Raw genomic sequence first — 54,919 nt, forward strand, 5'->3', positions numbered from 1 at the left:
GTGATGTAGACTTATGAGTATGATGCTTAATTTACTAACCTTCTGTTTTAAGATTTCTATTTTTTCTAGTGTAAATTTTTTCGTTGGAAGCTGAGTATGCTCCTCTCTAAAAAGAGCATTATGAATAGCAGTTATATCTGTAAAAGTAACTATATAGGTATCTTCTTCATCAAGTTGAGTGAGATTTACCTGATACTCTATTGTTTTTGTCTCCTTCATAATTCTTACTTTAGAGTTCTCTTTCTCCGTTGTTTTGAGTGCTTCTATAAGCTCTTGGTTTGTTGCAACACTAATACAATGGGACGACTCTTCAAATAGGACACCAATCTCAGGCATCTCTAGCAGTAGTGTTTCAAATGAATCAAATCCACCAATTTCTAAAAAGGAGTTATTAGCCATATCTATCTTATTCTCTTTAATAATAAGTATCGCTACCTCTACTTCATCAAGAATTTTTTGTGCTCTATTTGAGAGAGCTAAGACCTTATTTTCAAGCTCTTTATTCTCCCTTGTAAAACTTAATTCTTCAGCAATTTTATAAATAACATAGAGAAATTGTTTGTTATTAAAAGGTTTATGAACAAAGCGCATAACATTTAGGTTGATAAGTTTCATAAGGTTTTCACTATCATTATAAGCAGAAGTTACTAAAACAATTTGCTCATAGCTAATCTCTCTTATTGCTACAATCAACTCTATCCCATTCATATTTGGCATGTTAATGTCTGTGATGACTATATCAAACTTTCGCTCTTTGTATTTAGCTAGGCCAATTGCACCATCTTCTGCTAATACTACATCTGGAAAAAAACGCCCCAAAAAACTAGCTGTTTGTGAACGAATGAGTTCATCATCTTCAACATATAAAACAGAACATTCTGAAGCATATTTTTTTAATTTTACTATATTTATATCCATGTTAAATACCCTTTTTGATTAATGCAATTTTAAATGTAGTACTCGGAGCTTCTGATTCAACATCCAAGTAACCGGAGAGATGACTTTCTGTAATCATCTTTGACATATATAGACCAAGCCCAGTACCAGTTTTTTTATCTTTTGTACTAAAGTAAGGGTCAAAGATTTTGTCGATAATCTCTTTGCTTATCCCTCCTGCATAGTCTTTAAAGTAGAGTTCAATTCTCTTTGGTTTATTTACAACTTTTATCTCAATAGTTCTATCACTGATTTTATTGTTTTCATATGCATCCATAGAGTTTTTTATTAGGTTTAAGATTATCTGCATGACATCATTTTTGAGTGTTACGATAGTTAACTTCTCATCAATTTCAGTTTCTATTTTCATGCCGGCGCTTTTAATAGAACTATCAATTACCATACATGCTTCTTTTACAAGAGCTGCTATATTTACCTCTTCAGGTTTATGGTCGGGCCTAAAAAAGTTTTTAAAATCATCAATAGTATGAGAGAGATACTCAACTTGTTTATTAACTATCTCTAGATTATCTTGAAGTACTTTTTCATCCACCGCACCTAGTTCTATATCTAAGAGCAAGTTGTTTGTTGTCATGCTAATACCCGTTAAAGGCTGTCTCCACTGATGAGCTATCATACTTATCATCTCTCCCATAGCTGCAAACTTTGACTGTTTAGCGATAAACTTATCTTTATCATTGAGTTGAATTACAAAATATCTCACTGTAAAGTATATACCTAGAAATACAATAAACATCATTGCTTCAACAAGAAAATATACCTTTAGCATAGCATTGTTGGCATCAAGAGTAGAATACATTGCGTTTATGGCACGTATTTCGCCTATGTTCTCATAAAATCCATTCTCACTTCCGTATATATCTAGCATATCCCTAGGAGCATCTTTTGGATCACCATGGCATTGTAAACAATCTGTTGAATTTCTTGTAACTGGTATAGCAAAAAAGAGAGTCTCCTTCCCTTTATACTCTATAGTCTCTTTGTAGGAAGATATGTTTGATTCGTTAAATTTTTTTAAGATTTTAGATTCAAATGGAGTGGCTTTGTTATTTATGTTTGTAGGATTGTTACTTGCAAACTTATAATTTACATCTTCATAGATATGTATCCCAGCTGCCGCGTAGTTTTTTTGATATATGTTGTGAACATGATCAACTATGTAGGTTGAAGACATAAGAGCGGGGTCAAATAAATCTTCAGAGAGTTTATTCTCTTTGACTATCTTGGCTATAGCTGGTTTTTGGTACTTAGATATATACTCTCTCATCGCTTGTGAGGTTAACAGAGCACTTTGAACACTTTTATCCGCTTTTTCTTTATGAAAGTCTTTTAGTATTAGATAAAATAATATAGATCCAATAAGAAATGTCACTCCTAGCAATAGTTGTAACTTCTTCAATAAACTATCTAGCATTATAAATCCTTATATTGATTGGTAAATATTACGACAAACAATCTGTGTAAAAGATAAAAGTTATAATTTAATATGCTTATTTTTAATTATGGATGTAGATAATAGAATATTAGTAGGAAAATGTTGATTTTTTGATGTTATATTTGTTGGTGGTGCGGATGAGAGGACTTGAACCTCCACGCCTTGCGGCACCAGATCCTAAGTCTATTTTTTAGTGTTTTTCATCTTTCCTTATTTTTTTTTCATTCCCTCTCAGAGTACCTATATAAAGGACTTAGTAGGAGGCTTTTAATTTTCAAGTCGTAACATCTCTTTTCATCACTTTTCAAGTTTTGTAGTAAAAACTGTAGTAAAAATAGTTATTTTACCACAACACTATTTATAAGGGTCTATTTATAGTGGCAAATATAAAATCAATATTAAATATTGTATTTCTGTCGTAATAAGTCGTAAATAGTGTATAATATTAAAAAATAATAAAAATATATTATTTTGTCGTAATATGTCGTAGTGAAAAGGTAGATGAATTGAAGAACCAACTCAACCAAACACAAGAGAGTATTCTTGCACTTGTGAATAAGCATCAAGAAATCATATCTGCACAAATTATTGAACTAACAGGTTTTAATGCAAGAAATGTACAAAGAGCATTAAAGAAGCTTGCAGAATTAGAACTCATAGAAGCACTAGGCTCGACAAGAAATAGACGTTATAGGCGTGTATATATACAAGGAGAAGCTCCATATCAGTATATTGTATTTAATAGTGGAGAAAAGGCGGGAAAATTATCTTTCGGTAATGGCGAATATATTTTTAAATATGATCAAAACTATAAAAATGAGTCTTTTGAAGGTTTAGTTAAAGGTCAAGAAAATAGAAGTGCCGAACTTTTTGCCTTTTTCGAAAACTTAATACCTGAATATGAGCGTCGAGAGAGACTTTTACAAAATAGAGATGAATTAGGACAAGTGCTTGAAGAATTAAATAACTCTCACGGTGCTTTAGATTTTATACCTCTAGAAGAAGTATATAAGTATAAATCAACATACGGCAAAAGAGATAACTGGATAAGTGTTAAAAATGAGATTTTAGGGGGAAACAACTTCCCTAATTTGCTCGATTTTGAACTTTTAATAGATGATGAGATAATTGATGCTGAATCAAATACTGAACATTCAGATCTTAGTGGTTTTCAAACAAAAATAGATGTAAATATAAATTTTGATACGAAAACAATAGTAGAGTCTAAAGATGCTGAGTACCTTTTAAAACCCCGCAATAAGAATAAACACAACTATTTTCATATTGAGGAAGATTCAAAAAAAAGATATTTTCCATATATAGCATTAAATGAGCATCTTTTTATGAGCTTCGCAAAGAATGAACTTGGATTTAATGTGCCATATACTGCTATAGTTAAAGCAAAAGATGTAGATTTTCATTATGTTACAAAAAGATATGATAGATATAAAGGCTTAAAGTATCCTCAAAAGGACTTTGCCCAAGTACTCAATATTTTGAGTAAAGATAAATATAAAAGTGATAGCCAAACACTCTTTAAAGTTCTTAATAATATTTTGATGAACAAAGAACAAAAAATGGAGGCCTTAAAATTCTATTTTTATAGTTATTTAATAAAGCATGCCGATCTACACCTTAAAAATATAGCTGCACTCAATATTGGAAATAGTAAATATATTCTCTCACCACTTTATGATCTCATCTCTATAGGTATTTACAATGGAGATGCATATGATTTAGGATTAGGTATGAAGCAACCGTTTAAAAAACCTAAAAACTGGAAAATGGATGATTTTTATATGTTGGCATCTATCGTTGGAGTTTCATCTATTTCGTTTAAAAAAGAGGCTAGAAAAATTGTAAAAATATTTCTTCAAAAGTTACCAGAATATATAGAAAAAATTCAAGAACTTGAAAAAACACATCCTTTAGAGATGCAAAAAACAAGAAGTTCTCATAGTAATGTGGTCTTCTCTCAAAGAGTTTTAACTATGTATAGGGAAAAGATTATACAACTCAAAAAGCATGGCATAATCCAAGAGCTTGAACTCATTGATGAAGCTGGAGGCTTACTCAAATGCAATGAAAAAAGTTAATGCTTCAGTATGATTAAGCTTTTCTATATCAATAATGCTTAATTGATGAAATAATAAAGTTTGAATAAAAGGTTGATTTATGGCATTAAAACCAGCAGGTGGAAAATATGAAGGTGTTTGGATTAATAAACTCAAAAATGGAGATATCTCTTATTATATAAATTATAGAGATGAGAATGGTAAACCTGTTAAAGTTCAAGTAGGTAAAAAAACTATTGCTTCTGATTTTAGTGCTAGAGATGCTTATGCAAAACTTATAGAAGTGAAGTATAAACTTCAGCATGACCAAGAACCTACAATTAAAGGTGGAAGAACTTCAAAAATAAAACTCGATGATCTCTGGCAAGAGTTTTTTATTTATGCAAAAGCGAATAAGAAGTCATGGACAATTGATGAACAAAACTACAACAAGCATATTAAGCCTGCATTTGGCAATAAAGCTGTAAAGAATTTAAAGTCTTTAGAGTTTGAGAAATTTAAAAGTGATTTAGTGGATAAGGGATTAAAAGCCCAAACAGTAAAACATCAACTCACCTTGATTCGAACAATTATAAATTATGCAATCAAGCATGATATACTCAAAAACTTTACTAATCCACTCAGTAATGGTAAGGTTAAAATGCCTGATATAGATAATAAACGTCTTGCATACTTGACAAAAGATGAAGCAAAAGAGATATTAGCAATATTGCAATCGACTCACACCCTAACATATCACTTAACTGTTTTACTACTTTTTACGGGAGCTAGGTTTAGCGAAATTACTGGAGCTTCTGCTCAAAAGAATAAAGCAGGAGAAGCAATTCCTCTTAAGTGGTCGGATGTTAATTTAAATAATAAAACAATCTTTTTCAAAAAAACAAAAAATGGAAATGAGTGTCATATTGCCATGAATGATACACTTGTTGAAACTATTCAATATCTATATGATAATAAAGTAAATGATAATGTTATTACAAATAGTGTTGGTGGAATTATTTTGCGTATGCCAGACTATTTTATGAGTGCTGTTGAAAGTGTAATTGGAGGAAATAAAATTAAAGATAGCAAAAATAAGATTACCGCTCATTCGCTTAGACATACACATGCAAGTTGGCTTGCAGAAGCTGGCCTAGATATTTTGCAGATTAAAGAACAACTTGGTCATAAGAATATTGAAATGACTATGAGATATGCACACCTTATACCAAATATTAGACATGAAGCAACAAGAGAACTGTCTCTATAAGCTAAATAAGCTTACCTTTTAGGATTTAAAAATAGTAAAAGGACTAAGACAGTTGTTTGTGTACTCTATACTAAGCCTCTTATAACTTTTTATAGTCATATGTAAAATTATCTAAATGGTATCTGTGGAGGTGAATATAAGCCAACATCGGCTGAAGTGCTCATATCAATCTTATAATAGTCTATATCTCCAACATGTAAATAAGAGACAATGCTTTCATCAGGTCTAATAGTAGTTGCTTCACTCTCAATATTATTTGGCTCATGTGCACCAGTTTCTTGAAAAGTATCAAAGGCGAGAGTAGGTACATCTATGCCTATTGAATATGGTGTTTCATTTTGAACATCTGGATTCGACAATACTAAATAATAAACCTTTCCTGCTCTATACGGAACTGTAAGAGTTGCATTACTCGCATTTATTTTAGTTAATTCATTTCCAGGTGCGACAATATAGCCATTTACATTTGCTTGTTTAGATTTTACATATACATTCATTGGTGTCTGATAAACATGGAAAAAGACTGTATCAATCCACTCATTATTATTTACATCTTTAATAATAATATCTAAAGAGACAGTTTCTGTTACTTTATCAAGTACATTAAAAGAGATACTAAATGGTATATCAATACTTTGATTAACATCAACTGTACCTAAAATAATCTCATTTGTAAGGTTTGCAACATATCCACTATCTGTTTTAAATGTATAATTTAGACCTGTCCCAAGTTTTGTACCGATATTTTTTATTTTTAACTTTCCAGTATATGTAGTCAAGTTACCATAAAAGTATCCACTATCACTATTGTCTATCACAAATTCTGTCTTAAAGTTATAACCATCATCACCAACAAGTTTAAAACTACCAAGGCTAATCTCTTCACCTTTAACATCAACTTTCGTTTCTACAGATAGGTTAGTATCGGTTGTAGCTTTTAAAACATATTTCCCAGATTTAACATTGGAAAAAGAAAATTGACCAGCAGTATTAATATTTTGCTCTTTTTTATTTTTTGCATCTGTTAAATGTTTCAAGATTACATTTATATTACCTATTTTATTTTGAGATTTTTTTATATTACGTCCTATAGCCCTAGCAATACTCTTAGAGACTACTGTACCTTCTTCATATAGATTTCCATTCACATTTGTACTATCTATTCCTGAGCGCATGAGATGATAAGTTTTAGAATCCTTCACAATACTGATTAATGTAGAGCTTTGTTCAGTAATTGGGTAGACGAAGTTTTCATCAATATATACAATGGTTCCATCATTTATATACATCCATTCACCTCTTAATGAGTCTTTTATAGTGACAGGAGTTACATTTGAACTGTTGCTAATGTCGGAAGTTGTTGACTTAGTAGTTTCAGAAGAAGTTGCTTCAGAACCTCCACCTCCGCAAGCAATAAATATAAATGGCATTAAAATTATAAAAAGTATATTTTTCATTCTTATTTTCCTTATTTCACATACACCCAAAAAGCACTGTTTGATCCAATGCTCTCTAGAGGTGTAATTTCTCTTTTTGTGATATTTGCTATAAAGTCTGCTTCAGTGGCTGTCGCTAACCATTTTTTTGTATCATAGCTCCACAGAGATACTATGTTTGTATTTAAAGATTTTATCTCATTCACTGTTATTGATTTATTGGTACCAAGTAGATGCCAGCCAGAGCTTAGATTTTCGATAATATTTAAATCTTTAATAGAATAATTATCTCCTTTTGGAAAGAGAAGTGTCTGATTTACTATAGAGTTGATTATTATTCCTTCACCTTTTGATATGCTTTCAATTCTTGAAATATTATCTTCAGTTAATTTTGAAACCTTTTCACTATTTGTACTAAACCCTTTCCACTCCTCATTATTGTATACCCATACTGTAGTTATGTTATTTGGGAATAGATTCTCCATAGTACTTATATTTAAATCTTGTGTATTTGGAAGAGCTATGAAGTTCATTCCTGCTTTTACATCAAAGTAGTAATAACTATTATCTAGATATTCAGTATATGTTAAAAGAGAACCTGTTTGATAGCTTGTATTATATATTTCTTGACTTGTATAGAGTTTACCATATGCTGTTGTTGCTTGATCAAAAACCACACCATCAAAAGAGCTGTTTAATATTTCAATATCTATAAACCTACTGTTACTAGGTTTTTGAAAATTAACTGTCTGCTTCGTTGTACCGTTAAATACGACTTTATGAGAGCCTGAAGGACAAAATGAATAACCATTATCTGCATAGTGACTATAAGTACTACTTGAGTAACTACTAGAATCAACATATTTATCACCTACTTGATGGAAGTCACCAGTTAACTCTATAACACCATTGGTCAGATAATTATATGTTGATGCACCGCCAAATGTAACATCACCATTTACTATCAACTTATCGTCTGCTTTTAGCATCTGCAGTCTTCCTGAATTAGTAGCCGTAGCAAAGTCTCCATTTACAGTGAGTGTGTAGCCGTTTAGGTTTAAAAGACTATTTACACTAATACTGTTTGGTATGACCATGTCTTCTGTCAGTGTCCAATTATCAATATAGGATATAGCAACATTATTGTTATTTCTAATTAACTTTCCATGAATGTCTAAATGATCAAAAACCACACCATCAAAAGAGCTGTTTAATATTTCAATATCTATAAACCTACTGTTACTAGGTTTTTGAAAATTAACTGTCTGCTTCGTTGTACCGTTAAATACGACTTTATGAGAGCCTGAAGGACAAAATGAATAACCATTATCTGCATAGTGACTATAAGTACTACTTGAGTAACTACTAGAATCAACATATTTATCACCTACTTGATAGAAGTCACCAGTTAACTCTATAACACCATTGGTCAGATAATTATATGTTGATGCACCGCCAAATGTAACATCACCATTTACTATCAACTTATCGTCTGCTTTTAGCATCTGCAGTCTTCCTGAATTAGTAGCCGTAGCAAAGTCTCCATTTACAGTGAGTGTGTAGCCGTTTAGGTTTAGTGTAGCACCTTGAACTATAATGCCCCTAAAATCTAAGACAGCAATTCAGTAAGATTTATTTTCAAAAAAGTTAAAATAATTACGAATTATGGAGATAAATTATGAGTAGAAAAAAAGGGCAAACTTACACTGCCGAACAAAAAACTAAAATAGTCTTAGAAATGTTAAGAGAAGAGATGACAACAAGTCAGATAGCGACTAAGTATAAAATCACTTCTCAATCATTGGGAAAGTGGAAAACTCAATTTTTAGAAAATGCATCTTTAGCGTTTGATGTTAGTGGTGCTACTAAAGCTTACCGTGATGAGATAGAAGAGTTAAAAACTGAAAATGATGGACTTGCTAAAGCACTTGGTAAAGCAACTATTAAAGCGGAGTGGGCAGCGGGAAAGTTAAAGAGCTTGGACTTGATAAATAAAAAGTCTCTGATAGAGTCTAAGCATAATAAAATATCTGTGTCAGAGCAGTGTGAAGTGATAGGTATAAGTAGAAGTCATTACTATTACAGACCAGCACCAATGAGCCAAGATGATATAAAACTACTCCACAGAATAGATGAAGTAGCTACTGAAAATTCAGAGTATGGTTATAGATTTATCCATGAGCAATTAAAAGAGGATGGCTTCAGTATTGGAAAGCATCGAGTGCTGAAGTATATGGGAATACTTGGCATACAAGCTATCTATCCAACTAAAAAGAAACTAACAAGCCTCAAGAATCAAGCACATCCAATTTATGAGTATCTACTCAAACAATATTGGACTAAGATTGGAAGAAAAAAGAGTGTTTATGTGCCAACTCCAAACGAAGTGTGGAGTGGAGATATTACTTACATCCGTATCAATGGTGGCTTTATGTATTTAGCAGCCGTTATAGACTGGCACAGCAAGGCTATTCTCTCATATAAAATATCAAACTCAATGGATGCAACACTAGCTACTGATGTTCTTGAAGATGCACTCAGTAAATATCCTAAGCCTAAAATATTCAATTCAGACCAGGGCAGCCAATATACAAGTCATGAACATACACGGTTACTTAAAAAACACGATATTCAAATATCAATGAATGGCAAAGGAAGAAGCATAGATAATATTGTCATTGAGAGATTTTTCAGAACTCTCAAGCATGGAAATATTTATATAAATGATTATGAAACAATTAAAGATTTAAAAGAAGGAGTTAAAGCATATATTTACAAATACAATTTTAAGAGATTTCATTCAAGTTTAGATTATAGAAAACCCATGGTAGTGTTCAATAATCTGTGTCAGTATCGAGTAATTCCTAAAATTGTATCATAAATTAAGAGCTTTATCTAATCTCCCCTCAAAGTGAATTGAGAGTTGAGAGATAGTTAAGCTCCAGTTTCTAACTGGCATAGTCCATTTTTTTGAGGCATTCTGGATGCCCATATAGAGTAATTTTAATAAGCTATTATCATTAGGGAAAGCACCTTTAGTCTTAGTCAGTGTTCTGAACTGTCGATGCACAGACTCAATGATATTGGTGGTATAGATTACTTTTCTAATATCAGCTGGATATTTAAAATATACAGACAGATTATCCCATTTATTTCTCCAAGAAGTAAAAACGATTGGATATTTTTTACCCCATTTTTCTTCAAGCTTATCGAGTTCAATTTCAGCTTCTTCTTTCGTAAAGGCTTGATAGACTTTCTTCAACTCTTTTGCGAACTGCTTTTGATTAGCGGAACCTACATATTTAAGTGAATTTCGGATTTGATGAACAATACAGAGTTGTACTTCTGTGTCAGGATAGACTGAGTTTATGGCTTCAGGAAAGCCTTTTAAACCATCAACGGAAGCGATGAGTATATCTTTAACACCACGATGAGATAAATCAGTAAGTACCTGTAGCCAGAACTTAGCACCTTCACTCTCATTGAGATAGAGACCAAGTATCTCTTTCTTCCCATCAATGCCGACACCGAGAACGGTATAAAATGCTTTTGAGATATATCTTCCATCCTCTTTTACTTTATAGTGAATCGCATCTAAAAATATAAAAGGATATACTTCTTCAAGAGGACGAACTTTCCACTCTTGAAGCATAGGTATTATTTTATCTGTTACTGTACTGATTGCACCCTTAGAAAAGCCTACACCGTAAATATCTTCGATAAGCTTTGCTATTTGAGAGTAGCTGTTACCATGAGAGTAAAGAGCAAGTATTTTATCTTCTATCTCACCTGACATAGTTCGTTGATTTTTCTTTACAATCTCAGGCTCAAAACTACCACTACGGTCTCTTGGAACATCAAGTTCAAATTCACCATGTTCACTTTTCATAGTTTTAGTGGCATAGCCATTTTTACGGTTCTTTGAGATATCTTGTGTTAAATGGGAATCTATTTCTGCGGAGAGAGCAGCTTCTGTAAGTTGCTTTATTAAAGAGCTTAATGCTCCATCTTTACCACTGATACTCTTACCAGCCTTTATATCACGAGCAAATTGCTCTGCATCTATTTCTATCTTCATCTGTGTGTCCTTGAGTAATTGTTATTTTACCCGATTGACACAGATTTTTAAACGGTCCCAAACCCATGAATGTCTATCTTGAATATCTGAAAAATGTAGGGTAAGGTAACAAGTACTTATGAAATTAAATCTTTAGAATAGTTGTCTTGATTTTTAGGGGCATTATATACCATCAACTGTCGGTTGTGCTGTACAGTTTGTTCCTTGTCCAATATGTCAGAGTTTTGGATTTAGGTCGGTATGAGAAGGTGATCAGAGCATAGTATCATCTACAGCGCCCATCTATGTCTAAGTACTTCTTAAACATATTTATCTGCATGTAGTCGATTCCTCTTTTAGTTTCCCTGTGAGAACCAGCCGCAGCTGTATCAATTTCTACTTTTTTTTCAATACTTGAGTACTATTTTGCTTACCTTAACTATGATAGCTTGCAAACAGAGTATCTACTTCACCAGACGCTTGATAATACGCCTTTCAATTTTTTTAACAATGAAATGTGCTTGAGTGAGGAACAGGTACCAGGTGCCCCAGTTGAATTACTCAACGGAAAGCCAAAGAAAGCTTCCTTCACTTTGGGAGTGAAAAACACTTGGTACCCCGTTGAATAATTTGAACGGGATAATAATATTAGAATTGCGGGGAAAAGACCATAAAGGAAATGGCAGTGTTTTCAATATGTTTTTGGTTTCAAAAGTTTGCATAACTATTCATACAATTTCATTTCATTGAAATGTATAAGAAATATGCTGAATATAAAAAATTAGTATAAAAGAATTATGTTTAGTAAAGATTAAGGGTTGTAGTAAAAAAGTAGTAAAAAACTGTTTTTGAAGTTTTCTTAAAGTGAGAGTAAAATCTCTTGAAGTCCCGTATTTAAGGGATGGTGCGGATGAGAGGACTTGAACCTCCACGCCTTGCGGCACCAGATCCTAAGTCTGGCGTGTATACCAATTTCACCACATCCGCATGTGATTATTAATAAGAGTAGAATTATAGTTAAACTTTCTTTACGTAAGTTTAAATGGTACCCCCTACACGATTCGAACGTGTGGCCTACGCCTTAGAAGGGCGTTGCTCTATCCAGCTGAGCTAAGGAGGCATATTTCTAAAGGTGGTACGCCCGATAGGATTCGAACCTATAACCCTCGGAGCCGAAATCCGAAACTCTATCCAGTTGAGCCACGAACGCTACTACTTTATTAGTTGTTATTGTTTTTAAGTTTTATATTTTATTTCATGGGGTGGGATACGGGATTCGAACCCGCGACCCCCGGCACCACAAACCAGTGCTCTAACCAACTGAGCTAATCCCACCATGTTGATACTCAAATATAAATCTTATTAATTTTTAAAAGTGGTCGGGGTGAAAGGACTCGAACCTTCGGCCCCCTGGTCCCAAACCAGGTACTCTAACCATACTGAGCTACACCCCGACCTACACAAAAACCAGAGACAAGTTCTGACTAATGAGGCGGAATTATAGTTAATTACTCTGAAAATGTCAATAGTATTTAGAAGATTCTTTTATATCTTCTACTTTTTAAGTATAATAAGCCCAATAAAAGGGATATATAGATGAAAATAGCTAGATTTAGTAGGATTGGATTTATACTTGCGGCGGCCGGAAGTGCTGTAGGTCTTGGTAATATTTGGAAGTTTCCATACATTGCGGGAGAATATGGGGGTGGTGCATTTGTTTTAGTCTATCTCTTAACAGTATTACTTATAGGCTTTTCTATTATGATTGCTGAGATGCTTATAGGATACTTGGGTCGAAAAGATACGGTGACGTCTTTTGAAAAACTTGCACCAAAGAATAAAAAGCTATGGAAGCTTGGTGGTTTTCAAGGCTTAGCTGGCCTTTTTATTATGATTTTCTACTCAGTTGTAATAGGTTGGATATTTAACTACATCGTAACATCATTAATAGCCCTTCCTACTACAGTGAAAGAAGCAGAATCTACATTTAATGCTATGCTTCATAGTGATTTTACTACACAGATGCTCTATCATACATTAGCGTTTATATGTATTACGTATGTACTAAACAGAGGTATTAAAGGTGGTATTGAAAAGATGAACATGATTTTGATGCCATCTTTAATGATAATACTGGCAGGAATGTTTGCATATGCTACTACCCTTGGTGCCTTTACACAAGCTGTTTCATTTATGTTTTCACCCGATTGGGCTAAGATAGATTCCGATGCTTTTGTGACGGCAGTTGGACATGCATTTTTTACTCTCAGTCTTGGTATGGGTTCGATTATGACATACTCTGCTTCGCTTGAAAAAGATTCTAACATTGTTAAAAACGCTTTTTGGGTGGTTTTTTTAGATACTACGATTGCAATAGTGGCGGGACTAATGCTTTTTACATTTTTATATGAGTATGGCTCAGCCCCAGCAAAAGGGCCAGGTTTAGTATTTATCTCTCTTCCTGCAGTTTTTTATGAGATGGGCATACTAGGCAATGTCTTTGCAGTTCTCTTTTTTGTAGCTCTAGCGTTTGCTGGTCTTACGTCATCTGTTTCCTTGGTTGAGCCAATGGTACAGTACTTCATAGATAGGTTTAGTTGGAGTAGACTCAAATCATCTATTTCTATGGGACTTTTCTTCTGGCTTTTTGGAATTATTGCAATTCTCTCAAACATTGATGGCTTTAAAGAGTCTCTAACCTGGGGAGGAAAGAACTTCTTTGACTGGGTTGATTATGTGACTGCAGCTATTATGCTGCCTCTAGGTGGTCTTATTATGGCGGTATTTGTTGGTTTTATCATTCCCAAATCACAGGTTGAGTCTGTAATGAAGCCGCATCTTGGATGGGCTTTTGAGATTTGGTTATTTTCTCTGCGTTATATAACGCCAGTGGCTATGTTTGTCGTTATGTTGTCTCTCATAGGAGTCATATAAATGAGTAAGGCTTCAGACGCATGTAAAAAGATTTTACTAGAAGAGAGCGTCGATAGCTTATCTTCTATAGATTATGAGATAAATGGAGAGGTTCACTCTTTGACATTTGAGTATATTATAGATACATATATGAAAGCATCAGATGAGTCGCAACTTGTATTTCTTGCAGCTTTACAAAAGGCTGTAAAAGCAAAAGATATGGGTATAGATAAGTTTTTTGAAGGGATGGGCCAACTTTTATTGATGACCCATCTATCAGATAAGATAGAAGTCTAGTCTCTAGTGATAGGAGGGGGTTGAATTGAAAAGAGAGATATACTTGAAAAATCTTAAAGATTTAGAGACTTTTTTCAATTACTACTGTGAAAATGAGCACTCAAAGTCTCATAAGAATATCATAAATGTTAATGATGATGCAGAGCTTCATTTATGCTTAGAGTGTGCAGAACTATTTGAATATGCTCATGATAGATTAGGTCATTGCAAGCTAGATCCAAAGCCAAAATGTAGAACATGCGAAGATAAGTGTTATGATAAACAAGAGTGGAAAAAAATGGCTAAACTGATGAAGTACTCGGGGATTAGGTTAGGGCTTATAAAGTTAAAGAATAAACTACTCTTTAAGTAGCTTATTCTTTAGGTATTAAAACTGAATCATTCCATTTACTGGTGAAGATGCAGTTGCATATGGTTTTTTAGGGATTCTACCCGCTAGGTAACTCATACGACCAGATATTACAGCATGCTTCATCGCTTCTGCCATCATCATAGGGTTTTGCGCTTGAGCTATAGCCGTGTTAGTTAAAACACCATCAGCACCTAACTCCATAGCATATGCCGCATCACTCGCACAACCAATTCCAGCGTCAACTATGATAGGAAGATTTACAGCTTCACGAACAAAAACAATGTTGTATGGGTTTTGAATACCAAGACCAGAGCCAATAGGTGCCGCTAGAGGCATAATAGCATGTGCTCCAGCGTCTTCAAGACGTTTTGCCATGATTGGATCATCTGAAGTGTAAGCCATGATCGTAAAGCCCTCTTTTGAGAGTACTTCACAAGCTTTGATAGTCTCTAGAACATCGGGGTAAAGAGTCTTAGTCGTATCACCGATAACTTCTAGTTTTATTAAATCAATTCCAGTAGCTTCTCGCGTTAGACGAAATGTTGTTATAGCTTCTTCTGCTGTTACACATCCAGCTGAATTTGGAAGAAACTTTACATTAGTTCCTGCAAAAGTATCACGAAGGTTTTCTTTGTCTGGATCAGTAATATTTAAACGACGTACAGCAACAGTGATAAGTTCACTACCAGATACTAAAGTAGCTGCTTTTGTAGTTTCAAAAGAGTCATACTTTCCACTTCCAACGATTAAACGCGAGCCTAGTTCATATTTTCCAATTTTTAGTGTATTATCCATAATTTATCATTCCTATGTAGTAGTAAGTCTTGGAAAAACTAGAAACAGAGGCTCAGACCGCAGGGAGGATTTGTCCTCTTTTTCTAGTTTTATCCAAGAGTGTTAATTTTATTGTTTTGGTTTATAACATAAGCTTTCTTAGAACTTACCTCAAATTAATCTTTATGCTCTATTTTTTAAGTTGAGACTATAGCTCTTGTATATATCTACAGTAAGTTTCACCACTTTTTTTACACTTATACATGGCGTTATCAGCCTTAAGAAGTAAAATATCTCCATCATCCCCATCATCTGGATAAAGGCTAATCCCAACTGAAGCTTTCATCTTTAACGAGTGCTCGCCAAAACGGAACTCCTCTTTTAAAGATTCAGTAATTTTATTTAGAATAGTTTCTATTTGATCAAAGCCTTTCATATTTGATAGGATTGCAACAAACTCATCACCACCCAATCTTGCACAAGTGTCTGATGCTCTTAGAGCTTTAGAGACCCTCTTGCTAAATTCTATCAGGTAGGCATCTCCAAGTTGATGGCCATAAGTATCGTTTATCACTTTAAATTTATCTAAGTCAAAAAACAGAAGTGCAAATGTTTTCTCTAATCTTTGCGATTTTTTTATTTCACTCTCAAGTCTATCTAAAAACAGAGTCCTGTTTGGAAGATTTGTTAAGGAGTCATGAAGTGCTTTATGCTGTATATCTTTGTGCTTTTTATATAAAGTTGTAATATCACCAATAATAACTCCAAAGCCATCATGAACATGAATAAGTTTTATCTCATAATGATTAAGTGAATCTCCAAGTGAGTCAACAAAAATTATCTCATCTATTTTATTGGCTTTAAGGTCTGGAGACTTTAGTTGTAGTAGTGCTACATTCTTTTGACTAATGTAGTTTAGAAAATTAGTACTCTGTTTTTGGTAGTTTTTCCAAGGTTTATTACTCTCTTCTATATGAAATTCATAACTTAACTCAAGAACAATCTCGTTTAACTTCTCTAAAGTTTTAAAGAGTTTCTCTTTTGTATCTATCGCAAGTAGATTTTCACTCATTAGCTCTTTAGTATGAAGACAAATTTTAGATATTTCATCATCATAACTACTCAGTTGAGAACAAATCTCTTTATTGATAGTTGCATGTGTAAAGTACTCATTTAAAAAATTCTCTATAAGTGTTAGTCTGGTGAGTGCCTTAGTTAAAATAGAGCGAAACAAAAAGTCTATGATTAAGAATATAATGACAAATGATATAAGTGGTCGTATGAGAAACATATAGTAGTTAGATACTTGAGTGTAGTATAACTTATACTGTTTTTGATGAATAGTGGGGTAAATAACAATATCTTTTAGTTGTATAGAAGAGCTTAGAATATCGAGTTTGGTAACAAATGGAACTCTCTCCATCCCTTTATAGATATCTTCAGGAGTATAACTGTTGTTTTTTTCTAACTCAATTCTATAATTTTTCAACCTCTCTTCAGTGAGTATAATATAAGTTATAGTTGCCATACTAAAGATCGCAACAAATATAACAAGATAGATAGAAAAGAGTCTTTTTTTCATCTCTTTTTTATATGAGTTTTGCATTTCAATAGCCTTTAGTAATATGAAAAAACATTATAACATTTTTATATTATCAATTAAATCATCAGGAGTTAAAGTAAAGTCAGCTCCTAGATGCTTACATGAGAGAGTAGTGTGAGCAAGAGAAGCATTTATAGTCGCATCTATAGGCTCAAAACCTTGCGCAAGAAGCGATGCAATTAATCCACTTAAAACATCACCACTTCCAGCTTTTGCTAATGCTGATGTTCCGTGGGGATTTATAAAAAAGCTATCTTTATGCCCTATAATGACATTCACACCTTTTAAGAGAAGTATAACATGAGGATATAGCAGACAAAACTCTTCGCAATATTTAAAACGATTTTTTTGTAATTCAGTTATACTTATATTAGCTATATTTAGAGCTTTTAATAGTGAGATAAACTCTTTTGGATGAGGCGTAATGACAAGCTTTTCTCTTTTTAAAATATCTGAAATAATTGGCATATGAAAAATATCTGCATCAACTACCGTAGGTAAATCATTATCTAAAAAGTTTTGAAGTTCTAAGTCGCTAAACGCATCTCCTAAACCCATGCCACATGCTAACGCAGTAATATTTTTTGGAACTCCATGCGAGTACATTAGAGAGTGAGGAATATTTAGACTTTTCTCATCTTCATAACCAACTAGCGTTACAAGCCCAGCTCCAAATCTTAACGCAGCCAGTGCACTAATGACACTCGCACCACTCTTTTGACCGCTTGCTACGGCGAGATGGCCATAGCTGCCTTTATGAGAATTTTTTTTATCTCGAAAAGGAAGTTGTAAATCGTCTAAATCTAAAAGATGCCAGTTTGAACTTGTTTCATACAGATCTCTTGAAATGCCAAGGTTCAAAACTTCTATCTTTCCTATAAACTCTTTGGCCTCATCAAGAAACATAGACTTTTTCAATGCACCCATTGTGAGAGAGACATCCGCTTGAAAGGTCTCTTTGGCACAAACACCATGAGGGTTGATACCAGATGGAATATCACAAGCAATTTTAAATGCATTAAGAGAATTTATTTGTTTCATCAGTTTTTCTAACTCATCACTAAATTCACCACTGAAACCTGTCCCAACAAGAGCATCTACGACAATGTCACACTCAAAGAGTTCACTGCACTCTTTGACACCAACACTTTTAGTGCGTTTATTCTGAAGTATTGCCATTTTTGATTTGGGTGCTTTCGCATAGTAAATTCTCACATTGAAATCAGGGTGAAGTAAACGCGAGAGTGCTAAACCATCTGCCCCATTGTTACCGCTCCCACAGACAATGATAATGGTGGATTTTTTATTAAAATTTTTTTGAATATGTTGAGCCATGCCATTGGCAGCATGCTCCATTAATATATCTTCACTCAAATAAAAATCACTATAACAGCGTTTATCTAGCGAGTTTACTTCATCAAAGAGTTTTTGCATCTACTCGTCCGGAATATACTCATCAACTGTCACAAGGTTACTCTCTATTTTATTAAACAAAAGAGTAGGACTATCAGTTCTTGCTTGATAGTAAAATCTATTTTTATCTAAAGTTTTTAAAATAGAAGTGTTAAAGTAATTAAGGTTTGAACATCTACCAAGATAAAGAAAAGAAAACAGTAGTTTTATATTTTGATTTTCAAAGATTGAATGAGGCTGTGCTAAAAATGTAAAGCCATATTTTTGCATATTCATAAGTCCAAGCATGTAGAGTAGAAAATCTTCAAATTTTGTATAAAAGCCATTTAGGTTCTCTATGTCATGAAAAAAGTAGTAGTAGTTTTGAAGTAGATCTGTATTTGCTATTGTTTTTGATAGCTTACTTCTTTCATCTTTTTTATTAGAAAAGTATTCTGGACTCACAGCCATATAAATATGTTTTTTTTCTTTTATAAGCTCTGCAAGTTGTTTATCAAACTCTTCAGATTCACTAAATTGTATATAATTAAAATAACTATCTTTGTAACGTAGTTCTATATTTTCTTCAAATGAATTTGAAAAGTCCATATAAAAAGTTGGCACATTACTATCTATCGCAAAGTTACGAATTTTACAAGCAAGATTAGTCTTTCCAGATCCCTGTTCTGCTAAGATTAAGGTGTTTAAGCACAGCATTCTATCTTTTAGCTCAAGAGCATTTATTTTGTTGTCATATTTACCAATTTTGTTTCGCATTAATTTCTCCATATAGTCTCTATAGTAAGGCATTATATCTTATCAAGTTAAAAAAGCTATAATAGCAGTATGAATTACAAAACAATTGCCCAAGATACTCTCAATATTGAAGCTCAAACTCTTTTAAATGCCGCAACCTTAATTGATGATGTATTTGATAAGTGTGTAGAGCTTATTTTAGAGTGTAAGGGAAAGCTGATTGTGACTGGTGTTGGAAAAAGTGGACTCATCGGAGCTAAGATTGCTGCAACATTTGCTTCAACGGGAACACCAAGTTTTTTTCTTCATCCTACAGAGGCACTTCATGGTGACTTAGGAATGATAGGAAAAGATGATGTTGTCATCGGTATAAGTTATAGTGGTGAGAGCGAAGAGTTAAGTTCTATCCTTCCTCATATTAAGCGTTTTAATACTCCATTAATTGGGATGACGAAGAATAGAAATTCCACACTAGGACAATTTAGTGATATTGTGATTGAGGTAGTAGTTGAAAAAGAGGCTTGCCCAATAAACACGGTACCAACTAGTTCAACTACACTTACTTTAGCACTTGGCGATGCACTTGCAGTATGTTTGATGAGGGCAAGAGACTTTAAGCAGAGTGACTTTGCTTCTTTTCACCCTGGTGGAGCCTTAGGAAAAAAACTTTTTATAAAAGTTTCAAACCTTATGCAAACTAAAAACTTACCAATTATTACAAAAGATACAAAACTCAAAGAAGCTATTTTAACTATTAGCGAGGGGCGTTTAGGTACTGCTCTTATCGTAGATGAAAATGACAAACTTATTGGATTACTGAGTGATGGAGACGTTCGTCGTGCACTATTGAGTGAGAACTTCTCACTTGAGGATAATGCGCTTATGTATGCAACACTAGATCCTATGAGTTGTGAAAATGAAAATATGCTTGCATCCGATGCACTTGTTTTGATAGAAGAAAAAAAGATACAACTGCTTGTTGTTACAGATGAAAATAAAAAGATAAAAGGCGTTCTTCACATTCATACGCTGATTGAAAAAGGAATATCATAATATTATGATGAGATTAAACAAATTTATAGCGCACTATTCAACATATTCACGTCGTGAAGCCGATAAAGTAGTCCAAGATGGTTATGTTAGAGTTAATGGTGAGATAGAAGAAAACCCTGCAACACAGGTTGATGAAAAAGCTGATGTGATTTATGTTAGTGGTAAGCTAGTGAGTCGTCAAGAAAAATATACAGTTATAGTTTATAACAAACCTAAGGGTGAGCTTGTTACAAAGTCTGATCCAAAAGGGCGACGCACTATCTATGACTCATTGAGTAAAGAGTTTAAGCACTATATCCCAGTTGGACGTCTTGACTTTGCTAGTGAGGGTGTTTTACTTTTAACGGATGCTTCTCATGTGGCAACTGCGTTGATGGAGTCAGACTTAGAACGCCGCTATAAGATAAAAATTAAAGGTGAGGTTACTTCAGAGATGGAGCATGCTATGCTTAATGGTATGTTTATTGAGGATGCTACAGCTGGTGGACACTCTCACTCCACTATAACTTCTATGGAATTTAAGCCATTTTTAGGCTATCAAATCCAGAAAAACGCACATAACTACTCAACTCTTAAGGTTGCTATTTCTGAAGGTAAAAACAGAGAACTTCGTCGATTTTTTGCTCACTTTGATGCAGAGATTGCAGATCTAAAACGCATCAGTTTTGCAGAGATAGAACTTAACAATCTTCCAGAAGGTAAAACAAGATTTTTAACGCGAAGTGAGTACTCAGCACTTTTTACATTCTTAAAAGCTGAAGAAAAACTAGCTCGTGAAATGGCGGGAAATAAGCCTAAGCCAAAACTAAAAGCTACATTTGACAAAGCCAAACCTGCTCCTAAGCCTAGAGGCGACTCTAAGGCAAATCGACAAGGAAAAGGCAAAGGCAAAGGCAAGAAGTAAATTGTCTGATTTTACACATCTTCTTCGTCCCTCTACCTTTGATGAACTTGTGGGTCAAGAGCACTTAAGCTCTCCGAGTGCGCCTCTTCGTATTTTATGCGAAAAGTTCGCTTTAGGGCATAGTTTTTTTTATGGTCCCGCAGGATGTGGAAAAACTTCCATAGCTAGGATTATCGCAAAAACTATGGATCTACCATTTTATGAGTTTAACGCCACCTCTCTCAAAATTGATCAACTTCGTAAAATATTTGAACAGTATAAAAATGCTCTTCAAAAACCTTTGATATTTATTGATGAGGTACATCGTCTTGCAAAAAACCAACAAGAGGTGCTTCTACCTGTAATGGAGAATAACTCGGTACTCGTCATTGGTGCATCAACAGAAAATCCTTTTTACTCCCTCACGTCAGCTATACGCTCGCGTTCAATGCTTTTTGAGTTAAAATATATAGATAATAGTGCACTTGATAAGTTACTTACTCGTGCCTTAGATTCAAACTCTTTATCTATGGACGAACAAACACGGGAGTATTTAGTTGCAAGCTCAGGTGGTGATGCTAGAGCAATGCTTAAGCTTTTGGAGTTTGCTTCAAATATAGAGACTACAATTACGATTGATGTGCTTAAATCACTCCGACCAAACGCACTCTCAGCAGGAAGTAGTGAGGCTGGTGTGCATTATGATTTAGCATCTGCGCTTATTAAGTCTATTCGAGGGAGTGATGCAGACGCTGCGATATACTACTTAGCTCGTCTGATTGAAGGTGGAGAGAGTGCAGACTTTATAGCCCGTCGTTTGGTGATACTTGCGAGTGAAGATGTTGGAAATGCCAATCCTCAAGCACTTACTCTTACAACTTCTACACTTACCAGTGTTAGTAAGATTGGCTATCCGGAGGCAAGGATTATTTTGGCACAAGCAGTTATATATCTTTGTGCTTCACCAAAATCAAACTCTGCCTATATGGCAATTAACTCAGCATTAAACGCAGTACAAAATGGTTTGATTTTAGATATACCACCTTATCTTCAACAGACTAAAACAACTCTAAGTGATGATGAGAGAGGCTATTTGTATCCTCATGATTTTGGAGGTTTTGTAAAGCAAGAGTACCTATCACAGCTTTTAAGGTTTGTTGATTTAAAAAGTATAGGCTATGAGAAAAAAATGAAAGAGTGGTTAGAGTCTCTTCTTTAATCTATTTCATGTTATATTTATATATATAAAACCATTACAAGGCTAGTCATGTCAAATTCTAAACGTAATTTCGAAGTTATAATTGTTGGTGCTGGTATCTCTGGAGCAGCACTCGCTTATGAGCTTGCTCGATACACAGATGTCAAAAGTATTGCTATCATTGAAAAGTATGAGGATGTTGCTACACTTAACTCTAAGGCTACTAGTAACTCACAGACTATTCATGTTGGAGATATTGAAACAAACTATACTTTAGAAAAAGCAGCGATTACTAAACGTACAGCTAAGATGGTTGAGCGTTATTGTCTACAGCATCATCTGCAAGATAAAGCAATATTTTCTCATCAAAAGATGGCTTTAGGTGTTGGTGAAGATGAAGTAGAGTTTTTACTGCACCGTTATGAAGAGTTTTCAGAACTTTTTCCATACCTTGAAGTTTGGGATAAAGAGAAGCTTAAAGAGAAAGAACCAAAACTTGTTTGGGATGAAAATGGTATAGAGCGCCCAGAGCCTATAGTCGGTATTGGTGCGAGTGGAGAGTGGACTACGGTTGATTATGGTATTTTGGCAAAAGATATGATTGAGCGAGCCAAACAAGAGCCAGATACTGAGGTAGAACTCTTTTTAAATACTGAAGTAGAAAACATTGAAAGAAGTGGAAAACGTGGATATAAGGTACTCACTAAAGGGGAGACTTTTTATGCTGACTTTGTTGTAGCAAACGCGGGAGCACATAGTCTTTTCTTAGCGCATAAAATGGGGCATGGACATAATCTTGGATGTTTACCAATAGCGGGAAGTTTTTACTTAACAAATGAAAAGATATTAAATGGTAAGGTTTATATGATTCAAAATCCTAAACTACCATTCGCAGCACTACATGGTGACCCTGATGTTTTAGTAGATGGAAACACACGTTTTGGTCCAACAGCTTTAGTGTTGCCAAAGCTAGAGCGTTTTAAACCTGGAACATACTTGGACTTTTGGAAAACACTCCGATTTGATTCTAAAATAGCAAAAGCACTATGGAAGTTACTAAAAGAATCAGATATTCGTAACTATATATTGAGAAACTTCATGTTTGAAGTACCTGTTTTAAACAAATGGCTCTTCTTAAGAGATGCAAGAAAAATTGTACCATCATTACAAAAAGAGCAGTTTTCATATGCTAAAGGTTTCGGTGGTGTTCGTCCTCAAGTAATCAACAAAGATGAAGAAAAATTAATGCTTGGAGAAGCTTCTATAAATACAGGAGAGGGTCTGATATTTAACATGACTCCATCACCTGGAGCTACAAGTTGTTTAGGAAATGCGGAAAGAGACCTGCGTTTTATCGTTGCATATTTAGGGAAAGATTTTGATGAAGAGAGATTTAAGGGTGAGCTAACAGAAGGCGAGTACTGTGTACTCCCTGAACCTGTGGCTACTCAAAAAGAGAATGTTAACCGTATCCGTGATGCGATCCGTAGAACGCATGAAGAGTATTTCACTGATCTTCATCAAGGTAAACCAGATGCTAGTTTCTGGGATAAGCCACATAGTAAAAATGTAGGAGAGACTAAGAAGAAGAGCTAGTTTCTTCTTTTAGCCTCTTTATAGAACTTCTTAAGTCCAAGTTCTGCCTTGGCATCAACTTTATATGAGATTAACTTCAAATACTCTAGAATATCTTTTTTAGAGATAGAAGTTTTTTTAGAAGACTTTTCTAAAATATATTGGGGTATCTTTATCTGTTTTTTTAAAAAGAGTCTCTCAATTGTTTTGTAAGTTTTTTTATCTTTGTGATAGCAAAGCAGAGCAAAAACAAATGGTAGCTTATACTTTTTATACCACAAGTTTGCTAGATCAATATAATCACTATTTTGTAAAGCATACCTTAGTGCCTTGTCACCTATTAAAACCTCACCACTTACATTTAAAATATTTGCTAAAACATTTGAACTTGCAGATTCTATATCTTTTTTATCACTCTTTGATGGAATGACTAAAACAGATTTAACGCTTTTCTTTGCGATAATGCCTAGGTTTATGTGGGGAGTTTTTTTTGCCATTATACTTGATATAAACGCGGCATCAACGCGACGATTTAAAAAAGCTTTATTTATCTTTGCTGGGACATTGCGTTTATATGCCATGGTTGCTTTTGCAGAACTTCCTTTTATGAAAGATTTCATAAATAGATGAAAGGGTAAAAGATTAAGATAATCTATTTTGCCAAAAACCAAACGCCGCTCCTGAATAATTTTTAAAATTATACACTGCTTAACTTATCTTAGATATAATTATGTCAATAATTAAGAAGGTATATTAATGATTAGAGTTGAATTTTTAGGACCAATACAAAAAGATTCATTGGAGTTAGATATCACAAATCTCAATGAACTAGCAGAGATTTTACAGCAAGATCAAGAGATGAATGAGTGGTTGAAGAACTGTGCTGTAGCAGTTAATGATACACTTGTTTCATCTTTGGAAGCTCCACTAAATGATGGAGATAAAATATCTCTTTTACCTCCAGTATGTGGTGGTTGAAAAGTGCTTAATCTTTATGATGGGTCATTAGATGTTCCTAAAATTTTAAAAGATTGGTACGAAGAGGAAGCTACGAGTAATTATGGTGCTTACATTCCATTTGTAGGTACGGTTAGAAGTGAAGATGGTATAGATGGTCTCAGCTTTGATATATATGAGCCAATACTTAACTCTTGGTTTGAGGCTTGGCAAAAAAAAGCAAAAGATAAGGGTGCCGTGATAAAAATGGCACACTCTCGCGGTGACGTTATGCTTCATGAATCTTCATATATAGCAGCAGTATTTTCTCCTAAACGCCGAGTGGCTTTAGAGTTTATAGACGAATTTGTAGAGGATTTTAAGGCGAGTGCCCCTATATGGAAGTATGACCTATTAGATGGGAAGAGAGTCTATGCTCTTGATAGATCAACTGCTATCAAAGGTAGCGGTTTACTCGCTTAAATATAATTAAGGATAAAACTTTTGGATTTACTATCTTACGAAACTAGTAGAAATATGTTGGATTTGCTTCAGGTAAATTCGAGTCGATTTGAGAGAGTTCCACTCAGTGACGCTCTTGGTAGGGTGTTGGCCGTAGATATTATTGCGGAGTATAACGACCCCCAATTCCCGACCGCTTCAATGGATGGTTACGCACTTAAACATACGGATATGGATAGCGGCGTACTAACTGTTCTGGGAGACAATCCAGCTGGTCATGATGAAACAAGAGTTGTAAATAATGGTGAGTGTATAAAAACTTTTACAGGTTCTATGATGCCTGAAGGTACCGATACTCTTATTCAGATAGAAAACGTTACTTATGAAGATGGAAAAATCACTATAGATGAAACCGTGCCAATGGGATGGTCGGTTAGACCTATTGGAGAAGGGTACCGCTCAGGTGATGTGCTTATCAAGAAGGGAACAAAAATAAGCTTTGCAGAGATTGGCGTTATGGCAGGGCTTAATCAGGTAATGGTAAAAGTGGCCATCCGTCCTCGGGTTGCTGTTATTGCTACAGGTAGTGAAATTTTAGACCTTGGTGAGCATAGTGATAATCCAGCTCAAATACGAAGTTCAAACAACTATACGTTAGCAGCGCTTTTTGAGCAAGCTGGTGCGGAAGTTATTCAACTTGGGACAGCACCAGATGATAAAAATGCAATCATGAAAACTTTTGAGACTGCACTAGCATCGGCAGATATTTTAGTGAGTACCGGCGGAGTAAGCGTAGGTGATTATGATTTTGTAAAAGATATAGTTCCGCGTTTAGGAGCAGAAGTCGTTTATAAGGGTGTTGGCATTAAGCCAGGTCGTCATGTAATGGTTGCACAACGCGAGAGTAAGTTTATACTAGCCTTGCCAGGGTTTGCATACTCCTCAACAGTGACCGGAATACTCTATGCTCTCCCTTTGATATCTAAAATGTTAGGAAAAGAATCACCATATAAACTAGTAGCTGCAAAGCTTCAAGAAGACTTTACTAAACGCAGTCGCTTTACAGAGTTTACAGCTTGTAACGTAGTGGTAGAAGATGGAGAGTATTTTGTAAATTTTGAAGGAAAGAAAGTAGGAAGTTCAGCAATTTTAACAAATATGCTTAACAACAGCGGGTTGATGATAGCTGGAGAAGAGGATAAGTTTCTAGAAACAGGTACTTATATCAATGTGATACTTTTGGAGAATTTTTAAGTTAAGGGAGTAGGGTGTGAAAAAAGTTTTAATAGCAGATGATAGTAAAACATTTGTAAAGTTACTTTCATCTCTTTTAGATGAGTACCTTAATGAAGAGTTCGAGATCGTATCTGCAAAAGATGGTGTAGATGCTCTTTTTGAATTAAGAGATGGGGAGATTGATATTCTCTTTTTGGATATTATAATGCCAATAGTGGATGGGCATGGTGTTGCTAAATATATTGCAGATAGAGGGCTGGACCTTGATGTTGTAATTGTTACTTCAACTATGGATAAGGAAAATATTAAAGGGCTGGGTAAACTAGGTATTAAATATTTTTTGGCCAAACCAGTTAAGTATGAGAAGATAGAAGCTGTTTTAAATAAAATACTATTTAAAAACAGACCAATTCCTCAGGATAAATTACTTAAAAGAAAAGAACGCAATTCAACTCTGCAAGATGGTGATGTTTGCATTATTTCAGAATAGTGTATCTGCAAGAGCCTTTAACTTAAAACTTCTTCTATGAATGGGAGAGTATCCAAACTCTTTTATCATCTCTACATGTAGTTTTGTTCCATAACCTTTATGATTTTCAAATCCGTACTCCGGGTAAATTTTTGCATCTCTTATAATATTGCGGTCATGAGTTACTTATGCTAGTATAGAAGCAGCACATGTTTTGATTATATAGTATGTTTGATTAGAAAATAGATATTGTTTAATGAGGTAGCAGTTCAGAACAAACAGATAAAAGAAGATAATGTAATGTAAAGAATAATAGATTTAATATCATCAAGATACATCATTTCGTATCTTAATAATACATCCAAAGAAGTAAGCAATACCGTTATAAGCTTACCTATTGACCGTAAACAGTTACACACGACTTAGGTGAAATCGTCCAAAACAAGAAAGTGCTATACTCAAAAGAAGTATCAACATGCTTAATTTTAGATATAGATGCTCTTTTAGCTGCTGTTACTATAGTTGTATCTGCATCAGGTTCAGTTAGATTATGACATACTTTTGAAACTTTCATTTCATTAATTTTAGAATAATCTATATTACTTCCATCATAACTCATTGTTGCTGGTGTCGAAGCCATTTTATGGGCACACCCACTCATAGTTAATGTAGCTAATGCTACAAGTATTGTATTTTTTATCATTTTAATCCTTTAATTAAATTAAAGTTATTTTAATATTTTATTACTTAATTCTTTATAACATTTGATAATTTTATTTAGAATTCAAAGTATTTATAGAAGTGCCTTTAGTTTAAAGCTTCTTCTGTGGATAGGACAATAACCAAATTCTTTTATCATCTCAATATGTGCTTTTGTTCCATAGCCTTTATTGTTCTCAAATCCATATTCCGGATAAATTTTTGCATCTCTTATAATATTTCGATCATGTGTAACTTTAGCTAGTATGGAAGCAGCACTAACTTCAGGAATTTTTCCGTCAGCTTTAACCATTGTCTCTAAGCCTTTTACTCCAAAATCCGTATTACCATCAAAGAGGTATATATCAGAATAAAGCATGGACTTTATTTCAAGGAGTGCTTCTCTCATACACTCAGATATCCCTTTAGTGTCAATGTCTTGTGGAGAGATTACAACAATATGACTGATTGTGCTTAGGGATATCTCTTTAAAGAGTTTGTATCTTTTTTTTTCACTTATCTTTTTAGAGTCGTTAAGTCCATCTATAGTTATGTTTCTATAAAAAATACATCCTGCAACAACTAAGTCACCAGCGATAGGCCCTCTACCTGCTTCATCAATTCCACACAATAGTTTTTTTTGCATTAAATTCCTTTTGTTGAAAATTAGTTATTGCCATTGTATTAATTTATTTTTATAACTAAATTAAAAGGTTTTAGTATATAAAGGGATATGTACTGAGCTTTTATACATAATTAATACTTAATTATGTATATATTGGAAAAGATATAGTCAAAGTGTATCTAATTTAGATTGCTAAATATGCTTAGCACAACGGACAGAAAATAGATTACTTTTTTCATCTTATTTTTACTATAAAAACATAATGAGAAAATTATGAATTAAATAGACTAGATATATTTAAGTATTAAAGTAATATAATTTCAGATCTTAGAGTAAAGGTTTGTGATGAGATTATTTTTAATATCTGGAATGCTTAGTATATTTTTCTTTTCTGGTTGTGCATATAAAATTGTTGGTCTTACATCAGAAGAAGTAAAATTACACAGTATTGTTATGGTAGCAGAAAGTGAAATATTATGCTCATTAAGCGGGAGTGACTTTATTGTAAATAAAGGAGACATTTTTGGTGTTGAAAAAATAGAAGGTAAAAAATATGTGCAATATGACATGAAAACATTCAGTATTTTAGATGATGATTATATGATATTCCCAAAAGAGACATTATATATGAAATTGTCGAATGAAGACCCCATAGGATTTGTCGTTTATCCTAATGGTGAATTTGTATATGGATACTATAATGTTGCAAGATATACTAATCCGTCAGATCCCTTCTTATTACTTGGAGGGTATGATTGCAAGTATAGTGGAAATAAACTATTTAACATGATAATCAATAAGTGAAACTTAGTATAGAAGATTCTCTATGCTTAGAATACAGTAATAGTAAGTATAAAATTGATAAATTAACTTTACAATTAAATTATTTAGAATTTTCAATTTTTGAGACTAAAGTGAAACTATAGATATTAATCTCCTAGAGCCCAAATATCAAAAGGTACTATTTCTACCTTAGAGAGGGGATGTGAAATACTACTCTCTTTATTCATAGAGATAACTGTAACTTTTTTAATAGAGTGGGTAAATATAAAGGCCTCAATGCTTTCTAACTTTTTGAATAGTTGTCTTTCATCCACAAAAGGTTTTGACAAAATTATTTCATCTGAGGATGGTAGATAAAAATCAATATCATCATCGTAGTAAGATTTTACATTTGACTTTAATAGTTCTAAAAATATCATATTCTCAAAAAGTCTTCCAAAGTTCTTCTCTATACTAAGTGCCGTTTTAATTGAAGTGTCACAGAGATAAATTTTTTTAGTTGCTCTATCATGATTAAATTTACTCAATGTATGTATATAGTTTTTAGATACAAGATCCTCAAAAGATTTATAAAGTTTATCTTTGGATATTTTTCTTATAAGTTTAAGTTTTTCATAAATTGTAAATGCAGAGAGTTTCTGTGACATAAATTTTGCACATATGGAAAGTATGTCAAACTCGATATCGCTTAGTGTAAATTGCAATATATGTTGAAAGTAGAGGTTCCTCTCATCTGAGTGTATCTTATGCATAGAAGGAAATCCACCAAGTTGGAAAAAGTGGTTTAATGCACTTGAGTCATATTTATGCTCATATGCAAGAAACTCTTCATAATCAAGAGGAAAGAGTTGCAGTTGCTGCAGTGATTTAATATCATGCCTAATTTGTGAAGTAATAATAAGTTGAGAAACATTCGCAAAGTTTATACTCTCTTTGTAGTTGTCAAGTACTAAAACATCTATTTTATTTTTATTACAAAATTTATTGAGAGTGGTGTTTAAAAGTTCTATATCTATACGAATATCATTGCAGTCTATATATAAGTAACTATTTTTTTTAAGTCCTAGTAGGTAGTTTTTTACTAATTTTGTTTTTCCACACTGAGAAACTCCATTGATTTGATAAGAACTATCTCCAATAAAAACCTTTCTATCATGAAATTTATCTACATAAAGATCAGTTTTATAAAACTCTTCTAATAAAATATCCATATTTTTCCAATTATTTTTTATATCTAATTTTATCATTTCCTTATTAAAAGGAAATAAATTTACTATAAAATCAATTTTAAGTGCCTAAATCCTTGAATAATATAGCTTATAAAGGTATAATTCCGCTCCGTTACAATAGTTAGGCAAGACCTAACGAGTTCTTTAGAAGGAAAAACATGGAAAAAATTCGTTTAAAATTGAAAGCTTACGATCATCGTGTATTAGATAGATCAGTAGCGTCAATCGTTGAGGCTGTAAAGCGTACAGGTGCTGCAATTCGTGGTCCAATCCCTTTACCAACAAAGATTCGTAAATATACAGTATTGAAATCAGTTCACGTTAACAAAAAAGCTCGTGAGCAGTTTGAAATCCGTATGCACGCTAGAATGATCGACATAGTATCTGCAACGCCAGAAACAGTTGATTCATTAATGAAGCTTGATCTTGCACCGGAAGTGGACGTTGAAGTTCGCTCTATGGATAAGTAGGAGTCATCGTGGAATATATTGTTGAAAAAATCGGTATGAGTCGTACTATCACAGTTCCTGCTAAGCCAGTTACTCTTTTAAGAGTTCTTGACGCTAAGGTATGTGAAGTTAACGAAGGGACTGCAGTTGTATCTTACAACAGCGGTAAAAAAATTAATAAAGCAATTGAAGGTCAACAGAAAAAGTATTCTCTTTCTGCTGAGTTTAACCGTTTTGTTACTTTAGAAGTTGCAAACACTGAAGCTGGTGACTTAGACTTAACTCCATTAGCAGAAGCTAGTGTAGTGAAATCTACATTCAGAACTAAAGGTCGCGGTTTCTCTGGTGCTATGAAGCGTTGGAACTTTTCTGGTGGTCCTGCATCTCACGGTCATAGATTTGGTCGTAGAACAGGTTCAATTGGTAATGCTGAGTGGCCAGGTCGTGTTATGAAAGGTAAGAAAATGCCAGGACACTATGGTAACGCACAAAACAGCGTAAAAAATGAGATCGTTTCTTACGATGCTGAAAATAAAATCATTGCGGTTTTAGGTTCTGTATCTGGTGCTAACGGTGCTCTAGGTCGTGTAAAGGTAGCTAAATAATGAGCGCAATTATCTTAAATGAAAAAATGGAAAAAGCTTCTGAGTTAGCTTTACCAGAATCTTTTTCTGGTATTAACCCTCACAACCTTTGGTTATATGTTAAGTCAGCTCAAGCTGCGCAACGTGCTAACTCAGCTACTGCTAAAGGTAGAAGTGAAGTACGTGGTGGTGGTAAGAAGCCATGGGCTCAAAAAGGTGGCGGACGTGCTCGTGCTGGTTCTCGTCGTTCTCCAATATTCGTAGGTGGTGGTAAAGCTTTTGGTCCTCAAAACAACCGTAACTACGATTTAAAAGTAAACAAAAAGCAAAAGAAATTAGCTTTAAACTTTGCTTTAAATGAACATGCACAAAATGGTACGCTTTTTGTAGTTGACAACATTGAAGTAACTTCTGGTAAAACAAAAGATGCAAATGCAATGTTTAAAGCTCTTAATCAAAGAGATGTTCTAATTGTAAAATCATTATTAGATGAGCCAACGTTTTTAGCTTTTGAGAATTTATCTCAAACTTACGTTATTGAATCTAATGAGTTAAACGCATACTTAGCTTCAAACTATCGTTCAATCGTGATAGAAAAAGCAGTATTCGAAGCATTAACAAGTGAGGCTAAGTAATGGCTGATATTACAGATATTAAATCTATTATATATACAGAGAAGACTCTTGCTCTACAAGAAGATGGTGTTATCGTTGTACAAACATCTCCTCGTATGACTAAAAGTGGTCTTAAGGAAGTTTTTAGAGAATATTTTGGGATTATTCCAAATAAAATAAACTCTTTAAATCAAAACGGAAAAACTAAACGTTTCCGTGGTGTACAAGGTAAGCAAAATGACTTTAAAAAGTTTTATGTTACTTTACCTGAGGGTGCACAAATAGAAAGTTTGGCGGTATAACATGGCAATTAAAACTTATAGACCGATAACTCCGTCTCGTCGTTTTTATACAAATGTTGATAGCTCAGACATCACGGCAAAAGCTAGTGTTCGTTCATTACTTGTAAAACTACCAACACATTCTGGTCGTAACAACAATGGTCGTATCACTTCTCGTCACCGTCAAGCTGGTGCTAAAAAGCTTTATCGTATTGTTGACTTTAAAAGAAACAAATTTGATATTCCTGCAACTGTAAGTGCAATTGAGTATGATCCGTACAGAAACTGTCGTATCGCACTTGTAACTTATGCTGATGGTGAGAAGAAATATATCCTTCAACCAAAAGGTTTAGTAGTTGGTGACAAAATTTCTTCTGCAGAAAGTGGACTAGACGTTAAGCCTGGTAATACTATGAAATTAAAGAATATCCCAGTGGGTACGTTAATTCATAATATCGAGCTTAAAACTGGTAAGGGCGGACAAATGTGTCGTGCTGCTGGAACATCTGCTCAGATTATGGGTCGTGATGGTAAGTATGTATCTTTACGTATGCCTTCATCTGAAATGCGTTTAGTACTTGGTGAGTGTTTAGCTACTATTGGTCAAGTTGGTAACGAAGAGTTTGGTAACATAGTTATCGCTAAAGCTGGTCGTCAACGTCACCTAGGTATTCGTCCTCAGACTCGTGGTTCAGCAATGAATCCAATTGATCACCCACACGGTGGTGGTGAAGGTAAAACGAACTCAGGTCGTCATCCAGTTACTCCATGGGGTAAACCTACGAAGGGTGCTAAAACTCGTCGTAAGAAATCAAGTGATAAGTTAATTATTACTCGTCGTAAACCAAATGCTAAAAGGGTAGGTTAATTATGGCTCGTTCACTAAAAAAAGGTCCATTTGTTGATGACCATTTAAGTAAAAAGATTGAAAAGGCTAAAGCTGAAGGTAACAAAAAACCTATCAAGACTTGGTCAAGAAGATCTATGGTTACACCTGATATGGTTGGCTTTACTTTAAATGTTCACAACGGACGTCAATTTGTTCCTGTTCATGTATCAGAGAACCACATCGGTTACAAGCTTGGGGAATTTGCTCCAACTCGTACATTTAAGGGCCATAAGGGCTCTGTTCAGAAGAAAGGATAGATCATGGCTAGAGCATTATTAAAATTTATCCGTGTATCTCCAATTAAATCTCGTCTTATCGCAAGAGAGGTTCAAGGTATGAACGCTGAAGAAGCTATGGCAGCTTTAGAGTTTACACCAAATAAAGCGGCAAAAATTATCTATAAAGTAATTGCATCTGCAGTTGCGAATAGTGGTAGTGAAGCTGGAGACTGTATTGTTACTTCATGTCGTGTAGACAATGGTCCAGTTCTTAAGCGTTTCCGTCCTAGAGCACGTGGTATGGCATCGGGTATCCGTAAGCCAACTGCACATATCTTAGTAGAAGTGGAGGGTAAATAGTATGGGTCAAAAAGTTAATCCTATTGGTTTACGTCTTGGTATCAACCGTAACTGGGAGAGCCGTTGGTTCCCTAACTTTAAAACAGCTCCTGCTGCTTTAGGTGAAGATCACAAGATAAGAACATTTTTAAAGAAAGAGCTTTACTATGCTGGTGTTGCAAACATTATTATAGAAAGAACAGTTAAAAGACTTCGCGTTACTATCGTTGCTGCTCGTCCTGGTATTATTATCGGGAAGAAAGGTGCTGATATTGAGAAACTTAAAACTGCTCTTCAAAAGCTAATTGGTAAGCAAATTTCTGTAAACATCAAAGAAGAGAAAAAAGCTCAAACTTCATCTCAACTTGTTGCTGAAAATGTAGCAACTCAGCTTGAGCGTCGTGTTGCTTTTAGACGTGCTATGAAGAAAGTTATGCAAGGTGCACAACGTTCTGGTGCTAAGGGAATTAAAATAGCAGTTGCTGGTCGTCTTGGTGGAGCTGAAATGGCTCGTACTGAATGGTATCTAGAGGGACGTGTTCCTCTTCATACTCTTCGTGCAAAGATTGATTACGGTTTCGCTGAAGCACATACAACATACGGTATTATCGGTGTTAAAGTGTGGATCTTCAAAGGGGAAGTACTTACTAAAGGTGTTCCTGTTGAAGTAGCTGAAGAGAAAAAAGAGCGTCGTCCTAAGCGTACTGCTCGTCCAACTAGTGAAAAGGCTGAATAATTATGTTAATGCCAAAAAGAACAAAATATCGTAAAGTAATGAAAGGTCGTAACCGTGGTTACGCTCGTTCAGGTTATAAATTAGCTTTTGGTGATATCGCGTTTAAAGCGGTAGAAGCTGGTCGTATCAACTCTCGTCAGATTGAATCGGCTCGTATCTCTGCTACTCGTCACATTAAAAGAAGTGGTAAAATCTGGATTCGTGTTTTTCCAGCTAAACCATTAACAGCTAAGCCTCTTGAAACTCGTATGGGTAAAGGTAAGGGTGCTGTAGACCAATGGGTTATGAATATTAAACCAGGTCGTATAATTTTTGAAATGGCTGGTGTTCCAGAAGAGCTTGCTCGTGAAGCATTAACTCTTGCTATGCACAAGCTTCCATTCAAATGTAAAATAATCACTGCGGAGATGAACAATGAACTATTCTGATTTAGCAGATAAAAATTCAGCTGAACTTCAAGCTATGCTTAAAGAAAAGAAAACAGAGCTGTTTACTTTAAAAATTAAACAAAAGATGATGCAACTTCAAAATACTAGCGAACTTAAAGTAGCTAAAAAAGATATTGCTAGAATCAACACTGCACTTACTGCAGTAGCAAACTAGGAGCTTGGGTATGACACATAAACGTGAGATTCAAGGTAAAGTTGTAACTATTGCAGGCGAGAAAACAGTATCTATTGTTGTTGAACGTCGTGTAATGCACCCTCGTTACCACAAAGTTGTAAAGCGTTTCAAAAAGTACTTAGTACATGATGAGCGTAATGAAGTTAAAGTTGGTGATGAGATTATTGCAATCGAGTGTCGCCCACTTTCTAAGACTAAATCTTTTAGACTTAAAACAGTAGTATCAGGAGCTGAATAATGATCCAGGGTTTTACTCGTTTAAATGTAGCTGATAATACAGGTGCTAAAGAGATTATGTGTATTAAGGTACTTGGTGGTTCTAAGCGTCGTTATGCATCAGTAGGTGACGTTATCGTTGCTTCTGTTAAAAAAGCGACTCCAACTGCTAAAGTTAAAAAAGGTAAGGTTGTTAAAGCTGTTATCGTTAGAACTCATAAAGAAGTTCAACGTGAAAATGGTTCATTAATTCGTTTTGATGATAATGCAGCTGTAATCCTAGATGACAAAAGAGAACCAATCGGTACTCGTATTTTTGGCCCTGTTGGTCGTGAAGTACGTTATGCTGGATTCATGAAAATTGTTTCTCTTGCGCCGGAGGTTGTTTAATGGCAAAGTTTAATTTCAAAAAAGGCGATACTGTAGAGATTATCGCTGGAGATGACCGTGGAACTAAGGCTACTGTTTTATCAGTAATGCCTAAGAAAAACAAGGTTATCGTAGAGGGTTGTAAAATAGCTAAGAAAGCTGTTAAACCAACTGAAGATAATACGAAGGGTGGGCATATCAATAAAGAGATGCCAATTGACGCTTCAAACGTACGTAAAGTGGAGGCATAATTAGATGGCACGCTTAAAAGAAAAATATTTAGGTCTAAAATCTGAGTTACAAGCTGACTTAGGAATTAAAAATCCTATGCAAACACCACAATTAGAGAAGATAATCATCTCTGTTGGTGCTGGTTTTGCAATGAAAGATAATAAGCTTATTCAAAACATTGAAGATACAATTACTAAGATTGCTGGTCAAAAAGCGTCTACGGTAATCGCGAAAAAATCTGTTGCAGGTTTTAAAGTTCGTGAAGGTATGCCAGTAGGCGTACGCGTTACTCTTCGTGGTGAAAACATGTATAACTTTCTTGATCGTCTAGTATCTATCGCGCTTCCTCGTGTGAAAGATTTCCGTGGTGTTCCAAGAAATGGTTTTGATGGTCGTGGTAACTACAATTTTGGTCTATTAGAGCAACTAATTTTCCCAGAGATTGGTTATGATTCGATCATGCAAATTCATGGTATGAATATTACTGTAGTAACTAGTGCTGATTCAGATAAGGCTGGTTTTGCTCTTTTAGAGAAAATGGGTATGCCTTTTACTAAAGGGAGTAACTAATGGCTAAAAAGTCTATGATCGCAAAAGCGGCAAGAGAACCTAAATTTAAAGTACGTGGTTATACACGTTGTCAGATTTGTGGTCGTCCACACTCTGTACTTAGAGATTTTGGTATCTGTCGTATATGTTTTAGAAAAATGGCAAATGAGGGATTAATCCCAGGTGTTAGAAAGTCTTCTTGGTAAGCCAAGAGGAAACTACTAATTATTAGTTTATACTTTGATTAGATTCAAAGTATTTACAAAGTCAAGGAATAAAAATGGCAATTAATGATCTAGTATCAGATGCGTTAACTCGTGTTCGTAATGCAGGTATGAGAAGATTACCAGTTACTACTTTAGTACATTCAAAAAGTGTTGAAGCTGTAGCAAATATCTTAGTAGAAAAAGGTTATCTTGAATCTGCAAATGTAGTTGAAGATGGTGTTAAAAAAACTATCAAAGTTGTACTTAAGTATAACGATGAAGGTAAAACAGTAATCAATGAAATGAAAAGAGTTTCTAAGCCTGGTCGTCGTGTTTACAAAGGTAAAGAAGATATCAAGCGTTTCAAAAATGGTTATGGTACTATTATTGTAAGTACATCACATGGCGTTCTTGCTAATGACAAAGCTTTTGAGCTTGGCATTGGTGGTGAAGTTATGTGTACAATTTGGTAAGGGGAGAATAACATGTCTAGAATTGGAAAATTACCAGTAGAATTTGCAGCTGATATTACAGTTAAAGCAGATGGAAATGTTATTACTTTTACTAAAGGTAAAACAACTATGGATTTAGATACAAAAGGAAATGTTTCTTTTACTCTTGAGGGTAATACATTAACTTTTGCTACTTTATCAGATGCTCGTGAGCATAGAGCTTTTTGGGGAACTTATAGAGCACTTGCGGCAAATATTGTTACAGGTTTAACTACAGGTTACTCTAAACAATTAGAGATCAATGGTGTTGGTTATAGAGCTGCTGTTAAAGGTAAAGTTCTTAATCTTCAACTTGGACACTCACATGATATTGACTTCGATTTAGTTGATGGTCTTGAAGCTACAGTTGAGAAAAATGTTATCACTCTTAAGAGTCATGACAAACAACTTTTAGGTTCAGCAGCTGCAAAAATCAGAAGTTTCCGTCCACCAGAGCCTTACAAAGGTAAAGGTGTGAAATACATGGAAGAGCATATCGTGCGTAAAGCCGGTAAAACTGCTAAGAAGTAAGGGAGGATATTAAAAATGAATGCTAAAGTATTAAAATCTAAAGTAGCAAATCGCGTTAAGCGTAAGTTACGTATTCGTGCAAAAATATCTGGTTGTGCTTCACTTCCTCGTGTTTCTGTATTTCGTTCAAACCGTTATTTAAGTGTGCAGGCTATTGATGATGTAGCTGGCAGTACTGTATGTGCACTTAATTCAAAAGCTACTGGTCATAAAGCTAATAGAGAAGGTGCAGCTGCACTTGGTGAAGCATTTGCTGCTAAACTAAAAGAAGCTAACATCAACGAGATAGTATTTGATCGTAATGGTTACCAGTATCACGGTGTTATCGCTGCATTTGGTGATTCACTTCGTGCTAACGAAATTAAGTTTTAGGGGCTAAGATGGAAATTAACAGAGATGATTTTGAAGAATCAATTGTAAATATTGGTCGTGTTACTAAAGTTGTTAAGGGTGGTAGACGTTTTCGTTTTACTGCACTTATCGTTGTTGGTAACAAGAATGGTACAATCGGATACGGTGTAGGTAAAGCAAAAGAGGTTCCTGATGCTATACGTAAGGCTGTTGATAACGCTTTTAAAAACTTAACAACTGTTAAGATTAAAGGTTCAACAATCGCACACGATATTGAGCATAAATATAACGCTTCTCGCGTTTTACTTAAGCCAGCATCTGAAGGTACGGGTGTAATCGCCGGTGGAGCTGCTCGTCCAGTTCTTGAGCTTGCAGGTATACAAGATATACTTACAAAATCAATCGGTTCAAACAACCCTAACACACTTGTACGTGCTACTGTTGAAGCACTTGGCAGATTAAAAGGATAGATGATGGGTATTGAAAATTTAACACCTGCTGAAGGTTCTACTGCTAATCGTAAACGTGTTGGACGTGGACAAGCTTCTGGTACTGGTAAGACTGCAGCTCGTGGTCAAAAAGGTCAGAAGTCTCGTTCAGGTTACAAGAGAAAAAGAAACTTTGAGGGTGGTCAACAACCACTTGCAAAGCGTATGCCTAAAATTGGTTTTACATCACGTGTAATTAAACCATATGTAATTAATGTAGGTAAAATTAAAGCTGTTGCTGAACTTGCTGAAATCACTGTAGAAGCAATTCGTGGTGTTCACAAGATGAGTGCTAGTGTTACTAAAATAAAACTAGTAGGAGCTACTGCGAAAGATTTAGCTTCGAAAATTAAAGACGAAAACGTTACTACAACAGGTAACTAAACAAATGAATAAAAATCTAGTTAATAAGATACTTATTACTATCGGGTTTTTATTTATCTATCGCCTACTGGCTTATGTGCCAGTTCCAGGCGTAGATGCAGCAGTTATTGCATCATTCTTCGACTCACACCAATCAGATGCTCTTGGTTTATTTAACATGTTCAGTGGAAACGCTGTTGAGAGACTATCTATTATATCACTTGGTATTATGCCTTATATCACCGCATCGATTATTATGGAGCTTTTAGCTGCAACATTTCCAACTCTTGGTCAAATGAAAAAAGAGCGTGATGGTATGGTTAAGTATATGCAAATTATTCGTTATGCGACTATTGTTATTACTATAATTCAAGCTATAGGTGTTAGTGTAGGACTTCAGAGTTTAACTGGACCTACAGGAAATAGTGCAATTTTAGCTGATCAAAATACATTTATACTTCTTTCTGCTATCTCAATGTTAGCTGGAACGATGTTACTCATGTGGATTGGTGAGCAGATTACTCAAAGTGGTATCGGTAACGGTATCTCTTTAATAATCTTTGCTGGAATCGTATCAGCTATACCATCAGCTATAGGTCAAACTATAACTATGGTTAACTCTGGTGCTATGAGTTTCATTACTGTAATAGCTATCTTAGCACTTATTTTAAGTACAGTTGCTATTATTATTTATGTTGAACTTGGTGAGCGTCGTATTCCAATTACATATGCTAAAAAGACTATGATGCAAAACCAAGATAAGCGTGTAATGAATTACATTCCTATTAAAGTGAATTTAGCTGGTGTTATTCCAGTTATCTTTGCAAGTGCTATATTGATGTTTCCTATGACTGTATTATCTTCTAGTACTAACCCTACTATTCAAGGTATTGCAGATTTATTAAACCCAAATAGTTACTTTTTTAACTTTTTAACTTTTGCATTTGTTATTTTCTTTGCATTTTTCTATGCATCGATTACTTTTAATGCAAAAGATATATCTGATAACCTTAAACGCCAAGGTGGATTTATTCCAGGTATTCGTACTGGTAATGCGACAAAAGAGTTCTTAAATGAGACTGCAAGTAGATTAACATTTACTGGTGCGCTTTATTTGGGTCTTGTTGCTACTTTACCATTTATGATTATTAAAGGGATGGGTGTTCCATTCTTCTTTGGTGGTACAGCAGTTTTAATCGTTGTTCAAGTTGCACTTGATACAATGAGAAAAGTTGAGGCACAGATTTATTCAAGTAAATATGAAACTCTAAGTGCGGTCGGTCTATAAAAATGGCGATTGCGCTAAGAAAACCTCAAGAGATAGAAAAACTTCGAGCTGCTAACAAAATTGTTGGCGGTGCTCTTGAGTTACTTCGAGCAAACACAAAAGTTGGAGCTTCTTTAAAAGAGCTTGATACTATGGCAGAGGATTATATTCGCTCTCATGGTGCTAAGCCTTCTTTTAAAGGTCTTTATGGCTTTCCAAATGCTGTTTGTACTTCCCTTAATCAAGTAATCATTCATGGTATCCCAACAGACTATAGACTCCAAAGTGGAGATGTAATAGGTTTCGATATTGGTACTGAGTTAGATGGTTGGTTTGGTGATGCTGCAATTTCAGTTGGTGTTGGTGAGATAACTCAATTAGACGAGGCATTGATCGCTTGTGCTAAAGATACACTTTTAAACTCTATCGCAGAAATCAAAGAAGGCATGCGCTTTAAAGAACTTTCTAAAATATTAGAAGACAATATTTTAAGTGCAGGTTTTGTCCCTTTGAAAAATTTCTGTGGACATGGCATAGGTAAAAAACCTCATGAGGAACCTGAAATTCCAAATTATTTAAATGGTGCAAACGCTAAGTCTGGACCAAAGATAAAGAATGGAATGGTTTTTTGTTTGGAGCCTATGGTATGTCAAAAAGATTCTACTCCTATTATTCTAGAGAATAAATGGGATGTTGTTAGTGCCGATGGTTTACGCGGTTCACACTATGAGCATACTGTTGCAGTTATTAACGGTAAAGCTGAAATATTATCTCTTGCTTAAGAGAAAAAGGACTTAAAAATGGCTAAAGCAGACGTTATTGAAGTTGATGGCAAGATTATTGAGGCATTGCCAAACGCAACTTTTCGTGTTGAATTAGAAAATGGACATATTATTTTATGTCACATTGCTGGAAAGATGAGAATGCACTATATTAAAATTCTTCCAGGTGATAAAGTGAAACTGGAGCTAACTCCATACTCTCTTGATAAAGGTCGTATCACTTATAGATACAAGTAGAAAGCTAAGTTGCTATCCTTTATGGATAGCAATTATCTTATCTTAAAATACATCAGAATTTCTAAACTCTGATATCTCCATCTCTACCATTTCATCTATCATTATAGTAAAAATTTCTGCAAGCATATTTGGATTAATCCCTAGTTGAATGCCTTTATGACGTACTCTTTGAATTATAAAATCAATTCTGTCTTGGGCCTTTACTTCATCTACACTGTTTTTAAAGCTTGCTGCTTGACGAATTAAGTGACTTCTATCTGAAATAGTTTCTACTAGTTGATCATCTATTTTATCTATCTCACTTCTTACTTCTTCGAGTGTATTACATTTTTTTAAATTAGACATTTTTTATATCCCTTTTTAATTTATCTTTCAATATTTCTATTTATATATGCTAAGTAAGCAACACCAACTATGAGTAATCCAAATGTGATTGCCCAGATATAAAAATCACCACCACTAGCAGCTTTATCTATTGTTTCATTCATAGAAATATTATAGTTAGTTTGGCTTGATGAATTTCTTAATTGCTTTTGGAATATGTGCAAAAGGAATGTTATGTACCCCTGTTTTATCTGGATCATTGAGAATTAGCACATCCACAGTCATCTTAGTTTGGTAAAAACGTAAGGCTCTATACTTCACTGTGTTGATTTCAAATTCTATATTTTTATCTCTTAAATCTTGATTTACTTTTTTCTTTATCATTATTAGCCTTTGATATATATGCCAGTATCTTTTACATCTATCTTACCAGCATCTTGAAGAGATGTAAGTGTTCGCTTAAACTCTTTTTTACTTAGTCCAAAGATATCTTTAATTAACTCTGCATCGCTCTTGTAGTTGTATGGAAGTATTCCTTTAGCTTCTTTAAGAAGAGTCATAACTTTCTCATCAGAACCACCACTCTTTTTACTTCCTGGTTTTCTAAGAGTTAGGTCAATATTTCCATCTTTTCTTATCGTTTTGACATAAGCAGTTTTTTCATCACCTAGATTTATAGTTTCAAAGATTTCATTATGATAGATAAGACCTTCATATTTATCGTTGACTATACATTTAAAACCTAGTGGCGTTTTAGAAATAACAAGTATCTTCGCCTCTTTATTAATAGCAAGACCTTTTACCTTTCTATCAAAAAAGTCGCCTAGTTTTTCGGTTCCAACAAGTCTATGAGTTCTCTCGTCATAGATAACTCTTAAGTAGCGTTTTTCACCCACAGTAAATGGAGTTTTTTGAAACATATTTGGTACGAGTAGATCTTTTGTAAGACCCCAATCCATAAATGCGCCAAAGGGTGCTACATCAACAACCTCAAAGAGAGCAAGTTCATCAAGCATAGCTTTTGGCTTTAGTGTAGTTGCAACAAGTCTATCTTCGGAGTCTGTATACAAAAATACATCTATGAGTGTATCTTCTATCATATCTTGCGTTACATACTGCCCGGGTAAAAGGACATCATTGCCATCCTCAGCCATCAAAAAGAGTCCTGGGGTTGTATCTCTATCTACTCTGAGTGTATTTATCTTTCCTAGTTCTAAGTAGGGACTTAGTGTCATTGTATTTCCTTGGTAATTCCGTATTTTATAAATGTAATTATAGCTATATTGATATTTTAAAGCGGTTAAGTATAAGTTGTATAATTTTTAAACAGCTTTTGAGAACACTATTTGCTATAATAATTTTGGGTTAAGACTCGTTTTGTTGTTTATACGTTTAAACTGTTCTATGCTTTTTAAGTAGAGGAGTATGTCATGAAAAATTATTCACTTCAAGTTTACATTAGTAGTTCTAGTCGTCAAAAAGTTGATCAAAATAAGCGATTTCTTAGTATGGTAAGAGCATCTATCATGCTTAATGATGGAGGAGGCTGATCCATTGGCAAATAATCATTGTTTATTCACTGAGTTCATTTCTAACTATAGGTATTAACTCCATCTTCATCTCTTTTATAATCTGCTCGATTTCACTTAGAGAGTTTTTTGTGGGAACATCATACTCTATCTGAATCTGAGTAGACTTTGAGAGTGATTTTGGACACTCCTTAGAAGACTTATCACAGAGCGTAATTACTAAATCATAATTTATATCTGGATTTTGATCATAAACCTTTGAGTTATATTCATCTCTCCAAAGTAAATGACTACTAAGAGATTTGATGACATTTGCATCTATCTTTTTACTCTTTTTTGTAGCGCCACTAAAAAAATCAATTTCACTTAGATACTTTGTAAGTATTGCTTGGGCGATGATGGAGAGCGAGCTGTTATCACTGCATAAGAGAAGTACTTTTTTATTCACATTAATGCCTTATAGTTATCTTGAGCTAATTATATCTTAAAGAAATTAGACTCTAAGAATATGTAAGGGCTTGACAAGTTGATTTGGATAATATTTCAAAATTAAACACAAGGAATTAAAATGTATAAAATAATAGTAGATAGAGAATGTGGTTGTTTTAAAAGAAGTGACATGCAAAACAATTTAGAAATTGAATCAAAAGATGAAGCTTTAGCTAAAAGCTTAGAGATGAAAAATGAGATGAATGATGTATTTTGCAAAAAGCATAGTTTTAGCGTTCAAGAGGGTGAAAACTGTTTTATCATCTCTATGAATAGCTAGATATATTTAGGAATAATTTTTGCTAATTATCTAATTAAAGATAATTAGTGAGAAGAGAATGATTTTATTTAAAAACTCTAACGAGAGAAGTTACTACTACAAGATAAATATTTACCCTACGCTTTTTGGAGATTTTTTAATCCAAAAAGAGTATGGTGCTACACAAAACTCCAAACCAACAAATACCATTAAAGAGTATGTTAATTCAAAAAAAGAGGCACTCTGCTTACTTCTTGATATAGTAATTGATAAAAAAAGTTTAGGCTATTTGAAAACTGCATAAACCCTATTAGGGATGAGTATAAAATATATAAGCTAGTGAAACTCCGTAGTACAAGGCTGTATCTGTTTCAAGTAAGGGAGAGTCCTTGTAAACAGCATCTTTAACATTAAAGTATGAAATAAAGGCACCGCTCCACCAAGAACCTTTTTTATAGGTTAATCCTACTCGATTTTTAAAACCTCCAAAACCACTATGTGCTTCATATGCATCACGCTGAGCAGTAGCATATTGACTCTTTACAGAATAATAGTAACTATGGTATACATCATCTGCAGCAATTATACCTGTACGAAATGTAAGTGTTAAGTCTTTATAGTTAAGCGAGTACTTTAGTTGTGGATTTGAAGTTATTCCTCTATACTCTACTCTAGTGTAATTGGTAGAAAATACTGCTCTAAATGGAAACTCTAGTTCTAGTTTACTTATACCTTTATCATAGATATTATAGACAACCTCAAAGCCAATTTCACCACTTAAGTCTAAATCAGGCATATCTTTTCTCGCACCATTCTTATCACTACTTGCAGGCAGAGAACCACTCATGCTTAGCTCAAGTTTGAGGCCATTTATTCCAAAAAGTTCTCCATTAATTCCATCTTCATCTATGCGAAAATTCTCTCCTCTGTATCTGATAAATGGAATCGGTAGTGCTAAATATTGTGAAGACTTTGAGCCTATGTAGTTTGGATAACTTAGTGCTCCCACTCCTAAACCAAGTTCGAGTTCATACTCTTTAGAGTATATAAGGGAAGCAAAACTAAGTAAAAAGAGTAGAGCAACCTTCATAAATCTAAATAAAGTACTCTATGCCTACTTTATTACAGTATGAACTGAGCATATCTCTTTCAAAGTCATTGTTTGTAGAGTATTGGTAACCAAAGGTTTTGTTCCACATTGAGTGCTCTTCCATGCAGAGGTAGAAAAAGACTCTGTTATCAGAGTTTATACCCTTAGGATGCCAAGGCTCAAAACTCTCATAAGCATGTTTAAACATCTCTACCTTTGTAGATTCAGGATAAGATGTTTTACCGCTTGCGTCTTCATGAGGTATCTGCGTTATCTTAGTTCTAAACTCGCGTTCACGTAACTGCTTAATAACTGGCTTAATAAATGTGAGTGTCCCAAAACTTACAAGAGCTACTTCGCTTGGTAGAAACTCTGAGATAAGCCTTTTGTAGACTTCTGCATACTCTGCTAAATAGCCATCATACTCAACTATAGGATGAAAGTGAAAACCAACTTTGACTCCCTTGTCTGCCATTTTTCTTGCTGCGTTTATGCGTTTATCAAGTGAGGCAGTGAGATGCTCTTCATTTTCTATAATTGTTTTTGTATTAAGACTCCATGTACAGAGTATATTTTTAGGTACTTCATTTTCTAGGAAGTACTTTACATTGTCTGATTTTGTTTTAAACTCTAAAAGTACATTGGGATTTATTCTAGCAAACTCAAAAAGAGCATCTAAAACTCCTTCGCGGTTTCCAAACATAAGTGAATCAGAGGCTTGTCCCGTTCCTATATGATAAGTTTTATTTGGCTCAAGAGTTAGGCCTAGTAGCTTATCTTTAAAGCTACTATCAAAGGTAATTGTGTTTTGATTGTAAAAACTTTGGATTGAACAGTAAGAACAATCAAACCCGCAAGATTCAACTGCATCAAGCGTCAAAAGATTACAACATCTTGTTTTCTCAGATGCAACAGGGCAGAGACCTAAACCAAAACCCTCTTTAGGCTCAGTTTTAAAAGTGAATTTCTGCTCTTGGGGAATATTTTTAAGTGTAAAATTATCATAAGAGTTAGTTTTGTTTCGTATCTCTTCATAAGCTTGCCTAAGTCTTGTAAAGACAACTTTTCTTTGAGTATGCTCTGGAAATATTTGAATAATCGTAGTTTCATTCCACATCTCTAAGTCTCGAGCAATGTCTATAATCTGTTTAATCTCTTGATGTGAGAACTTAAACGCGAAGGACTTCTCTTTTATAAACTCTTGTTCTTCTTGGGGTAGCTTTAAAAAGAAACTATTCTCTATAGCTTTTGTAAATTTTTCTATGTACTCATTCATAATCGAATTCTATACTTTTAACTCTTCATATGTAATAAAAAGTAGTAAATTTGATTTCTTAGATAGTGTGTCGTGTTTATACAACTATATATATTTAAAATTATTCTAAAATGTATTTTACAAAAACTATATTAGAGAGAAAGTATTGTTATTAAAGAGTACGCAAAAAGATCTTGAAAATAAAAAATTAGTTGAATATTTCTCTGATGGCATTGCAGTTATAGAAGATGGGATTGTTACAGAGTGTAATAGTGCCATTGTAAACATGATGGGAGCATCGAGCAAAGAGCAACTTGTAAGTCTACATCTATCTAAACTATCTCCAGAGTTTCAAGATGATGGAGCCTTGTCATACATAAAAGTCAATGAGATGCTAAAGTTATGTAAAGATAAAGGTAGTCACAATTTTGAGTGGATATGTAAGCGCATGAGTAATGAAGATTTCTGGACAAGCATCTCTTTGACTGCTATGCACCAAGATGGAAGAAATACAATAGTATCAGTATGGCGAGATATTAATGAAAAAAAGATACTAGAACTTGAACTGGAAAAATCAAATGAAAAATACAAACTTCTCGAAAAAGAACTAGAAGCAAAAGTTAAAGCAAAAACAGCACTACTTTTAAAGGAGGCTTGCCGTTTGGAAATGGACAATCTAATCAAAACGATTGGACATCAGTGGAGACAACCTCTCTCAAGTATTGGGGCACTTTCAGCAAATATGCAAATGGATATCATACTGAGTCAAAGCTCTTCCATAGAAGAAGGAAATAAAGATTTTTTTCAAAAATCCTTACAAGATATAGATGCTACTTTACAAAAGCTATCTTCAACCATAGATAGTTTTTTAAGTCCATATAGTTCAGATAGAGTTAAATCTTTGTGTAGCGTTAAGGAGCTAATAGAGGATGCTTTGCAAACGGTTGGTGAGTCATACAAAAAAAATTCAATTACTGTTAAAAAAAAGATTGATAGTAATATAGATGTTTTTATCAATAAAGAGGATATGTCTCGTGCTATTGTATACTTGCTACAAAATTCAGAGGATGCATTACTTTTAAGTAGAGCAGAGATGCCTTTTGTAGATATCAATGTGACTAAAAATGATAAATTTATTAAAATAGATATCTGTGATAATGCGATGAAAATCGATGATAATATTAGGGGGAATCTGTTTAATCCCTATTTCTCTACTAAAAGTGAACTAAATGGAAAAGGATTAGGACTATATCTTGCCTCAACAATAGTGAAATATGGGCATAATGGGAATCTCTATTTAGACGAGTTTAAAGAGATGACCTGTTTTTCTATTGAGTTACCATTAGATTAGATGAATAGTCGTATTTATACAATGTAAATTATATATTTCTTGGGTAGTATACAAACACAAATTTTAATCAGAAGCATTTAAATGAAATATAAAGTTTATAAACCAGTTAATGAATTAGTAGATATTGTTCATAAGTATTTTGTAGTGGACTCCATCGAAACAATGGATGCAATTTTATGTTTGCCTAATGGAGGAAATTTTTTAGTATTTAACAGAGGTTTGCAGGGTTATCATAAGTTACACACAGGAAAGAAGTTTTTAATTCCAGGGAACTTCTTCCTTACCGTTAAAACGCGAAAAGCAAGACAAGTATTTTTAGACCTAAAAAAAGCAACTTATCCAATTATCTGTGTTGAACTGCATCCCATAGGTTACTATAAACTTTTTAATAAAGACTCCCATCACCTTAATAAAGATAATATAGAGTTAGATGCTGATATAGTCAATAGATATTTTCCTAATTTATATAAAAATGCAACTATTGAAGATGAAATAGAGTACCTCAATAGTAGAATGCTTTTATTGTATCATTCACATGGACACGAGAGAGAAAACATAGAAAACATCTTAGATAAGATAAAAAATGAGTACCACTTTGAAGTGAGTGTGGAAAAATTAGCTGAAGATTTTAACTGTAGTCGAAAAACAATGGAGAGACAATTTAAAAAGATTATTGGCATAACACCGAAGAACTATATATACATTCAAAAATTTTGTCAAACATTTTTGTCATATATGAAAGATGGCAAGTCTTTACAGCAGATGGAATATTTATATAATGACAGCTCCCATTTTAACGCTGTTTTTAAAAATATTACGGGTGTTACACCAAGTGATTTATATAAAGATGTAGTGGTAAATAAAAATATTACTATCTATCAAATGCTTGAATAAGCATTTGATAAGTTTACTTGATAAACTCTATAACTTCTTCTTGAGAGAGTCTTTGCTGTGAAGATTGCGGATCAGTTCTATAACCAAACGGCAATACAAGAGAGAGTTGAAACTTCGATCTATCAAGTCCTAAAATCTCTTCAACTTGATTTTTATCAAATCCTTCTATAGGACAAGAATCTATCTCTAATGTTGCTGCAGCAGTCATCATATTACCTGCGGCTATGTAGGACTGCTTTGAAGTCCATGCATAGATATTTTCATCACTACTTAGCGTTTGTTCCATATGACTAGCATAGAGTCCTAAATAAAACTCAAGTTTGTCTTCTGGCATCTCTCGTCTGTTAAATCTTTTTTTCACCTCACCAGATTCTGGTTTTACACTTTCTATCCCTGCTAAAACAATCACAAGGTGAGAACAAGATGTGATTTGTACTTGATTCCAGCATGCTGGACGAAGTTTTGCTTTTAACTCTTCATTTGTTATTACTAAAAACTTCCAAGCTTCCATACCAAAAGAAGAGGGTGACTTCCTCCCTGCTTCAAGTATAAAGTTTATCTCTTCATCTGATATCTTTTTATTTTCATCAAAAACTTTACATGCATGTCTAAAATCCATTGCTTTACTAAATTCATTTGTCATTTATAATCCTTTTATTTTATGCTTTTTGTAGTATTTCTTCTATTGTTTCTTGAGTATACATCTCACTCATTCCCCATACTTTAGCTGTTTCATAAGCATTTGAAGCTAATGCACTTATAGCGCTTCTTGGTATATTCGCATCTTCTAGAGATACTGGTGAACCTATTTTAGCAAACCAAGCTTCGAGTTTCTCAATTCCTTCGTCTACGTTTGATGAGTTGAAAATCTCTCTTGAAAACCTTTGAAATTGTGCTGAGTTTTTATCCTTATACCATTTCATCCAAGCAGGAATAACTATGGAAAGACCTGCTCCATGAGCTACATTGTAAAGTGCTGAGAGTGAATGCTCTATCAAATGGTTGGGAAAGCTTCCTCCTGCAGTTCCTGCTGGCGTTAGACCATTTAGCGCTTGTATAGCTACCCAAGCAAATTCTGCTCTTGCATCGTAATCATCCGGATTTTTAAGAAGTACTTCAGTTGTCTCCATCACGGTTTTAATGATAGACTCAACAATTCTAGAATTAAACGCAGGGTGAGTTGTAGCTGTGAAGTAAACTTCAATAGAGTGAGCTATGATATCTACAGCTGAATATGCTAAATAGTCGCTACCAACTGTTTTCATGAGTTCTGGATTTATCACAGAGATAACTGGGTTAAGCAGAACAGATGCTATAGAGTACTTCTGTTGTGTATTTTCATTCATCACAACCGAATTTCCATTCATTTCACTGGCAGCTGCCGAGAGAGTCATAATAGTAAAGACCGGAAGCGCTTTAGCGATTTGAGCTTTATTAATAAAAAAGTCCCATACATCACCATCGTATGCTACCCCTGCAGCTATTGCTTTTGCACTATCAACAACAGATCCACCTCCAACACCGAGGATAGCTTCTACCCCATGCTTCCTTGAAAGGAGAATTCCCTCTTTAACTTTGCCAAGAAGAGGATTACTCACAACACCAGCAAGCTCTACAAATTCTATATTATTTTTATTAAGCGAGTTTATGACTCTTTCATAGAGACCACTCTTTTTAATACTACCAGTTCCATAGAGAAAGAGAACTTTTTTGATACCTGAAGTAGCTAAATACTCACCAATATTATTCTCTTTGTCTTTTCCAAATTCAATTTTTGTTGGATTAATATATGTAAAATCGTTCACTTAAGTTCCTCTTTTCACTTTAATATTGGGAAGTATAACTACAAAAAAGTAAATAGTATGACATTATGCAATGTAAGAGAAGACTAGATAAATATTTATATAATCTTATGGTATTAGAAGTTAGGAGAGTAAAATGACTTTAGGAAAATGTCCATATTGTGAAAGTGGAGAGATAGAAGTTCGTGAAAAAGAGGTTAGAGGTAAAAAGGTAAAACTCTATGCTTGCTCAAATGCAGTATGGACAACGGAAGATGGGGAGATGTTTGAGCTGAGCGAAAGTTCAATTTGTGATTTTAGAATATGGCAAAATTCATTAGCTAAGTATGGAAAATGGCTCTCTTATAAAGAAGTACGAGAACTTTTAGAAGATGAAACGATAGAGGTGGAACTCCTAAGTAAAAAGTATGGTAAAAAAATTCACTACAATAAATATATAACATTAAATCAAGAGTATGGAGTGAGCGTTTTATGGGATTAAACACTAGCTTAATAATTCTTTTACATTTATCTGGGTATAATTCCCATCCGCTTTGCTGTTTTAACAAACAAGAGAGTATTTCTATCTATATAGACACTATAAAGATAAAAGTATTGGCGACTAATAATTCTCACCTTTTGGTGAAACTTAGTGACTGAACCAGATTCGAACAAATACGAATACGGTGAGAAACGAAGGTAGTCAGCCTACGAATAGCAAAGACAATAGATTAAAGGACTTTCAATGAAAGTACGTGCTTCAGTAAAGAAGATGTGTGATGACTGTAAAGTTATCAAAAGAAAAGGCATTGTTAGAGTAATCTGCAAAGTTAAAAAACATAAACAGAGACAAGGATAACCATGGCTCGTATATCTGGTGTTGATTTACCTAAAAAGAAAAGAATTGAGTACGGTTTAACATATGTATATGGTATAGGCTTACATGCATCTCGTCTAATTTTAGACGCTACAGGCATAGACTATAACAAAAGAGTGTTCGAACTAAATGAAGCTGATGTAGCTGCAATAACTGCGGAAATCCGTGCAAACCATATGGTTGAAGGTGATTTACGTAAGAAAGTAGCTATGGATATTAAGGCTCTTATGGATTTAGGTTCATATAGAGGTCTACGTCACCGTCGTGGTCTTCCATGTCGTGGTCAAAAAACAAAGACAAATGCGCGTACTCGTAAGGGTAAACGTAAGACTGTCGGCGCAGCGTAAGGAATTATAGATGGCAAAAAGAAAAGCTATTAGAAAAAAAGTAGTAAAGAAAAATATTGCACGTGGGATTTGCCACATTGCAGCATCTTTCAATAATACTCTTGTAACTATTACAGATGAAATGGGTAACATGATTGCTTGGAGTTCTGCAGGTTCTTTAGGATTTAAAGGTTCTAAAAAATCTACTCCATTTGCTGCTCAAGCTGCTGTAGAAGATGCTGTTGAAAAAGCACAAGTACATGGTATTAAAGAACTTGGTATTAAAGTTCAAGGTCCTGGTTCTGGTCGTGAGACTGCAACTAAAGCTGTTGGTGCTATTGAGGGTATTCGTGTTACATTTATGAAAGATGTTACTCCATTACCACACAACGGTTGTCGCGCACCTAAGCGTCGTAGAGTTTAAGGAGATTACTGATGGCAAGATATAGAGGTCCAGTAGAAAAAATCGAAAGAAGATTCGGTGTAAGCCTTAACCTTAAGGGTGAACGTCGTTTAGCAGGTAAATCTGCATTAGAAAAAAGACCTTATGGTCCTGGTCAGCATGGTCAGCGTCGTAAGAAAGTTTCTGAGTATGGTTTACAACTTAATGAAAAGCAAAAAGCGAAATTCATGTATGGTGTTTCTGAAAAGCAATTCCGTGCTCTATTCGTTGAAGCTAAAAGAAGAGCAGGAAATACAGGTACAAACCTTATTACTCTAATCGAAAGCAGACTTGATAATGTTGTTTACAGAATGGGATTCGCATCTACTCGTAGATTCGCTCGTCAACTTGTAACACATGGTCACATCTTAGTTGATGGTAAAAAACTTGATATTCCTTCTTACCGTGTTAGACCTGGTCAGAAAATAGAGATCAAAGAAGCAAGTAAAACAAATGCACAAGTTGTTCGTGCAATTGAATTAACTAACCAAACTGGTCTTGCTCCATGGGTTGATATTGATGCTGAAAAAGTATTTGGTATTTTTACTCGTATACCTGAACGTGATGAAGTTGTTATTCCTGTTGAAGAACGTTTAATCGTTGAGCTTTACTCTAAATAGTAAATAATAAAAAGGGCGTATAAGAGATGAAAAAAATTAAAACTACTCCACTTGCTCCACAAGAGTTTGAGGTAGAACAGATTAGTGAGAATGAAGCTAACATAATGGCATATCCTTTTGAAACAGGGTATGCTATATCTTTAGCTCATCCACTTCGCCGTTTTCTATTAAGTAGCTCAGTTGGTTATGCACCAATCGCTATCAAAATCGAGGGTGCTAAACATGAGTTTGATTCAGTTCGTGGTATGCTCGAAGATATTTCAGATTTTATTTTAAATCTTAAAGATATTCGTTTTAAACTAAATGATGATTCAACAGAGTCTGAAATTAGTTACAGTTTTGCTGGTCCTTGTACTATTACAGGTGCTGACTTAACAAAAGATGAAGTAGAAGTTGTAACTCCAGAAGCTGCACTTGCTACTTTAAATGAAGATTCTACACTTAACTTTAGCATCAAAATTGCTCAAGGTATTGGGTATGTTCCTAGTGAAGATACTTATGTAGAGTTAGAAGAGGGTTACATAGCTTTAGATGCTTACTTCACTCCTGTTAGAAGCGCTACATACAAGATCGAAAACGTTCTTGTTGAAGACAATCCTAACTTTGAAAGAGTTGTATTAAACATTAGAACTGATGGACAGATTTCTCCAGTAGACGCATTTAGAAACTCTTTAGAGGTTATGTATGCTCAACTTGCAGTTTTTAATTCAGAAATCAGTATTAAAGCTCCAGTAACAATTGAGAGAGTTGAAGAGTCACCAGATCTTAAAAAACTAACTACTAATATAGATAGTCTTGGTTTAAGTGCTCGTAGTTTTAACTGTCTTGACCGCTCAAACATTAAACTAATTGGTGAAATTACACTAATGAGTACAAATGATTTAAAAAATGTTAAAAATCTTGGAAAAAAATCATACGATGAAATCGTTGAGAAAGTTCAAGAGTTCGGTTATGCAGTTGGTGCTGACTTAGCTGACGATGTTGTTACAGCATTAAAAAAGAAAATAGAAGCTTTACAAGCTTAATAGAGGATTAGATATGAGACACCGTCATGGATATCGTAAACTAGGTCGTACAAGTGCACACCGTGCTGCTTTACTTAAGAACCTTAGTATTTCGTTAATAGAACATGGAAAAATCGAAACTACTGCTATTAAAGCAAAAGAATTACGTTCATATGTAGAAAAACTGATTACAGTTGCTACTAAGAATGATTCTGTTGCTCATAGAACAGTATTTGCTGCGCTTCAAAGTAAAGAAGCTACAAAAACTCTAGTAAATGATATTGCTCCTAAGTACGTTGATCGTGCTGGTGGATACACTAGAATTACTAGAACAAGAATTCGTCGTGGTGATGCTACTACTATGGCGTTTATCGAATTAGTATAAGTTATTAATTCTCTCTATAATGAACAAAGTCCATTATAGAGGTAGGGACATTTAGTCCCTACAACCCCCTAAAGCTACAAAAACTCTGTTTTTGAGAGAAGAGAACTTCCCAATTCTAAAATACTTTAATAAAGAGAGATATAATGAGTAATTTCGCATTTGGAACTTACCGTATTACAGATCAAAATCCCCAACACATTCAAGCACTGCAAGAGGCTATAGAGGCCGGTGTTAGACTTATTGATACATCAAGTAACTATATGGATGGAGCAGCAGAGAGAGCAATTGCTTTAGCATTAAGAAAGTTTGATGATGATAAACGCGAAGAAATAGAGATAGTGAGTAAGTTTGGTTATATTCAAGGGACGAATTTAGCAACGCATAAAGAAGAACCATTTGAAGATGTGGTTGAGTTTAGCGAGAGTTGCTATCACTCTATTTCAGCTTCCTTTATGAAAGATCAACTAGAAAAATCATTGGCTAGACTTGAAGTTACAAAGCTTGATTGTTACTTGATTCATAATCCAGAATATTATATATTAGATGCTTTGAAAAAAGGCAAAAATATGGACGAGACATTAGATAATATGTACGATAGAATCTATGATGTATTTGTAGCTCTTGAAGAAGAAGTTGTAGCGGGTAGAATACTCTCCTATGGAATTAGTTCAAATAGTTTTTCAAAAGCTAATACAGACCTAGAGTTTTTACCTTATGAAGATCTTATAACATTAGCACAAAGAGCAAGCGAGTATGCTAAAACTCAAACACATAGTTTTACAACGATTGAACTACCTATAAATTTACTAGAGAGAGAAGGTCTTAAGTGTGCTACTTGGGCTAAAAAGAATGGACTCAGAGTTTTAGTAAACCGTCCCTTAAATGCACAAAAAGATGAGATGATGTTTCGACTTGCTGATTATGATGAAAGCACAGAGTATTATCATCATCTTAATGAATTGTTGGATGTATGTGATAACGATGAGTTAAAACCTCTTTATAACTTACTCGAACAGTTAGATGAAAATAAGCAT

General features: G+C 34.3%; 72 protein-coding genes and 5 tRNA genes (2 of these 77 cut by a window edge). 50 read left to right on the forward strand and 27 right to left on the reverse strand.

Annotated elements, in window-relative coordinates:
• Both GJV85_RS01105 and GJV85_RS01110 read right to left on the reverse strand, forming a co-directional pair.
• A protein-coding gene (locus GJV85_RS01105; RefSeq protein ID WP_207562052.1) for a response regulator crosses the window boundary here: on the reverse strand, positions 1-918 show its 5' portion. It extends 342 nt beyond the left edge of the window; only the first 918 of its 1,260 coding nucleotides appear in the window; it begins with the start codon at positions 916-918; the stop codon falls past the left edge of the window.
• A gap of 1 nt (position 919) precedes the next feature.
• Positions 920-2,371, reverse strand: a complete 1,452-nt coding sequence (locus GJV85_RS01110) for an ATP-binding protein (RefSeq protein WP_207562053.1) — start codon at positions 2,369-2,371, stop codon at positions 920-922.
• A gap of 527 nt (positions 2,372-2,898) precedes the next feature.
• Between GJV85_RS01110 and GJV85_RS01115 the strand changes: the two genes are divergently transcribed.
• Both GJV85_RS01115 and GJV85_RS01120 read left to right on the forward strand, forming a co-directional pair.
• A complete protein-coding gene (locus tag GJV85_RS01115) occupies positions 2,899-4,488 on the forward strand; it encodes a HipA domain-containing protein (RefSeq protein WP_207562054.1) in 1,590 nt (529 codons plus the stop codon).
• A gap of 79 nt (positions 4,489-4,567) precedes the next feature.
• Positions 4,568-5,716 (forward strand): tyrosine-type recombinase/integrase, encoded by a 1,149-nt coding sequence (locus tag GJV85_RS01120; RefSeq protein WP_207562055.1) that lies wholly within the window; start codon positions 4,568-4,570, stop codon positions 5,714-5,716.
• A 107-nt stretch (positions 5,717-5,823) separates the two neighbouring features.
• On the opposite strand, the gene GJV85_RS01125 is transcribed toward GJV85_RS01120, so the two are convergent.
• Positions 5,824-7,173, reverse strand: coding sequence for a hypothetical protein (locus GJV85_RS01125; RefSeq protein WP_207562056.1), 1,350 nt, complete (start codon positions 7,171-7,173; stop codon positions 5,824-5,826).
• Between the two features lie 11 nt (positions 7,174-7,184).
• Positions 7,185-8,657, reverse strand: a complete 1,473-nt coding sequence (locus tag GJV85_RS01130) for a hypothetical protein (RefSeq protein WP_207562057.1) — start codon at positions 8,655-8,657, stop codon at positions 7,185-7,187.
• A gap of 173 nt (positions 8,658-8,830) precedes the next feature.
• Here GJV85_RS01130 and GJV85_RS01135 point away from each other — a divergent pair, with 173 nt between their 5' ends.
• The gene (locus GJV85_RS01135; RefSeq protein ID WP_207562058.1) at positions 8,831-10,033 is read left to right on the forward strand and encodes an IS3 family transposase; all 1,203 of its coding nucleotides are present in this window, start codon (positions 8,831-8,833) and stop codon (positions 10,031-10,033) included.
• Here GJV85_RS01135 and GJV85_RS01140 read toward each other — a convergent pair.
• The 6 genes from GJV85_RS01140 to GJV85_RS01165 form a co-directional block, all read right to left on the reverse strand.
• Positions 10,028-11,230 (reverse strand): IS256 family transposase, encoded by a 1,203-nt coding sequence (locus tag GJV85_RS01140; RefSeq protein ID WP_207561025.1) that lies wholly within the window; start codon positions 11,228-11,230, stop codon positions 10,028-10,030. The genes GJV85_RS01135 and GJV85_RS01140 overlap by 6 nt on opposite strands.
• 881 nt (positions 11,231-12,111) lie before the next feature.
• Positions 12,112-12,196, reverse strand: a tRNA-Leu gene (locus tag GJV85_RS01145).
• 56 nt (positions 12,197-12,252) lie between these two features.
• Positions 12,253-12,329 (reverse strand) — tRNA-Arg (locus tag GJV85_RS01150).
• A gap of 13 nt (positions 12,330-12,342) precedes the next feature.
• Positions 12,343-12,419, reverse strand: a tRNA-Arg gene (locus GJV85_RS01155).
• Between the two features lie 48 nt (positions 12,420-12,467).
• Positions 12,468-12,544, reverse strand: a tRNA-His gene (locus GJV85_RS01160).
• A gap of 41 nt (positions 12,545-12,585) precedes the next feature.
• A tRNA-Pro gene (locus tag GJV85_RS01165) sits at positions 12,586-12,663 on the reverse strand.
• A gap of 142 nt (positions 12,664-12,805) precedes the next feature.
• Here GJV85_RS01165 and GJV85_RS01170 point away from each other — a divergent pair.
• Genes GJV85_RS01170 through GJV85_RS01180 form a run of 3 tightly spaced genes read left to right on the forward strand, consistent with a single transcriptional unit; the run spans position 12,806 to position 14,771 of the window.
• Complete coding sequence (locus tag GJV85_RS01170; protein WP_207562059.1) at positions 12,806-14,143, forward strand: sodium-dependent transporter; 1,338 nt, start codon at positions 12,806-12,808, stop codon at positions 14,141-14,143.
• Entirely contained in the window at positions 14,144-14,419 is a 276-nt protein-coding gene (locus GJV85_RS01175; protein ID WP_207562060.1) for a hypothetical protein, read from the forward strand.
• 25 nt (positions 14,420-14,444) lie between these two features.
• Positions 14,445-14,771 carry a nitrous oxide-stimulated promoter family protein gene (locus GJV85_RS01180; RefSeq protein ID WP_207562061.1) on the forward strand — a complete coding sequence of 109 codons (327 nt, stop codon included), beginning with the start codon at positions 14,445-14,447 and terminating at the stop codon, positions 14,769-14,771.
• Positions 14,772-14,786: 15 nt separating this feature from the next.
• Here the strand turns inward: GJV85_RS01180 and GJV85_RS01185 are convergent, their stop codons facing one another.
• From GJV85_RS01185 to GJV85_RS01200, 4 genes are all read right to left on the reverse strand, one after another.
• On the reverse strand, positions 14,787-15,566 hold the full coding sequence (locus GJV85_RS01185) for a thiazole synthase (RefSeq protein ID WP_207562062.1): 780 nt from the start codon (positions 15,564-15,566) through the stop codon (positions 14,787-14,789).
• A 187-nt stretch (positions 15,567-15,753) separates the two neighbouring features.
• Positions 15,754-17,151 (reverse strand): GGDEF domain-containing protein, encoded by a 1,398-nt coding sequence (locus GJV85_RS01190; protein WP_207562063.1) that lies wholly within the window; start codon positions 17,149-17,151, stop codon positions 15,754-15,756.
• 30 nt (positions 17,152-17,181) lie between these two features.
• Positions 17,182-18,582: an NAD(P)H-hydrate dehydratase gene (locus GJV85_RS01195; RefSeq protein ID WP_207562064.1), complete on the reverse strand. Its 1,401-nt coding sequence runs from the start codon at positions 18,580-18,582 to the stop codon at positions 17,182-17,184.
• Positions 18,583-19,317, reverse strand: coding sequence for an ATP-binding protein (locus GJV85_RS01200; protein ID WP_207562065.1), 735 nt, complete (start codon positions 19,315-19,317; stop codon positions 18,583-18,585).
• A gap of 69 nt (positions 19,318-19,386) precedes the next feature.
• On the opposite strand from GJV85_RS01200, the gene GJV85_RS01205 reads away from it, so the two are divergent.
• The 4 genes from GJV85_RS01205 to GJV85_RS01220 are packed head-to-tail and all read left to right on the forward strand — an operon-like array spanning position 19,387 to position 24,026.
• Complete coding sequence (locus GJV85_RS01205) at positions 19,387-20,349, forward strand: KpsF/GutQ family sugar-phosphate isomerase (protein WP_207562066.1); 963 nt, start codon at positions 19,387-19,389, stop codon at positions 20,347-20,349.
• A gap of 4 nt (positions 20,350-20,353) precedes the next feature.
• A complete protein-coding gene (locus tag GJV85_RS01210) occupies positions 20,354-21,253 on the forward strand; it encodes a pseudouridine synthase (RefSeq protein WP_242689809.1) in 900 nt (299 codons plus the stop codon).
• 1 nt (position 21,254) lies between these two features.
• Complete coding sequence (locus tag GJV85_RS01215) at positions 21,255-22,451, forward strand: replication-associated recombination protein A (protein ID WP_207562067.1); 1,197 nt, start codon at positions 21,255-21,257, stop codon at positions 22,449-22,451.
• Between the two features lie 48 nt (positions 22,452-22,499).
• Complete coding sequence (locus GJV85_RS01220; RefSeq protein WP_207562068.1) at positions 22,500-24,026, forward strand: FAD-dependent oxidoreductase; 1,527 nt, start codon at positions 22,500-22,502, stop codon at positions 24,024-24,026.
• On the opposite strand, the gene GJV85_RS01225 is transcribed toward GJV85_RS01220, so the two are convergent.
• Complete coding sequence (locus GJV85_RS01225) at positions 24,023-24,676, reverse strand: MqnA/MqnD/SBP family protein (RefSeq protein WP_207562069.1); 654 nt, start codon at positions 24,674-24,676, stop codon at positions 24,023-24,025. The two genes, GJV85_RS01220 and GJV85_RS01225, sit on opposite strands and share 4 nt — an antisense overlap.
• 85 nt (positions 24,677-24,761) lie before the next feature.
• Here GJV85_RS01225 and GJV85_RS01230 point away from each other — a divergent pair, with 85 nt between their 5' ends.
• Genes GJV85_RS01230 through GJV85_RS01245 form a run of 4 tightly spaced genes read left to right on the forward strand, consistent with a single transcriptional unit; the run spans position 24,762 to position 27,129 of the window.
• Positions 24,762-24,983 carry a MoaD/ThiS family protein gene (locus tag GJV85_RS01230; RefSeq protein WP_207562070.1) on the forward strand — a complete coding sequence of 74 codons (222 nt, stop codon included), beginning with the start codon at positions 24,762-24,764 and terminating at the stop codon, positions 24,981-24,983.
• 3 nt (positions 24,984-24,986) lie between these two features.
• Positions 24,987-25,424: a molybdopterin synthase catalytic subunit gene (locus GJV85_RS01235; protein ID WP_207562071.1), complete on the forward strand. Its 438-nt coding sequence runs from the start codon at positions 24,987-24,989 to the stop codon at positions 25,422-25,424.
• A 21-nt stretch (positions 25,425-25,445) separates the two neighbouring features.
• A complete protein-coding gene (locus GJV85_RS01240; protein ID WP_207562072.1) occupies positions 25,446-26,657 on the forward strand; it encodes a molybdopterin molybdotransferase MoeA in 1,212 nt (403 codons plus the stop codon).
• Between the two features lie 16 nt (positions 26,658-26,673).
• A complete protein-coding gene (locus GJV85_RS01245) occupies positions 26,674-27,129 on the forward strand; it encodes a response regulator (RefSeq protein ID WP_207562073.1) in 456 nt (151 codons plus the stop codon).
• A 373-nt stretch (positions 27,130-27,502) separates the two neighbouring features.
• Here the strand turns inward: GJV85_RS01245 and GJV85_RS01250 are convergent, their stop codons facing one another.
• Both GJV85_RS01250 and rnhB read right to left on the reverse strand, forming a co-directional pair.
• Positions 27,503-27,811, reverse strand: a complete 309-nt coding sequence (locus GJV85_RS01250) for a hypothetical protein (RefSeq protein WP_207562074.1) — start codon at positions 27,809-27,811, stop codon at positions 27,503-27,505.
• A 90-nt stretch (positions 27,812-27,901) separates the two neighbouring features.
• Positions 27,902-28,453, reverse strand: coding sequence for a ribonuclease HII (gene rnhB, locus GJV85_RS01255; RefSeq protein ID WP_207562075.1), 552 nt, complete (start codon positions 28,451-28,453; stop codon positions 27,902-27,904).
• Between the two features lie 324 nt (positions 28,454-28,777).
• Between rnhB and GJV85_RS01260 the strand changes: the two genes are divergently transcribed.
• A complete protein-coding gene (locus GJV85_RS01260) occupies positions 28,778-29,236 on the forward strand; it encodes a hypothetical protein (RefSeq protein WP_207562076.1) in 459 nt (152 codons plus the stop codon).
• A 125-nt stretch (positions 29,237-29,361) separates the two neighbouring features.
• On the opposite strand, the gene GJV85_RS01265 is transcribed toward GJV85_RS01260, so the two are convergent.
• The gene (locus tag GJV85_RS01265; protein WP_242689810.1) at positions 29,362-30,462 is read right to left on the reverse strand and encodes an ATP-binding protein; all 1,101 of its coding nucleotides are present in this window, start codon (positions 30,460-30,462) and stop codon (positions 29,362-29,364) included.
• 140 nt (positions 30,463-30,602) lie between these two features.
• Between GJV85_RS01265 and rpsJ the strand changes: the two genes are divergently transcribed.
• From rpsJ to infA, 23 genes are all read left to right on the forward strand, one after another.
• Positions 30,603-30,914, forward strand: coding sequence for a 30S ribosomal protein S10 (gene rpsJ / locus GJV85_RS01270; RefSeq protein WP_207562077.1), 312 nt, complete (start codon positions 30,603-30,605; stop codon positions 30,912-30,914).
• Positions 30,915-30,922: 8 nt separating this feature from the next.
• Positions 30,923-31,498 (forward strand): 50S ribosomal protein L3, encoded by a 576-nt coding sequence (gene rplC / locus GJV85_RS01275; protein WP_207562078.1) that lies wholly within the window; start codon positions 30,923-30,925, stop codon positions 31,496-31,498.
• Positions 31,498-32,112 carry a 50S ribosomal protein L4 gene (rplD, locus tag GJV85_RS01280; protein WP_207562079.1) on the forward strand — a complete coding sequence of 205 codons (615 nt, stop codon included), beginning with the start codon at positions 31,498-31,500 and terminating at the stop codon, positions 32,110-32,112. Before rplC ends, rplD begins: the two co-directional genes overlap by 1 nt.
• Positions 32,112-32,393, forward strand: coding sequence for a 50S ribosomal protein L23 (locus GJV85_RS01285; RefSeq protein WP_207562080.1), 282 nt, complete (start codon positions 32,112-32,114; stop codon positions 32,391-32,393). Before rplD ends, GJV85_RS01285 begins: the two co-directional genes overlap by 1 nt.
• Before the next feature lies 1 nt (position 32,394).
• Positions 32,395-33,240 (forward strand): 50S ribosomal protein L2, encoded by an 846-nt coding sequence (gene rplB, locus GJV85_RS01290; protein ID WP_207562081.1) that lies wholly within the window; start codon positions 32,395-32,397, stop codon positions 33,238-33,240.
• A 2-nt stretch (positions 33,241-33,242) separates the two neighbouring features.
• A complete protein-coding gene (rpsS, locus tag GJV85_RS01295) occupies positions 33,243-33,518 on the forward strand; it encodes a 30S ribosomal protein S19 (RefSeq protein ID WP_207562082.1) in 276 nt (91 codons plus the stop codon).
• Positions 33,519-33,521: 3 nt separating this feature from the next.
• Positions 33,522-33,839: a 50S ribosomal protein L22 gene (rplV, locus tag GJV85_RS01300; RefSeq protein ID WP_207562083.1), complete on the forward strand. Its 318-nt coding sequence runs from the start codon at positions 33,522-33,524 to the stop codon at positions 33,837-33,839.
• A gap of 1 nt (position 33,840) precedes the next feature.
• On the forward strand, positions 33,841-34,554 hold the full coding sequence (gene rpsC / locus GJV85_RS01305) for a 30S ribosomal protein S3 (protein ID WP_207562084.1): 714 nt from the start codon (positions 33,841-33,843) through the stop codon (positions 34,552-34,554).
• A 2-nt stretch (positions 34,555-34,556) separates the two neighbouring features.
• Complete coding sequence (rplP, locus tag GJV85_RS01310; RefSeq protein WP_207562085.1) at positions 34,557-34,982, forward strand: 50S ribosomal protein L16; 426 nt, start codon at positions 34,557-34,559, stop codon at positions 34,980-34,982.
• A complete protein-coding gene (gene rpmC, locus GJV85_RS01315; RefSeq protein ID WP_207562086.1) occupies positions 34,969-35,157 on the forward strand; it encodes a 50S ribosomal protein L29 in 189 nt (62 codons plus the stop codon). The genes rplP and rpmC overlap by 14 nt, the downstream gene beginning before the upstream one ends.
• A gap of 10 nt (positions 35,158-35,167) precedes the next feature.
• Entirely contained in the window at positions 35,168-35,416 is a 249-nt protein-coding gene (gene rpsQ, locus GJV85_RS01320; protein WP_207562087.1) for a 30S ribosomal protein S17, read from the forward strand.
• On the forward strand, positions 35,416-35,784 hold the full coding sequence (rplN, locus tag GJV85_RS01325) for a 50S ribosomal protein L14 (RefSeq protein WP_207562088.1): 369 nt from the start codon (positions 35,416-35,418) through the stop codon (positions 35,782-35,784). The genes rpsQ and rplN overlap by 1 nt, the downstream gene beginning before the upstream one ends.
• Entirely contained in the window at positions 35,784-36,014 is a 231-nt protein-coding gene (gene rplX / locus GJV85_RS01330) for a 50S ribosomal protein L24 (protein WP_207562089.1), read from the forward strand. The genes rplN and rplX overlap by 1 nt, the downstream gene beginning before the upstream one ends.
• Before the next feature lie 4 nt (positions 36,015-36,018).
• Positions 36,019-36,564, forward strand: coding sequence for a 50S ribosomal protein L5 (rplE, locus tag GJV85_RS01335; RefSeq protein ID WP_207562090.1), 546 nt, complete (start codon positions 36,019-36,021; stop codon positions 36,562-36,564).
• Positions 36,564-36,749: a type Z 30S ribosomal protein S14 gene (locus GJV85_RS01340; protein WP_106184722.1), complete on the forward strand. Its 186-nt coding sequence runs from the start codon at positions 36,564-36,566 to the stop codon at positions 36,747-36,749. Before rplE ends, GJV85_RS01340 begins: the two co-directional genes overlap by 1 nt.
• Positions 36,750-36,823: 74 nt before the next feature.
• Complete coding sequence (rpsH, locus tag GJV85_RS01345; protein ID WP_207562091.1) at positions 36,824-37,222, forward strand: 30S ribosomal protein S8; 399 nt, start codon at positions 36,824-36,826, stop codon at positions 37,220-37,222.
• 12 nt (positions 37,223-37,234) lie between these two features.
• Entirely contained in the window at positions 37,235-37,771 is a 537-nt protein-coding gene (rplF, locus tag GJV85_RS01350) for a 50S ribosomal protein L6 (protein ID WP_207562092.1), read from the forward strand.
• Positions 37,772-37,786: 15 nt separating this feature from the next.
• Positions 37,787-38,143 (forward strand): 50S ribosomal protein L18, encoded by a 357-nt coding sequence (gene rplR / locus GJV85_RS01355; RefSeq protein ID WP_207562093.1) that lies wholly within the window; start codon positions 37,787-37,789, stop codon positions 38,141-38,143.
• An 8-nt stretch (positions 38,144-38,151) separates the two neighbouring features.
• On the forward strand, positions 38,152-38,592 hold the full coding sequence (rpsE, locus tag GJV85_RS01360; protein WP_207562094.1) for a 30S ribosomal protein S5: 441 nt from the start codon (positions 38,152-38,154) through the stop codon (positions 38,590-38,592).
• Between the two features lie 3 nt (positions 38,593-38,595).
• Positions 38,596-38,994, forward strand: a complete 399-nt coding sequence (gene rplO / locus GJV85_RS01365) for a 50S ribosomal protein L15 (protein WP_207562095.1) — start codon at positions 38,596-38,598, stop codon at positions 38,992-38,994.
• 4 nt (positions 38,995-38,998) lie between these two features.
• A complete protein-coding gene (secY, locus tag GJV85_RS01370) occupies positions 38,999-40,261 on the forward strand; it encodes a preprotein translocase subunit SecY (RefSeq protein WP_207562096.1) in 1,263 nt (420 codons plus the stop codon).
• Between the two features lie 2 nt (positions 40,262-40,263).
• Positions 40,264-41,022, forward strand: coding sequence for a type I methionyl aminopeptidase (gene map / locus GJV85_RS01375; RefSeq protein WP_207562097.1), 759 nt, complete (start codon positions 40,264-40,266; stop codon positions 41,020-41,022).
• A gap of 18 nt (positions 41,023-41,040) precedes the next feature.
• Positions 41,041-41,259 (forward strand): translation initiation factor IF-1, encoded by a 219-nt coding sequence (infA, locus tag GJV85_RS01380; RefSeq protein WP_013326041.1) that lies wholly within the window; start codon positions 41,041-41,043, stop codon positions 41,257-41,259.
• Between the two features lie 42 nt (positions 41,260-41,301).
• On the opposite strand, the gene GJV85_RS01385 is transcribed toward infA, so the two are convergent.
• From GJV85_RS01385 to GJV85_RS01400, 5 genes are all read right to left on the reverse strand, one after another.
• Entirely contained in the window at positions 41,302-41,604 is a 303-nt protein-coding gene (locus GJV85_RS01385; RefSeq protein WP_207562098.1) for a chorismate mutase, read from the reverse strand.
• A gap of 20 nt (positions 41,605-41,624) precedes the next feature.
• Complete coding sequence (locus tag GJV85_RS13740) at positions 41,625-41,747, reverse strand: hypothetical protein (protein ID WP_255550557.1); 123 nt, start codon at positions 41,745-41,747, stop codon at positions 41,625-41,627.
• Positions 41,748-41,760: 13 nt separating this feature from the next.
• The gene (locus tag GJV85_RS01390; RefSeq protein WP_242689811.1) at positions 41,761-41,967 is read right to left on the reverse strand and encodes a hypothetical protein; all 207 of its coding nucleotides are present in this window, start codon (positions 41,965-41,967) and stop codon (positions 41,761-41,763) included.
• Positions 41,968-41,969: 2 nt separating this feature from the next.
• Complete coding sequence (locus tag GJV85_RS01395) at positions 41,970-42,818, reverse strand: CvfB family protein (RefSeq protein ID WP_207562099.1); 849 nt, start codon at positions 42,816-42,818, stop codon at positions 41,970-41,972.
• 337 nt (positions 42,819-43,155) lie between these two features.
• Positions 43,156-43,560 (reverse strand): arsenate reductase/protein-tyrosine-phosphatase family protein, encoded by a 405-nt coding sequence (locus tag GJV85_RS01400; protein ID WP_207562100.1) that lies wholly within the window; start codon positions 43,558-43,560, stop codon positions 43,156-43,158.
• A gap of 120 nt (positions 43,561-43,680) precedes the next feature.
• Between GJV85_RS01400 and GJV85_RS01405 the strand changes: the two genes are divergently transcribed.
• Positions 43,681-43,881, forward strand: a complete 201-nt coding sequence (locus GJV85_RS01405) for a hypothetical protein (protein ID WP_207562101.1) — start codon at positions 43,681-43,683, stop codon at positions 43,879-43,881.
• A 58-nt stretch (positions 43,882-43,939) separates the two neighbouring features.
• The gene (locus GJV85_RS01410) at positions 43,940-44,164 is read left to right on the forward strand and encodes a hypothetical protein (RefSeq protein ID WP_207562102.1); all 225 of its coding nucleotides are present in this window, start codon (positions 43,940-43,942) and stop codon (positions 44,162-44,164) included.
• 6 nt (positions 44,165-44,170) lie between these two features.
• Here GJV85_RS01410 and GJV85_RS01415 read toward each other — a convergent pair whose 3' ends face one another.
• Together GJV85_RS01415 and GJV85_RS01420 are read right to left on the reverse strand one after the other, a co-directional pair.
• Positions 44,171-44,950, reverse strand: coding sequence for a MipA/OmpV family protein (locus tag GJV85_RS01415; RefSeq protein ID WP_207562103.1), 780 nt, complete (start codon positions 44,948-44,950; stop codon positions 44,171-44,173).
• Positions 44,951-44,954: 4 nt separating this feature from the next.
• Positions 44,955-46,226, reverse strand: coding sequence for an SPL family radical SAM protein (locus tag GJV85_RS01420; protein ID WP_207562104.1), 1,272 nt, complete (start codon positions 46,224-46,226; stop codon positions 44,955-44,957).
• 145 nt (positions 46,227-46,371) lie between these two features.
• Between GJV85_RS01420 and GJV85_RS01425 the strand changes: the two genes are divergently transcribed.
• Entirely contained in the window at positions 46,372-47,556 is a 1,185-nt protein-coding gene (locus GJV85_RS01425; RefSeq protein WP_207562105.1) for a PAS domain-containing protein, read from the forward strand.
• An 81-nt stretch (positions 47,557-47,637) separates the two neighbouring features.
• Entirely contained in the window at positions 47,638-48,450 is an 813-nt protein-coding gene (locus GJV85_RS01430) for a helix-turn-helix domain-containing protein (RefSeq protein WP_207562106.1), read from the forward strand.
• 13 nt (positions 48,451-48,463) lie between these two features.
• On the opposite strand, the gene GJV85_RS01435 is transcribed toward GJV85_RS01430, so the two are convergent.
• Complete coding sequence (locus GJV85_RS01435) at positions 48,464-49,093, reverse strand: NAD(P)H-dependent oxidoreductase (protein ID WP_207562107.1); 630 nt, start codon at positions 49,091-49,093, stop codon at positions 48,464-48,466.
• A 16-nt stretch (positions 49,094-49,109) separates the two neighbouring features.
• Positions 49,110-50,255 carry an iron-containing alcohol dehydrogenase gene (locus tag GJV85_RS01440; protein ID WP_207562108.1) on the reverse strand — a complete coding sequence of 382 codons (1,146 nt, stop codon included), beginning with the start codon at positions 50,253-50,255 and terminating at the stop codon, positions 49,110-49,112.
• A 133-nt stretch (positions 50,256-50,388) separates the two neighbouring features.
• Here GJV85_RS01440 and GJV85_RS01445 point away from each other — a divergent pair, with 133 nt between their 5' ends.
• From GJV85_RS01445 to GJV85_RS01480, 8 genes are all read left to right on the forward strand, one after another.
• Positions 50,389-50,733, forward strand: coding sequence for a hypothetical protein (locus tag GJV85_RS01445; protein WP_207562109.1), 345 nt, complete (start codon positions 50,389-50,391; stop codon positions 50,731-50,733).
• A gap of 243 nt (positions 50,734-50,976) precedes the next feature.
• Entirely contained in the window at positions 50,977-51,090 is a 114-nt protein-coding gene (gene rpmJ / locus GJV85_RS01450; protein ID WP_008338806.1) for a 50S ribosomal protein L36, read from the forward strand.
• A gap of 2 nt (positions 51,091-51,092) precedes the next feature.
• Entirely contained in the window at positions 51,093-51,455 is a 363-nt protein-coding gene (gene rpsM, locus GJV85_RS01455) for a 30S ribosomal protein S13 (RefSeq protein WP_207562110.1), read from the forward strand.
• 10 nt (positions 51,456-51,465) lie between these two features.
• Positions 51,466-51,858 (forward strand): 30S ribosomal protein S11, encoded by a 393-nt coding sequence (gene rpsK / locus GJV85_RS01460; RefSeq protein ID WP_207562111.1) that lies wholly within the window; start codon positions 51,466-51,468, stop codon positions 51,856-51,858.
• An 11-nt stretch (positions 51,859-51,869) separates the two neighbouring features.
• The gene (gene rpsD / locus GJV85_RS01465) at positions 51,870-52,496 is read left to right on the forward strand and encodes a 30S ribosomal protein S4 (RefSeq protein WP_207562112.1); all 627 of its coding nucleotides are present in this window, start codon (positions 51,870-51,872) and stop codon (positions 52,494-52,496) included.
• 26 nt (positions 52,497-52,522) lie between these two features.
• Positions 52,523-53,521, forward strand: a complete 999-nt coding sequence (locus GJV85_RS01470) for a DNA-directed RNA polymerase subunit alpha (protein WP_207562113.1) — start codon at positions 52,523-52,525, stop codon at positions 53,519-53,521.
• A gap of 13 nt (positions 53,522-53,534) precedes the next feature.
• Positions 53,535-53,885: a 50S ribosomal protein L17 gene (gene rplQ / locus GJV85_RS01475; protein ID WP_207562114.1), complete on the forward strand. Its 351-nt coding sequence runs from the start codon at positions 53,535-53,537 to the stop codon at positions 53,883-53,885.
• A 143-nt stretch (positions 53,886-54,028) separates the two neighbouring features.
• A protein-coding gene (locus tag GJV85_RS01480) for an aldo/keto reductase (RefSeq protein WP_207562115.1) crosses the window boundary here: on the forward strand, positions 54,029-54,919 show its 5' portion. 327 nt of this gene lie beyond the right edge of the window; 891 of the gene's 1,218 nt are visible here — the first part of the coding sequence; the start codon lies at positions 54,029-54,031; its stop codon lies beyond the right edge, outside the window.

The sequence above is a fragment of the Sulfurimonas aquatica genome (assembly GCF_017357825.1).
In the GTDB taxonomy this organism is placed as follows: Bacteria; Campylobacterota; Campylobacteria; order Campylobacterales; family Sulfurimonadaceae; genus Sulfurimonas; species Sulfurimonas aquatica.

What these genes read in the sequence shown, in the direction of transcription:
- rplE (WP_207562090.1), top strand. Translation starts at nt 36,019, where the DNA reads ATGGCACGCTTAAAAGAAAAATATTTAGGTCTAAAATCTGAGTTACAA.
- map (WP_207562097.1), top strand. Translation starts at nt 40,264, where the DNA reads ATGGCGATTGCGCTAAGAAAACCTCAAGAGATAGAAAAACTTCGAGCT.
- rplR (WP_207562093.1), top strand. Translation starts at nt 37,787, where the DNA reads ATGAATGCTAAAGTATTAAAATCTAAAGTAGCAAATCGCGTTAAGCGT.
- rpsQ (WP_207562087.1), top strand. Translation starts at nt 35,168, where the DNA reads ATGACACATAAACGTGAGATTCAAGGTAAAGTTGTAACTATTGCAGGC.
- GJV85_RS01200 (WP_207562065.1), bottom strand. Translation starts at nt 19,317, where the DNA reads ATGCGAAACAAAATTGGTAAATATGACAACAAAATAAATGCTCTTGAG.
- rplQ (WP_207562114.1), top strand. Translation starts at nt 53,535, where the DNA reads ATGAGACACCGTCATGGATATCGTAAACTAGGTCGTACAAGTGCACAC.
- GJV85_RS01415 (WP_207562103.1), bottom strand. Translation starts at nt 44,950, where the DNA reads ATGAAGGTTGCTCTACTCTTTTTACTTAGTTTTGCTTCCCTTATATAC.
- GJV85_RS01110 (WP_207562053.1), bottom strand. Translation starts at nt 2,371, where the DNA reads ATGCTAGATAGTTTATTGAAGAAGTTACAACTATTGCTAGGAGTGACA.
- GJV85_RS01130 (WP_207562057.1), bottom strand. Translation starts at nt 8,657, where the DNA reads ATGCTAAAAGCAGACGATAAGTTGATAGTAAATGGTGATGTTACATTT.
- GJV85_RS01405 (WP_207562101.1), top strand. Translation starts at nt 43,681, where the DNA reads ATGTATAAAATAATAGTAGATAGAGAATGTGGTTGTTTTAAAAGAAGT.
- rpmC (WP_207562086.1), top strand. Translation starts at nt 34,969, where the DNA reads ATGAACTATTCTGATTTAGCAGATAAAAATTCAGCTGAACTTCAAGCT.
- rpmJ (WP_008338806.1), top strand. Translation starts at nt 50,977, where the DNA reads ATGAAAGTACGTGCTTCAGTAAAGAAGATGTGTGATGACTGTAAAGTT.
- GJV85_RS01210 (WP_242689809.1), top strand. Translation starts at nt 20,354, where the DNA reads ATGATGAGATTAAACAAATTTATAGCGCACTATTCAACATATTCACGT.
- GJV85_RS01435 (WP_207562107.1), bottom strand. Translation starts at nt 49,093, where the DNA reads ATGACAAATGAATTTAGTAAAGCAATGGATTTTAGACATGCATGTAAA.
- GJV85_RS01170 (WP_207562059.1), top strand. Translation starts at nt 12,806, where the DNA reads ATGAAAATAGCTAGATTTAGTAGGATTGGATTTATACTTGCGGCGGCC.
- rplP (WP_207562085.1), top strand. Translation starts at nt 34,557, where the DNA reads ATGTTAATGCCAAAAAGAACAAAATATCGTAAAGTAATGAAAGGTCGT.
- rplD (WP_207562079.1), top strand. Translation starts at nt 31,498, where the DNA reads ATGAGCGCAATTATCTTAAATGAAAAAATGGAAAAAGCTTCTGAGTTA.
- GJV85_RS01195 (WP_207562064.1), bottom strand. Translation starts at nt 18,582, where the DNA reads ATGCAAAAACTCTTTGATGAAGTAAACTCGCTAGATAAACGCTGTTAT.
- rpsE (WP_207562094.1), top strand. Translation starts at nt 38,152, where the DNA reads ATGGAAATTAACAGAGATGATTTTGAAGAATCAATTGTAAATATTGGT.
- GJV85_RS01175 (WP_207562060.1), top strand. Translation starts at nt 14,144, where the DNA reads ATGAGTAAGGCTTCAGACGCATGTAAAAAGATTTTACTAGAAGAGAGC.
- GJV85_RS01230 (WP_207562070.1), top strand. Translation starts at nt 24,762, where the DNA reads ATGATTAGAGTTGAATTTTTAGGACCAATACAAAAAGATTCATTGGAG.
- rpsD (WP_207562112.1), top strand. Translation starts at nt 51,870, where the DNA reads ATGGCAAGATATAGAGGTCCAGTAGAAAAAATCGAAAGAAGATTCGGT.
- infA (WP_013326041.1), top strand. Translation starts at nt 41,041, where the DNA reads ATGGCTAAAGCAGACGTTATTGAAGTTGATGGCAAGATTATTGAGGCA.
- GJV85_RS01250 (WP_207562074.1), bottom strand. Translation starts at nt 27,811, where the DNA reads ATGATAAAAAATACAATACTTGTAGCATTAGCTACATTAACTATGAGT.
- GJV85_RS01430 (WP_207562106.1), top strand. Translation starts at nt 47,638, where the DNA reads ATGAAATATAAAGTTTATAAACCAGTTAATGAATTAGTAGATATTGTT.
- GJV85_RS01285 (WP_207562080.1), top strand. Translation starts at nt 32,112, where the DNA reads ATGGCTGATATTACAGATATTAAATCTATTATATATACAGAGAAGACT.
- GJV85_RS01410 (WP_207562102.1), top strand. Translation starts at nt 43,940, where the DNA reads ATGATTTTATTTAAAAACTCTAACGAGAGAAGTTACTACTACAAGATA.
- secY (WP_207562096.1), top strand. Translation starts at nt 38,999, where the DNA reads ATGAATAAAAATCTAGTTAATAAGATACTTATTACTATCGGGTTTTTA.
- GJV85_RS01340 (WP_106184722.1), top strand. Translation starts at nt 36,564, where the DNA reads ATGGCTAAAAAGTCTATGATCGCAAAAGCGGCAAGAGAACCTAAATTT.
- rpsJ (WP_207562077.1), top strand. Translation starts at nt 30,603, where the DNA reads ATGGAAAAAATTCGTTTAAAATTGAAAGCTTACGATCATCGTGTATTA.
- rplX (WP_207562089.1), top strand. Translation starts at nt 35,784, where the DNA reads ATGGCAAAGTTTAATTTCAAAAAAGGCGATACTGTAGAGATTATCGCT.
- GJV85_RS01140 (WP_207561025.1), bottom strand. Translation starts at nt 11,230, where the DNA reads ATGAAGATAGAAATAGATGCAGAGCAATTTGCTCGTGATATAAAGGCT.
- rpsK (WP_207562111.1), top strand. Translation starts at nt 51,466, where the DNA reads ATGGCAAAAAGAAAAGCTATTAGAAAAAAAGTAGTAAAGAAAAATATT.
- GJV85_RS01445 (WP_207562109.1), top strand. Translation starts at nt 50,389, where the DNA reads ATGACTTTAGGAAAATGTCCATATTGTGAAAGTGGAGAGATAGAAGTT.
- rpsM (WP_207562110.1), top strand. Translation starts at nt 51,093, where the DNA reads ATGGCTCGTATATCTGGTGTTGATTTACCTAAAAAGAAAAGAATTGAG.
- GJV85_RS01205 (WP_207562066.1), top strand. Translation starts at nt 19,387, where the DNA reads ATGAATTACAAAACAATTGCCCAAGATACTCTCAATATTGAAGCTCAA.
- rpsS (WP_207562082.1), top strand. Translation starts at nt 33,243, where the DNA reads ATGGCTCGTTCACTAAAAAAAGGTCCATTTGTTGATGACCATTTAAGT.
- rplO (WP_207562095.1), top strand. Translation starts at nt 38,596, where the DNA reads ATGGGTATTGAAAATTTAACACCTGCTGAAGGTTCTACTGCTAATCGT.
- GJV85_RS01390 (WP_242689811.1), bottom strand. Translation starts at nt 41,967, where the DNA reads ATGATAAAGAAAAAAGTAAATCAAGATTTAAGAGATAAAAATATAGAA.
- GJV85_RS01260 (WP_207562076.1), top strand. Translation starts at nt 28,778, where the DNA reads ATGAGATTATTTTTAATATCTGGAATGCTTAGTATATTTTTCTTTTCT.
- GJV85_RS01190 (WP_207562063.1), bottom strand. Translation starts at nt 17,151, where the DNA reads ATGCAAAACTCATATAAAAAAGAGATGAAAAAAAGACTCTTTTCTATC.
- rpsC (WP_207562084.1), top strand. Translation starts at nt 33,841, where the DNA reads ATGGGTCAAAAAGTTAATCCTATTGGTTTACGTCTTGGTATCAACCGT.
- GJV85_RS01185 (WP_207562062.1), bottom strand. Translation starts at nt 15,566, where the DNA reads ATGGATAATACACTAAAAATTGGAAAATATGAACTAGGCTCGCGTTTA.
- rplN (WP_207562088.1), top strand. Translation starts at nt 35,416, where the DNA reads ATGATCCAGGGTTTTACTCGTTTAAATGTAGCTGATAATACAGGTGCT.
- rplF (WP_207562092.1), top strand. Translation starts at nt 37,235, where the DNA reads ATGTCTAGAATTGGAAAATTACCAGTAGAATTTGCAGCTGATATTACA.
- rplB (WP_207562081.1), top strand. Translation starts at nt 32,395, where the DNA reads ATGGCAATTAAAACTTATAGACCGATAACTCCGTCTCGTCGTTTTTAT.
- GJV85_RS01265 (WP_242689810.1), bottom strand. Translation starts at nt 30,462, where the DNA reads ATGATAAAATTAGATATAAAAAATAATTGGAAAAATATGGATATTTTA.
- GJV85_RS01125 (WP_207562056.1), bottom strand. Translation starts at nt 7,173, where the DNA reads ATGAAAAATATACTTTTTATAATTTTAATGCCATTTATATTTATTGCT.
- GJV85_RS01470 (WP_207562113.1), top strand. Translation starts at nt 52,523, where the DNA reads ATGAAAAAAATTAAAACTACTCCACTTGCTCCACAAGAGTTTGAGGTA.
- GJV85_RS01135 (WP_207562058.1), top strand. Translation starts at nt 8,831, where the DNA reads ATGAGTAGAAAAAAAGGGCAAACTTACACTGCCGAACAAAAAACTAAA.
- rpsH (WP_207562091.1), top strand. Translation starts at nt 36,824, where the DNA reads ATGGCAATTAATGATCTAGTATCAGATGCGTTAACTCGTGTTCGTAAT.
- GJV85_RS13740 (WP_255550557.1), bottom strand. Translation starts at nt 41,747, where the DNA reads ATGAATGAAACAATAGATAAAGCTGCTAGTGGTGGTGATTTTTATATC.
- GJV85_RS01220 (WP_207562068.1), top strand. Translation starts at nt 22,500, where the DNA reads ATGTCAAATTCTAAACGTAATTTCGAAGTTATAATTGTTGGTGCTGGT.
- GJV85_RS01120 (WP_207562055.1), top strand. Translation starts at nt 4,568, where the DNA reads ATGGCATTAAAACCAGCAGGTGGAAAATATGAAGGTGTTTGGATTAAT.
- GJV85_RS01420 (WP_207562104.1), bottom strand. Translation starts at nt 46,226, where the DNA reads ATGAATGAGTACATAGAAAAATTTACAAAAGCTATAGAGAATAGTTTC.
- GJV85_RS01385 (WP_207562098.1), bottom strand. Translation starts at nt 41,604, where the DNA reads ATGTCTAATTTAAAAAAATGTAATACACTCGAAGAAGTAAGAAGTGAG.
- rnhB (WP_207562075.1), bottom strand. Translation starts at nt 28,453, where the DNA reads ATGCAAAAAAAACTATTGTGTGGAATTGATGAAGCAGGTAGAGGGCCT.
- GJV85_RS01395 (WP_207562099.1), bottom strand. Translation starts at nt 42,818, where the DNA reads ATGACACTAAGTCCCTACTTAGAACTAGGAAAGATAAATACACTCAGA.
- rplV (WP_207562083.1), top strand. Translation starts at nt 33,522, where the DNA reads ATGGCTAGAGCATTATTAAAATTTATCCGTGTATCTCCAATTAAATCT.